This window comes from Streptosporangium sp. CA-135522 (genome assembly GCF_050949235.1).
GTDB lineage: Bacteria > Actinomycetota > Actinomycetes > Streptosporangiales > Streptosporangiaceae > Streptosporangium.
This window is the reverse complement of the sequence record NZ_CP192026.1, coordinates 4,554,699-4,612,369: the sequence shown is the minus strand read 5'-3', so window position 1 is coordinate 4,612,369 and position 57,671 is coordinate 4,554,699. Positions and strand designations below refer to the sequence as shown.

Genomic DNA, 57,671 nt, shown 5'->3' with positions numbered 1-57,671 from the left:
GTCTCAGGAAGAGGAGGATTGAAGGCATACCAGACCCTCCAGAGCTGATGAGAGTTGAAACCCAGATCACCTATGCAGGGCTGTAGCTCTATGCCGAGAGATTCGGTGCCGAAAGCCTCGGTGAGGCACCTCCCCGTCACCCAGTCGCTGAACTCGAAGCAGCAGGCGGTCCCATCGTGAAGCGCGAGGAACTCCTCGTTCCACGCCTGGATGCCCAGCCCGTTGCACGACGAGAGATAGACGCGGATGTCTGAGGCGGAAGTCTCTATGCATTTCCCGTTCGCCCAGTTTTTGATCGGGGTCGGCTGCAGGGCGGAGGCGCGGGCGGGGCCGGCCAGCATGGTGGTTACCAGCAAGGTCAGCAACGCCGTGACAGCCACCGCGACAAGGCGGCGTTTGTCTGACATGACATGGCTCCTTTCAATGGCGGGGCCTCTACACGAAGGCGTTCTGTCCGGTGCCACGAAGGGACCACCTGGATCCGGAGAATTCGCATAGCGTCCCCTGGGGAACATCGCTCTGCCCAGTACGGCGTTCCGTCCAGTTCCAGCCCGTTCCAGCCCGTTCCATCCGGTTCCAGCCGGGACCGGTCGTCACACGTGATCAGGTGGCCGCATTTACGGCGAAGCCGCGAATCCGGAGATCGAAATCAAGGATCCGGAGTCGTTTCCGGTGGAGGCGAGGGCCGTCCCCCGCATCGCACGCCTTCCCGAAACAGGTAATACGGCGTGGTGTGACGAGACCTGAACGCCGCCTCACGGGTATGGCCGCCAGGGTCCGCTCACATTACGATAAAAGAGATTGTGAAAAGAAGAGCAAGTCGATGCGGTGATTGACATCCCGACTATTGCGTGGAGCGAGATCTGGACTTTTGGTGGAGGCACGGTTCGGAATCGACGATCGGCGGCTCGCCGGCGCCCGGGGCCGAGCGCATCCCCGCACGGCTGGTCGCGCTTGGGGGAAGCGCGAGGACGGCTGCCAGGAAAGGACGTCGGTTATGGGACGGGGGCCGGAGACCGGTGGGGAAGCGAGTGAAGACGACATCCGATCGTCGCTTCTGGCCGGGGAACACGCATTGTTCGAGCAGGGGAACCTGGGGGCCGGCCGCACGTGGTTCGAAGCGGCGTACCGCGAGGCCGAGCGCCGCAACGACGGTGCGGCGATGGCGTCTGCCGCGCTGGGCCTCAGCGGGCTGTGGGTGCACGAGCATCGGACGGCCGCGGAGGCGGCCATGGTCCGAGCCCGGCAGCGCCACGCGTTGTCGCTGATCGACCCGCGATCCTCGCTGGCGTTGCGACTGCGGGCCAGGCTCGCGGCCGAGGAGGACTACCGCACGGGCGAACACGAAGAGATCCTGGCCATGGTGTCCGAGGCGAGGCATGCCGGTGACACGGTGGCGCTGGTCGAGACCCTGAGGATGGCCCATCACTGCGTGCTGGGGCCTGAACACGGGATACTACGGTTGAAACTGGCCGAAGAACTGATCGGCGAGGCGTCCCGGACGGGCCGACGCGGTGACCTGCTGATGGGGTTGCTGTGGCGGACCGTCGACCTGTTCATGGCTGCCGACCCGCATTCCGAACGCGCTCTGGAGGAACTGCGCGCCTTGCTGGCTTGCGACGACCATCTGGCGGTCGGGTTCGTCGCCAGCGGGATCGAGGTGATGCTCAGCATCAGGAACGGCCGGTTGACGCAGGCCGAGGCCCTGGCGTCCGCCTGCGCCGAGCGTGGGACGGCAGCCGACGATCCCACCACCAGGGCACGGTACGTCGGCCACATCGTCACCATCCGCTGGTACCAAGGCCGGCTCGGCGAACTCGTCGCGACACTGTCGGAGCTGGTGAACTCACCGATGCTCAGCGTAACGGACAACTCCTATTTCGCGATCCTGGCCGGAGCGGCGGCGGCTGCGGGGAATCGGCGCCTGGCGGTGGGCATGCTGGCCCGGGTGTGTGGCCGCGATCTGGCCGAGGTTCCGAGATCGAGCAGCTGGCTGGTGACGATGTACAGCGTCGTGGAGGCGGCGCACCTCCTCGAAGACGCCGAGGCCTCAGCCCAGGCGTACGCCCTTCTGGCCCCGTTCGCGCATCTCCCGGTGATCGCCAGCCTGGGAGTCTCCTGCCTGGGTTCGGTACACCATCCCCTCGGAGTGGCTTCCCTGACCAGCGGCCATGTGGACAAGGCGGTGGAGCATCTGCGAGCGGCCGTTCACGACAACCTGGCTCTGGGGCATTGGCCGGCCGTGGTTCTTTCCCGGGCGCGCCTCGGGCAGGCGTTGGCGCTTCGCGACGGCATGCACGACGAGGCGGCACGACGGGAGCTCGCGCTCGCGGCCCAGGAGGCTGCGGCACTGCAGATGGCCCTGCAGATGACCCGGCAAATGACTCTGCCGCCGTCCGGCGGGCCGCGAGATCCGGCGCCCGAGGTGGACAGGGGCGGTGACGTCGGCAAGCGGGCGTCCGCGATGGTGTGCCGACGCCGTGGACGGCAATGGCAGATCGAGATGGACGGCCGGACCGCGCTTGTGGGCCACAGCGTGGGCATGGGTCATCTGGCTGTGTTGCTGGCCAATCCAGGGCGCGAGATTCTCGCCACCGACCTGGCCGCGGGCCCCGCGCTCGCCGGGGAGGGAGTGCCCGGCGACGGCGCGCCGGCTCAACCGTTACTGGACGACCGGGCCATGAACAGCTACAGGCAGCGGCTTTCGCAACTACAGGCCGACATCGACGAGTGTGAGTCGATGAATGAAATCGAGCGCGTGGCCACCTTACGCGCCGAGCATGATTGGTTGATCGACGAGTTGGCCGGCGCCACCGGGCTGGCCGGACGACTGCGCACCTTCACCGGCAGCCAGGAACGGGCTCGGATCGCCGTGGGAAAAGCCATTCGGCGTGCGCTGGACCGCATCACCGAGGCTGACCCGATCATCGGTGACGAACTGCGTGCCACGGTGGAGACCGGCGTGCGCTGCTGCTACCGGGCCAGATAGGGGCAATCCCGGCAGGACTCGGCGACTCACCGTCCGTGACGCCGAACGGCACCCTTGACTGCTCCCGTCAGATCGACTAGACCACAGAGAGCTCGTTGATCACCCTGAGGGAGGACAACATGTCCGACAGAGCGTTGTTACGACTCGCGGCACGCGCCGCGGTGGCCGCAGTGACGACGGGCTCACTGGTCGCGTTCGGAATCATGCCCTCTTCGGCGTCGGCGGACACGGCCATGGACAAGCCGCCGAGGACGACGAAGGGCCCGTGCCACTACACCGAGACTCCGGACGAGCCGGCCGCGCGCAAGGTGCCGCTGCCGCCGGACCCGCGCCGTACTCCCACCCGGCGGATCTCCGCGGTCCTCAAGACCAACCACGGTGACATCGGGCTCACCCTCGACCCGGCCAAGGCGCCATGCACGGTGCAGAGCTTCGCGCACCTGATCCGGCACAAGTTCTACGATGTCACCTCGTGCCACCGGATGACCGCCTACGACCGGCTGAAGGTGCTGCAATGCGGCGACCCCAGCTTCACCGGCGAGGGCGGACCGGGCTACCGGTACAAGGACGAGCTGCCCACCGACCTGCCGCCGTGGCCGGGCGACTCCACCGGAGGGCGCAGGACGTACGCGCGCGGGGTGCTGGCCATGGCCAACGCCGGACCGGACACCAACGGCAGCCAGTTCTTCCTGGTCTACGCCGACTCCGGGCTGTCACCCAATTACACGATCTTCGGGACGATCGACGCCGCCGGGCTCGCCGCCTTGGACCGCATCGCCGCCGGCGGCATCAAGCCCGCTCCGGGAGACCCGACACCACCGGTGGACGGCAAGCCCGCACTGCCGGTCGACATCGACGACGCCCGGGTCGGCGGTCACTAGCCGCACACCAGTCGGCCCGCGCTCATCGCGTGTTCGGCGCGGACGGACCGCGCCACGTAGTGTTCGTTGCTCGGCGGCGCCTACGTCACACCCCGCACGCCGAGGAGTCTGGCCCCGCGTCATCTGACGCGAGGCCAGAACGCGAGATCTTCAGTGGACTTCTAACCGCTGAATTCCTTACCGAAGTCGTAGGTCCGCCAGCGCTCGGGCCGCACGCGGACGGTGACCATCGTCCGCACGAAGTCCTTGATGCCGTCGAAGAACCGTCCGCCCGCCTCGGGGCCGAGGTAGCGAATCGCCCACTCGCGGTACTCATCCGCATCGGTCGGCTCGTAACCCACGACAGGGCCTTCAACAGAGACGTACTTGTACGGCATCGCCTCCTGCTGCGCCGCGAATCCGACCTGGCCCGCCGCGCGGATCAAGGCCATCTTGACGCTGTCGGGGCTCGTGGCGAACGTGATCTCACCGCCGGGCTCGTAGCCGTACCAGATGGGCACCGTCATGGGCGGCCGCCCGTCGGAACCGGCCACGCTCAGCACCCCGATGTGCGTCTCGGCCAGGAAGCTTTCCCGCTCAGCCGTGGTCATCCGTGTCGACATGATCTGCTCCTTCGATCCGTTCGTTCGCCTTCACTCTGCCGAGCATCGCTGGGGGTTCGCTGGGGGTAGGGGTCCGACAGGCGGCCAGCTCGAAGCCGGCCAGGCGGATCTCACGGGTGATGGTCATGGTGGTGCTCCTTGAGGGCGTCGAGCAGGCGCTCGGCGTCCAGATCCGTGGGGGTTCGGTGGTGGTGGAAGGCGACGGTCTCTTCGACGTCCACCGCTTCGAGAGCGGCGAAGACCGGGCGTAGCTGGGCGACGGCCCGCAGGCCGCCTGACGCTTCGCCGTAGGAGACGAAGGCGACGGGCTTGGCCCGCCATTCGTCGCGGTACCAGTCGATGGCGTTCTTCAGCGAGGCGGGGAAGCTGTGGTTGTACTCCGGCGTCACGATCACGAACGCGTCGGCCGCGGCCAGCCAGGGCGCCAGATTCTGTACGGCAGGCGGCACGGGACCACCCGCCTCGGGCAGTACCATCGGCAGCCACGCCTCGGCCAGGTCGATGACATCCACCTCGATGTCGGGGTGGCGGCACGCCCGGGCGGCGAACCAGCCGGCCGCGGTGGGGCCGAACCGGCCTTGCCTGACGCTCCCGATAATGATCGCCAGTCGCATCCCTGCCCCCTTTCGTGACGGGCTCCACTCTGGCCTGGGGCGCGCACGATCGGCTGGGGGTCGGCTGCGAGTGCCGTGACCTGGGGCGATTTGGTGTGCTCGCTCGCTGATGCCGAGCCGTCCGCCGGGCTTGAGCACCCGGTAAGTCTCGGCGAGCACGGGGGTTCGTCGGTGGACAGGTTGATGACGCGGCTGGGCGGCTTCCTGATCGGCATGAGCCTAGGCCTGCTGGGCGGCGCGCTGGCCATCGCCTGGACACCCGCCAGCCGACCGGCCGGCCGGCTCGACTCCCTCAGCGTTCGTGGCGCACTCGGTACCGTGCGGGCGGGCGTGGCGCGGGTGCGCGGGTGCCTGTGTCCACCTGGAACCGCCTCCGCGTCCAGGATCACGCATCGCGGACATGGCTCGGCGGGTCGCCGGTGACGGCGCCACCGAGCCACCTCACGTACTGCCCAAGGAAGGCATCCTGGCGGAGCCTTGGCCACGATCACCTGGAGTCTTGACAACACGATGACGCGGACGTGCCAGGGTGCGGGCGATGCTGGTCAGATCGGGTCCGTGTCCGGCGCAGCCCGGCAGCCGAGGACCTTTGGGAGGGGTGCATGTCGGAGCGACCGAACATCCTGGTCATCTGGGGAGATGACATCGGGATCACGAACCTCAGCTGCTACAGCGACGGGCTGATGGGCTACCGCACTCCCAACATCGACCGGATCGCCGAAGAGGGCGCGCGGTTCACCGACTACTACGGCGAGCAGAGCTGTACGGCGGGCAGGGCCGCGTTCATCACCGGCCAGAACCCCTATCGCACCGGCCTGACCAAGGTGGGCATGCCGGGCGCCGACATCGGCCTGCAAGGCGAGGACCCGACGATCGCCACCGCGCTCAAGACCCAGGGGTACGCCACCGGCCAGTTCGGCAAGAACCACCTCGGTGACCGTGACGAGTTCCTGCCGACGGCGCACGGGTTCGACGAGTTCTTCGGCAATCTCTACCACCTCAACGCCGAGGAGGAGCCGGAGCAGGACGACTACCCGACCGCGGAGGAGTTCCCCGGCTTCAGGAAGCGGTTCGGGCCGCGCGGGGTGATCCGCTCCTGGGCCGGCAAGGACGGCACGCAGCGCATCGAGGACACCGGACCGCTCACCAGGAAGCGGATGGAGACCTGCGACGAGGAGTTCCGCGACGCGGCGATCGACTTCATCCGCCGCCAGACCGAGGCCGACACGCCCTTCTTCGTCTGGTTCAACACCACCCACATGCACTTCCGCACGCACGTCAAACCGGAGAGCAGAGGACGCGCCGGGCGATGGCAGTCGGAGTACCACGACACGATGCTCGACCACGACGACATCGTCGGGGAGTTGCTCGCCGTACTCGACGAGCTCGGCATCGCCGAGAACACGATCGTCATGTACTCCACCGACAACGGCCCGCACATGAACACCTGGCCCGATGGCGGCATGACGCCGTTCCGCAACGAGAAGAACTCCAACTGGGAGGGCGCCTACCGCGTCCCCGCCATGGTGCGATGGCCGGGCAGGATCCCCGCGGGGACCGTGCTCAACGGCATCGTCAGCCACAACGACTGGTTCGTCACCCTGCTGGCCGCAGCCGGAGCCCCGGCCATCGCCGACCGGCTCAAGGCGGGGACGGAGCTCGGCGGCGCCTCCTTCCGGGTGCATCTGGACGGCCGCAACCAGCTGCCCTACCTCACCGGCGAGGTTGACGAGAGCCCGCGCGAGCACTTCTTCTACGTCTCCGACGACGGCGACCTCACCGCGCTGCGCTTCCACAACTGGAAGCTGGTGTTCCTGGAGCAGCGCGCCGCCGGAACGCTGCGGGTGTGGGCCGAGCCGTACACCCAGTTGCGGGTCCCGAAGATATTCAACCTGCGCACCGACCCTTACGAGCGCGCCGACATCACCTCCAACACCTACTACGACTGGCTGCTCGATCGGGCCTGGCTGCTGGTCCCCGCGCAGACGTACGTCGCCGAACTGCTCTCGACGTTCACCGACTTCCCGCCTCGGCAGGCACCGGCGAGCTTCGGCATCGACCAGGTGATGGACAAGCTGCGCGCCGGGATGACAAGCGCGTGAACGTCACCGGGCGCATCGGCGATCGCGAGGCGCGGACGGCTCGCGGCCCGCGGACCGCGAGGTCACTCCACGGAGCCGACGGCTCGATCGGCCTGGCCGGCGGGGTCTTCACCATGGGCTCCGACGACCACTACCCAGAGGAGGCGCCAGCGCGCAGGGTGCGCGTCGACGGGTTCGCCATCGACCCGATCTGCGTCACCAACCGTCGTTTCGCCATGTTCGTGGCGGCGACCGGCTACATCACCGTGGCCGAGCGTCCGCTGGACCCTGCCGAGTTCCCCGGCGCGCCCCCGGAGAACCTGGTGCCCGGGTCGATGGTGTTCGTGCCGACGCCCGGCCCTGTCGATCTCCGGCATCTCAGCCTGTGGTGGAGGTGGACGCCGGGGGCGTGCTGGCGCTTCCCCTACGGGAGAGGCTCGAGCGTCGACGACCGTCTCGACCATCCGGTGGTCCACGTCGCCTACGAGGACGCCACCGCCTACGCGACCTGGGCCGGCGCCATGCTGCCGACCGAGGCGCAGTGGGAGTACGCCGCACGCGGCGGCCTCGAAGGTGCCGCGTTCACCTGGGGCGACGAGGCCCGTCCCGGGGGCCGCATCATGGCCAACACCTGGGACGGGGACGACTTCCCCTGGCGTTCGACGGGCGAGTCCGGCTGGTCGAGGACCTCGCCGGTCGGCTCCTTCCCACCGAACGGTCACGGGTTGTTCGACATGGCGGGCAACGTCTGGGAATGGACCTGCGACTGGTGGGCCGAACGGAACTCCGGCCAGGCCGCGTCACCGTGCTGCGTGCCGCGCAACCCCCGCGGCGGCGACGCCGACTCCAGCCACGATCCGGCACAGCCCCAGTTCCGCATCCCCCGCAAGGTGATCAAGGGTGGGTCGCACCTGTGCGCCGACACCTACTGCCTGCGATACCGGCCTGCGGCCCGGCGGCCGCAGATGATCGACACCGGCATGAGCCACATCGGCTTCCGGTGCGTCTGGGACGTCCCGGCTTCCGGGCACGTGACGGGTGCCACGTCGTGACCTCGACGACCCCGCTGCCGTCGTGGCGGCCAGGCGTCACCCGGGACAGGCTCCTCGCGTTCCTCGATGCCGCCCGCTCCGTGCCGACGTCCGACAGGGTGGCCTACTTCGACAACGACGGCACGCTGTGGTGCGAGCGGCCGACGTACGTCCAGTTCGAGTTCTTCCTTGACGCTCTGCGCCGGCGGGTCGCGGACGACCCGTCGGCCGGCGAGCGGCCCGAGTTCGCCGCGGTCCTCAGCGGCGACCCGGCCCAGGTCGGCGAGCTCGGCCTGGCGCGCGTCGCCCTCGCCCTCGCCGGGCTGTTCGTGGGCCGCGCTCCTGAGGAGTTCGCGGCCGAGGTCCGCGCTTTCATGGCGACGGCGACCCACGCCGCTCTGGGCTGGCCGATGAGCGCGACCGTGTACCAGCCTATGCTCGAGCTGATCGCCGAACTCCGCCGGCTGGACTTCACCGTGGGGGTCGTGACAGGAGGCGGCACCGAGTTCGTGCGCGCTGTCAGCGAGGACCTGTACGGCGTGCCGGCCGAGCTCGTGGTCGGCACGCTCATCGCCTATGACTTCGAGCGCGATCCGTCCGGGCGTCCGGTGCTCCGCCGCGCGGGGAGGATGCTCGGCACCGCCAACGAGGGGCCGGCCAAGGTCGCCAACATCCAGACCCAGCTGGGGCGGCGCCCGATCCTGGCCGCCGGCAACTCCGGCGGCGACCGCGAGATGCTCGAATGGGCCACCGCGGCCGACCGGCCGAGTCTGGCGCTGCTGGTCGACCATGACGACGCCGAACGCGAGTACGCGTACACCGGCAGGGCCGAGACCTTGACCGAGACGGAGCCCATCACCGAGACCGCCTCCCGTCTCAGCTGGAGCGTCGTCAGCATCGCCAACGACTGGGAGACCGTCTTCCCCCGCTGATCCGCAATGTTCTCGACGGCCGGCGGCGTACTGGAGTGGGAGTTTCACCTGCGGGATCGCGTCCCGGGAAATCGATAAAGAGCTTGACGTACGTTTTCGGAAGCACAGGGCCGCTACGGCGAGGTCACGCCATGGGCGTCGGCGGACGGTTTCAGGGCGAGGCCGCCGGAGAGCGTCCGGCGCCCTAGAGCAGATGCGGCAGAGCAACGGTGATCGTGATGATCACCATCGCCACGAGAATCAGATCGATGGCCCGTCGCAGGTACCGATGCTTGGTGAGTGCCATCCGGGAGAACACGAACGCATCCCGCGCCAGGGACAGCTCGGGGTCGGCCAGCTGGGCACGTATCTGGTCGAGCAGGGCCTGCTCGGTGGCCGCTCTGGCGTAGGCGAGGAACTGCGGCCCGCCGTGTTTGGGCAGCACGGGGCGGATGGTGAGCAGGGTCAAAACGACCGCTATGGCGAGCAGCAGGATCGCCGAGATCACGCCGAATCGTTCGATCCCGGGGAAGCGGGCAGAGCCGGTGACCAAGAGGGTGCTCATCACACCGAATGCGGCACCGGCCCAGGACAACAGCACCCCAGACTTGCCCTCGCCGGCACGGGCCAGTTCAGCGTGAGCTACCGCGGCGGCGACGTCCAATGCGTGCTGCAGAGCGAGATCCGCGTCCGCCGACGCGGAGGGAGCGGCGGCGTCGCCCGGCGTGGAGCTCGGCCTCGTTCGCTTGTGATCCATGGCGGACCATCCCTTCCTGTGGGAATAGAGCAGCTGCGGGGGTACGGCGCGGCTTGATGTTGAAGTCGTACTGTGACGATTCGTTCGGGCAGCCGTGAACTCGACGTCGTCCGGTGCCCGCTGACGGGTGTGCGGGAGTCGCCCTTCGGGCACACCTCACCGGGGCCGGGCCCGCTTCCTTCGACGCTACAGCCGACCGCGGAGGGAGCGCTGACTCGGGTCTGCGGCCCGCAGGCTCGTCTGGTCTCCGCCGCGTATGGGCGCCGATGGCTTTTCCGCCTCAGCCCGCGTACAAGTCGCTCCGGCGGACCTCGGCCGCGGCTACGGACATTCCTTCGCTTGTCGACACCTCCACGCTCCGGACGGGTCGCCGAGGTCGGCGACCCGTCCGGCCGAGGCGGATCCTGTTACGCGGTTGCGCAAGTCGGCACGGTGAGACCCCGCGGGCGGGTGCACGCCGTCGCAGGCGCTCTCGCGCCCGGTTCATGGTTCTCGCATGGCGATGAAGGCCTCCCTCACACTGGGAAACACCGGCAGCCGCCGGGTGGCGCCCTCGTGGTAGGGATTGGCGCGCAATACCGTTAGGGCGGGCCCGCGGACCCGGGCCAGCGCGAGCCGGCAGCCGAGAGCCTGAAGGTCGGCCGTGAGTTGGGCCAGGGTGTCGGCGGCGGTGGCGTCAACGTAGAACACCGCCGCCGCATCAAAGATCACGCATCGGGGATACGGCTTCCGGGCGGTCACCAGGGTTAGGACCCGTTGCCGGATCCGCCGCGCATTGGCGAAGAACAGCGGCGCGTCGACGCGGTAGATGAGGATGTCCGGGTGGGGCGAGGAGCCTTCGGCGATCTCCTGGGGAGGTCGGGCGTCATCGACGATGGCCAGCAGGCTGTCGTGCGGGCGGGCGGCGCGGCTGATCAGTTGGCTCGCCGAGAGGATCACCGCGATGAGCAGGCCTCGCAGCACGCCGAGGGCCACCACGCCGACGACGGTCAAGAGCGCGATCACGCTCTCCGCGCGCCAGCCACGCCACAGCCACAGTAGGCCGGTGACGTCGATGAGTCTGGGAGCGCCCGCCATCACGATGGCGGCCAGCACCGCCATCGGAAGCAGCGCGACCAGCGGCCCACCGGTGAACAGGACGAACACGACGATGCCGGCGGCGATGAGCTGGAAAAGTTGGGACTGCGCGCCGGAGCCGCGGGCTGACAGGGTGCGGCTGGTGCTGGCCATCGGCGGAAACCCGCTCAGGATGCCCGTGACCAGGCTCGCCGCGCCCAGTACGGTGGTCTCCCGGTCGAGGGAGACGCGGCCGTCGGTGTCGGTTCCCAGCTGACGGACGGCGCTGACGGTCTCGACCGAGGCGATCAACGCCATACCCGCCGCCGGCAGCAGCAGTGCCCACAGATCTTCCACGGTCACTTGAGGCCAGGCCGGCGCGGGCAGGCCGCCGGCCGCCGGGCCGACCACCGCCACGCCCCGATCTGCCAGCCCCGCCGCCGCCGTGCTCGCGATGCCCAGCACGCAGACCACCAGCCCGGCGGGCAGGCCGGGCAGGTAGCGTCTGAGCACGCCGAGGGCGGCCAGCGCGCCCAACCCCATCATCGCGGTCAGCGGTTTGGCCTGTTCCAGGTGGGTGAGCGCATACCAGAGCTTGATGAGCGGATCGGAACCGGGCGTCGCGATGCCCAGCAGCGGCCCCACCTGCCCGGCGAGGATCCCGATGCCCACGCCGGCCAGGTAGCCGAGCATGACCGGCGAGGACAGGAACTCGGCGACGCCCTGCAACGGCAGCGCGGCTACCAGCAGGCAGCAGAGGCCCATCAAGAGCGACAGGGCCGCAGCCAGCGCCACCGCCCGATCGCCGTCGCCGCCCGCCCGGTCCTGCACCGCGGTGAACGTCAGCAGCGCCAGGGTCGAGGAGGGGCCCACGGCCACGAATCGCGTGGCGGTCAGCAGGGCGAACACCGTCGCGGCGCCCAGCGCGGTGTACAGCCCGGTGACCGGCGGCAGCCCGGCCAGGGCACCGTATGCCAGCCCCTGCGGCAGCAAGGTCACTGCGGTCGCGAACGCGGTCATGACATCCGCGCGCGCCCAGCCCGCTGAATAGTGGCGCAACTGGCCGACGAGCGGCACCACGTCCACTACCCGAATCCGGCGCGCATCCATCCGATCATCATGCGCTCGGTTATGGCCACAGCTCTTCGGACACGCCTGGCCGGCGTCGTAACCCATCGTTCGCCTCAGGACACCGGCCCCGCGTCCGATCTGGCCCGGGAAGGTCCGCGCCGCTCAAGGCCGGGTACCGGGTCGAGGCCGACCCTGGCGACGATCAGTCACCGCGGGTGTCGGGACCGCGGGCGCGCCAGGCGTCGGTGATGTCGGCGACGGGCTTGCCACGGCGCACAGGGGTCTCCTGCCGTGGATCACCCTCATTTTTGACACAGTCCCCTTGTGAAGACGATCACGTCAGGTTACGTTTCATCCGATCAATCAACGTCTGGAGTCCCCCCATGAGGCGAAAACTACGCTCAGTCCCCGCTACCGGCCTCCTTATCATCGGATCTCTTTTCGTCACGCAGCCCGCCGCGACCGCCGACACGCCACCCGCGTACGAACCCACGGTGGAATCACTGAACAGCCACCCGGTGCCTCAGTGGTTCAACGACGACAAGTTCGGCATCTTCATCCACTGGGGCGCCTACTCGGTACCCGCCTGGGGACCACGCGGCAGCTACGCCGAGTGGTACGGGAACTACCTGAACTCACCCGGAAGCCCGACGAACACCCACCACAAGGCCACCTACGGCCAGGACTTCGACTACGACGCCTTCCTGCAACAGTGGAAGGCGGAGAAGTTCGACCCGGCCGACTGGATCAAGCTGTTCAAGGACGCCGGCGCCAAGTACTTCGTGCTGACCTCCAAACACCACGAGGGCCTGGCCCTGTGGGACAGCAAGAGCAGCGGGCGTGACACCGTCGACCTCGGACCCCGCCGCGACCTGGCCAAGGAACTGTTCGACGCGGCACGCCAGGACAAGGCCAAGCTGAAGGCCGGGTTCTACTACTCGCTCTATGAGTGGCACAACCCCGCCTACACCGGACGGCCGGCCACCAATCCCTACACGGGAGCGGAAATTCCGTACACCGGAGCACCGCGCGTCGGTGACTACGTCAAGGACTACATGCTCCCGCAGATGCGCGAGCTCATCGACGGCTACGACCCCGACATCATCTGGTGCGACGGCCAGTGGGAGAAGCCGGCCTCCTACTGGAACACCGCCGGAGTGCTCGCCGACTACTACAACAAGGCGCTCAAGAGCGGCAAGGAGGTCGCGGTCGCCAACCGGTGCAAGATCCAGAGCGGCAACCTCGACAGCCCCGAACTGGACTTCCAGACCCCTGAGTACGCCGTCAAGCCGGACATCGACCCGGTCAAGTGGGAGTCCAGCCGCGGCATCGCGCACTCCTACGGCTACAACCAGAACGAGCCGGAGGAGGACCATCTGACCTCCGACCAGCTCGTGGACTCGCTCGTGGACATCGTCAGCAAGAACGGCAACCTGCTGCTCGACATCGGCCCGAAGGCCGACGGCACGATCCCCGAGATCCAGCGGCAGCGGCTGCTGGACATCGGCGCCTGGCTCAAGGTCAACGGCGAGGCGATCTACGGCACCACGTACTGGAACCGGGCCCAGGAGAAGGGCGGCCCCGACGACGTCCGCTACACGGTGAAGGACGGCACCCTGTACGCCACGGCACTGAAGTGGCCGGGCGAGCGGCTCACGCTCGGCGCCGACCTGCCGGTGGACCACAGCACCCGCATCACCATGCTCGGCTCCGGCGCGCGCCTGTCATGGAGCCGTGACGAGCAGGGCCGCGTCGTGGTGAACACCCCGCAGGAGACCGGGAAGCACGCCTACGTCTTCAAGATCGAGACGCCGGGCGTGCGCAGCCTGCTGCGCACCTCCTCCAGCCTGGCGAAGGAGATCGCCCCCGGTCAGACGGTCAGCGGCGAGCTCACGGTCACCAACCCCGGCAAGCGGAACGCCCCGGCCACCGAGCTCTCCCTCACCGTGCCGCAGGGATGGACGGCCACGCTCGGGGTGCCCCGCGTGCGCCCGCTCGGTCCCGGTGAAAGCGTGAAGGTGCCGATCAGCGTGAGCGCCCCCGCGGGTGCGGTGCCGGGCCCCTACACGCTGGGCCTGTACCAGCGCACCGGGCGCATGGGGACGACCACCGCCCTGCCCCTGGCGGTCAACCGGCCCAACCTCTCGCTCGGCAAGCCGGCCACGCAGAAGAGCACCGGCTACGACGCGCCGGCCTCCCGGGCCGTCGACGGCAACACCGACGGCAATTGGGGCGCCGCGACGACGACGCACACCGCCGAGCCGGAGAAGCAGGCCTGGTGGCAGGTCGATCTCGGCGCCTCGGCCGCGCTGGACGGCGTGGACGTCTGGAACCGGCTCGACTGCTGCGCCGACCGGCTGAATGACTTCTGGGTGATGGCCTCCGACCAGCCGTTCATCACCGACGACCTGGACCAGGCCCGCACCGCGCCCGGCGTGACCGCCGTGCACGTCGGCGAGCAGGCCGGCTCGCCGAGCAAGGTCAAGCTTCCCGAGGGCACCAGGGGCAGGTACGTCAGGATCCAGCTCGCCTCGCCGTCCAACCCGCTGTCCCTGGCCGAGGTCCAGGTCAGAGGCTGAGGTCAGAGGCTGGGCGGATGGATCGGGAGTGTTGCTGACAGCGTTGCCGACACAGTAGGGATCGATCCGTGGCGAAGGCCTCCGGTGAGGCGAAGGCTCGGCACCTTCGCCTCACCGGAGGTCTTCGTGTCCCACCGTGACGCCCCATCCGCCGCCTCGGAAGGAACCCGGAAGGAACTCGGAAGAAACCGGTGCTCGACCGCCGCGGTATCAGAGGAACCCTGCGACTTCTGTTCAAATCTGCACTGTATCGGCCTAATTCGAGCATGTCTACGCTCTTGACAGGAGAAGTCCCCGCTCGATTTACTCCGATGCACGCCGGGTCGAGCACCCGGCCTCAGAGGTACGCCCAGCCGGTATACGGCCTACGCCGTGAGCCCGGACTGAGTCGCCAGGATCGCTGTCAGCGTCCGAGGCGGGGACGTACCCTCTATCGTCTGGAGTTCGACGATGATACCGAATCGTCTTCCCATCCGTGGATCCCTCGGCGCCGTCGCGGCCCTCATGACCGCCTTGACCGCACCGATCCTCACCCCGTCCACCGCTTCGGCCGCCGCGGTCGCGCTTCCTCCCGCGCACGCCGGGTTCGACTACCAGATCGGCGGCGCCTACACGCCGCCGGCAGGGGTCAGGGTGGTCAGCCGCGACCACGGCGCGAGCCCTGCCGGCGGCCTGTACAACATCTGTTACGTCAACGCCTTCCAGGTCCAGCCCGGTGCCGAGCGCGAGTGGGACTCCGACCTGCTGCTGCGCGACGCCAACGGCGACGTGGTGGTCGACGAGGACTGGGGCGAGGCGCTGCTGGACCTGCGCACCACCGCCAAGCAGCAGCGTATCGCCGCGAAGGTGAACGGCTGGATAGACGGCTGTAAGGCCAAGGGGTTCCAGGCGATCGAGCCCGACAACTACGACAGCTACGACCGTTCGCACGGCTTGGTGAGCAAGGCGAACGCCCAGGCCTACATCCGCCTGCTCTCCGCCCACGCCCACGCCCAGGGCCTGGCGATCGCCCAGAAGAACACGGTGGAGCTGGCCGGTTCACGCCAGCAGAACGGATTGGACTTCGCGATCGCGGAGGAGTGCGGCGCCTACACCGAATGCGGGGACTACACCGCGGCGTTCGGCAACAACGTGATCGTGATCGAATACACCGCACGGGGCCTGTCGAAGGCCTGCTCGGGCTGGGGCGGCCGGCTGAGCATCGTCCGGCGCGACGTGGACGTCTCTCCCAAGGGAACCAGCGGATACGTCCGGCAGACCTGCCCGTAGCACCGGATTCCCCTGTTATCTCGGAGGTACAGATGGACGTGACCCGTCACGCCGCCCCCATGCCTTCACGTCGCGAAGTCCTGCGCGGTGCACGCGCCCTGGCCCTGTCCGCGGTCACAGGCGTGACCGCGGCGGGATGCGCGAAGGGCGCCGACGACGGCGTCGGCGCCGACGGACGGATCACGATCGAACTGTGGCACGGGCAGACCGACACGGCCAAGCACGCCCTGGAGCGGCTGGTCGCCGACTTCCAGCGCGCGCATCCCGGCATCCGGGTCGACCTGGGCGGAGGAGTGCTGGCCGACGCGATGCTGCAGAAGGTCACCGCCGCGCTCGCGTCGGGCTCCTATCCCGACATCGCATACATCTTCGGATCGGACCTGGCCAGCATCGCGCGCAGCCCGCAGGTGGTGGACCTGACCGGTACCGTCGGTTCCGGGCCCACGCCGTGGAACGACTACTGGGCGCCGGCACGGGCGGCCGTCACCCTCAACGGCCAGGTCCGGGCCACTCCCGCGGTGGTCGACTCGCTGGCCGTGGTCTGCAACAAAAAGCTGTTCCGCGAGGCCGGTCTGCCCCTGCCCGCGCCGGGCTGGAAGTGGCGGGAGTTCGTCGAGACGGCCCGGCGGCTCACCGACACGACGCGCGGCACGTTCGGCACGGGATGGCCGGGCGTGGGCGACGAGGACACGGTGTGGCGGTTATGGCCCCTCGTGTGGGACCTGGGCGGCGATGTGATCGCCGGCGACGGGCGCGGCATCGGATTCGCCGATGTGGGCGTCCAGGCGCTGCAGGTGGTGGAGGCGCTCGCGCGTGAGTCGAGCGTCTACGTCGATCCCAAGCCCGGCAGCGAACAGATGTACCAGGTGTTCATGTCCGGCCGGATGGGGATGGTGGTCACCGGCCCGTGGCAGCTGCCCGACATCGAGCAGGCCGAGATCGACTACCACGTGGTGCCGCTGCCCACCTTCAGCGGCCGGCCGGTGACGATCTCCGGACCCGACACGTGGACCATGTTCGACAACGGCGGCGCGCGGGTGCGGGCCGCCCGCACCTTCCTGAGCTGGCTGATGCAGCCGGCGCAGGACGTGCGCTGGGACGTGGAGGCCGGCAGCCTGCCGCTGAGCCGCGCCACCCAGGCTCTGCCCGCCTGGCGCGACAAGACCGCCGGAACCAAGGGCCTCAAGGTGTTCGCGCAGGCGCTGGAGTCGGCGCGGGCCCGGCCGGTGCACCCCGCCTATCCCCAGATATCCCAGGCGCTCGGGCAGGCCGTCGTCGCCGTGCTGCTCCGCAGGAGCACCCCCTCCGAAGCGCTACGCAGCTGCGCCGATGAGGCCAATGCCGCTCTGCTCATACCGCGTTGAGGAGTCCTTCCATGCCGCGTCCCCCCACACCGTTCACCATCTCCGAGCACGAACGGCGTCAGCGTGCCGTACGCCGCTCACGCCGCGGCGAGTCGACGGCCGCATGGGCGTTCATCTCCCCGTCCGTCCTTGTCATCCTCGGACTCAGCGTCGTGCCCGTGATCTGGTCGCTGCTGCTGTCCTTCCAGGCCGACGACCTGGTCACGCCGAGCCGCTGGGTCGGGCTGGACAACTATTACGCGCTGACCAAGGATCCGCACTTCGGCCAGGCCGTACGCAACACGCTGCTGTACACGGCGCTGTACGTCCCTCTCAGCATCCTCCTGGGGCTGGCGCTCGCCCTCGCCCTGAACCGGCGCATCAGGCTGGTCGGCCTGTACCGCACGCTGATCTTCGTGCCGTTCGTCGTCTCGGCCACGGCCCAGGGCACGCTGTTCTCCTTCATCCTCGACCCGCAGTTCGGCGTGGCCAACTCGGTGCTGCACGCGCTCGGCGTCTCCCCCCAGGGCTTCTTCACCGATCCCGCCCAGGCTCTGCTCGCCCTCGTGGCCGTCACGTTGTGGAGCGGGATGGGATTCTGCGTGGTGGTATACCTCGCGGCCCTCCAGGACGTGCCGCGGCCCCTGATCGAGGCGGCGCGATTGGACGGCGCCGGACGATGGCACCTGCTGCGCCACGTCACCCTGCCCACGATCGCCCCGGTCAGCGTGTTCCTGGTGCTGTGGCAGACCATCAACGCACTACAGGTCTTCGACCTGGTGTACGTGACGACCAAGGGCGGTCCGCTCGGCGCCACCACCGTGATCGTCTACTTCATCTGGGAGCAGGCGTTCAAGAACTTCACCGCCGGCTACGGCGCCGCGGCCGCGTACGTCCTCGCCGTGGCGCTGTTCGTGATCGCCGCCGGCCTTCGCGTGATCAGGGGCCGTGAAGGCCGGCGGCTCGAAGGAGCCGTCCGATGACGGCGACCGTGACCACTTCGCGTCAGGCCGCGCATGCGGCCACGCCCGGACGGGGCCGTATGCGGCTGCCGTTCAGCGCCTGGCATCTGCTGCTCGCCCCGCTCGCTCTGATCTTCGCGATCCCGCTGGTCTGGCTGGTGCTCAGCTCCGTGATGAGCAACGCGGAGATCAACCGGTTCCCTCCCCCGTTGTGGCCGTCCGGCATCGACCTCGGGGGATACCGGTACGTCCTGGGCAACGCCCTGTTCCCCAGCTGGTTCGCCAACTCGCTGATCGTCTCCGCCGTCGCGGTCGTGTCCAATCTGTTGTTCGGCGCGTTCGGCGGCTACGCCTTCGCCCGCATGCGGTTCTTCGGCTCCCGGTTCCTGCTGGTGCTGATGCTGGCCACGATGGCCATCCCCTTCCAGCTGACGATGATCCCGACGTTCCTCGTCATGAAGCGCCTGGGACTCATCGACACGCTGGGCGCGCTGATCGTGCCTTCACTGGTCACGCCGTTCGCCGTGTTCCTCCTGCGGCAGTTCTTCCTCTCTCTGCCCAGGGAGTTGGAGGAAGCCGCCTGGATCGACGGGTGTTCGCGGCTGCGGGTGCTGTTGCGCGTCGTGCTGCCGCTGTCGCGTCCCGCGCTGAGCACCGTGGCGATCCTGACGTTCCTGTCGACCTGGAACGATCTGACCTGGCCGCTGATCGCCATCAACCACGACACGCAGTACACCCTGCAGCTGGGGCTGGCGACCTTCCAAGGGCAGCACCACACCCAGTGGGCGGCGGTCATGGCCGGCAACGTCATCACGGTCCTGCCGGTGCTGCTCGCCTTCGTCGGCGCGCAGAAGGCGTTCATCCGGTCCATCACATCCAGCGGCCTCAAGGGCTGACTCCCGCAACCGACCTACGGAAACCGATGCCGCACACTTTCGACCTGCTCGTCATCGGGGACGCCAACCCCGACGTCATCCTCGGCCCGCTGGAGGCGCCCCTCGCCTTCCGGCAACGTGAACAGCTCGTCGGCACCGGCGCGCTCACCCTCGGCGGATCCGCAGCGATCATGGCCTGCGGCGCCGCGCGCCTCGGCCTCAAGGTCGCCTTCGCCGGGCGGGTCGGCGACGACGACGCCGGCCGCTACGTTCGCGACACCCTGACCGCCCGCGGGGTCGACACCCAGGCCCTGCGCCTGGACGCTGAGCTGTCCACTCCTCTCACCGTGGTGGTGACCCGCGGGGACGACCGCGCGATCCTCACCGCCCCCGGCACTCTGGCGGCCACCACCGGTGACGACGTCCCCGAGTCGTTGCTCACCGGCAGCAGGCACGTGCACGCCGCCTCCTACTTCCTGATGCCCGAGCTCGCGCGGGCGCTGCCCGTCCTGCTGCGCACCGCGCGCACCCACGGCGCCACGACCTCGCTCGACACCAACGACGACCCGTCCGGCCGGTGGGACCCCCTCGGCCTGCCGGCCGTACTCGCCGAAACCGACATCCTGCTCCCCAACGCCCGCGAGGCACGCCACCTCGCAGGGCCCGCCGCGGACTCGCTGGAGGCGGCGGCCGCCCTTCTCGCCGCGCGCGGACCCCTGGTGGCCGTCAAGAACGGCGCGGACGGCGCCCTCTGCCACGACGGCCGCGCCCTGACCACCACCGGCGGCATCACCGTGACGCCCCTCGACACCGTCGGCGCCGGCGACAGCTTCGACGCCGGCTTCGTCGCCGCGGTCCTGGCCGGCCTGTCCCCCGCCGACGCCCTGGACGTCGCCGCCGCCTGCGGAGCCCTGTCCACCCGTGCCCACGGCGGCACCACCGCCCAGGCCACCTGGGACGAGGCCGCCGCGCACGTCACCCGTATCGGAAAGAACCTGGCATGAGCACTCCCAAGATCGCATTCATCGGCGCCGGAAGCGTCGTCTTCACCCAGGGTCTGCTCGCGGATCTCTTCGCCTTCCCCGAACTGAAGAACATTCACATCGCCCTGCACGACATCGACGCCGAACGCCTGGCCACCGCCGAACTGGCCGCCCGGGACATCGCCGTCCAGCGCGAGGCCCACCCCCGCATCACCGCCCACGCCGACAGGCGGGCGGCGCTGGACGGCGCCGACTTCGTCATCAACATCGTCCAGGTCGGCATGGGCGAGGCCACCCGCACCGACTTCGACATCCCCGCCCGGTACGGCCTGCGCCAGACCATCGGCGACACCCTCGGCGTCGGCGGCATCTTCCGCGCACTGCGCACCTTTCCCCTGCTGAGGTCCCTGGGCGAGGACATCGCCGCGCTCTGCCCCCAGGCGTGGCTGCTCAACTACACCAACCCGATGGCGATGAACGTCCAGTACCTCGCCCAGGCCACCGGCCTGACGCGTGTGGTCGGCCTGTGCCATTCGGTGTACTGGACGATGCGCGACCTGTCCGACCTCCTCGGCGTCCCCTACGAGGAGGTCACCTACCGTGCCGCGGGCGTCAACCACCAGGCGTGGGTGTTGCGGTTCGAACACGACGGCACCGACCTCTACCCGCGTCTGGACGCCATGGTCGAAGCCGACGAGCAGCTGCGACGCAGGGTCCGCGTCGACATGTACCGGCGCCTCGGCTACTACCCGACCGAGACCAGCGAGCACTCCTCCGAGTACGTGCCCTGGTACCTGCGCCACGACAGCGAGATCGAGCGGCTGCGGCTGCCCGTCGGCGCCTATCTGCGCATCGTCGAGCAGAACGTGGCCGCCTACGAGAAGACGCGCGACGCCCTGGCCGCCGGAGCCCCGCTGCCGGTCGAGGGGACCATGGAGTACGCCCCCCAGATCATTCACAGCATCACCACGGGCACGCCCCGCACCGTCTACGGCAACGTCCCCAACCACGGCCTGATCGACAATCTTCCCGCCCACGGCGTGGTCGAGGTGCCCTGCCTGGTCGACGCGCTGGGTGTGCAGCCCACCCGCGTCGGCGCGCTGCCCGCCCAGCTGGCCGCGCTCAACCGGACCTATCTGAGCGTGAACGACCTCGTCGTACGAGCCGCGGTGGAAGACGAACCGCGCCACATCCGCCATGCCGCCATGACAGACCCGGCGACCGCCGCGACAGTGACGGTCGAGCGCATCTGGGAGCTGTGCGACGACATGGTGCGCGCCCACGCCGATCGTCTGCAACCCTCGCTGCGCGCCATCCTCGGCACCTGAACGATCGACACCTGAACGACTCCGGCCGGCAGGCGCGCGGCCGGATTCGGGGCGGCCTGCGCTCCCGGGGCACGCGTGGACAAGCCGGTCAGATGCCGCGCCGGTCGTTCAGCTCCACGGCCACCTCACGGGCGAGCTGCCCAAGCCGTTCCTTGGGGTAGACACCGCACAACTCGTCCAGCAGCGCGGCCACGACGAACATCTCCGCGCTGTCCATCAGCGCGAGCCGGTCCCCGGTTCCGTTCTTCTCGATCCAGGTGCGCAGGAAAGCCTCGTAGTCATCGCGGGAGATCGGCTGCCCGTTGATGTCACGCACCATGGCGGTGACCGGTCGGGCCGTGTTGAAGCCGTACAGCCCGGCCCGGCGCCCGGCTCGCAGATACCAGGCCGCCTCCACCGTGGCCTCCTTACGCTCCTCCTCGGTCAACTCCTCCCACGTCGGATGAGGCTCACCCTCGTGGGCGAGCTGCTGGCGCGCCACGGCGAGCCGCTCGGCATGCTCCCGCTCGGCATCGTCGGCGTACTGGAAGGCGATGGGCACGGGGGTTGTCCTCTCCGCCGGGCATATTCGAACACCTGTCCCAGCGTCTATATAAGGGCACGTTTTTCCGCCCTCAGCATCGCAGACTCTGCGGCCCTCGAAGAGGATCTTGTCCTATCTTCGGGGCGTTTGTCGGATCGCTTGCGACACCGTGATCTGCCATGTGGTTTCCCATCATTGTACGCTTTTGGATCATCCTCTGCCGTACGCGGGTGGTACGACGTCTTCGGGCACCGACTCGTCGATCGCACGGCCTCACCCACACCGTCCGACGAGACGGCTCCCACGTGGAACGGCGACATCGAGCCGACGCCGAGGCCGCCCTCCACCATCCACGACGCCCACGACCTGTTCCACGGAGTGGCGCGGTACGCCCTTCGCGCCGATGGAGCCGGCGCGAAGGATCCGACGGAGTCGTTCCCGGCCGACGGCCACTTCGGCGATCCGGTCACCGGCACGGCCGGTACCGCCTCCATTGTTGCGGCCTGGCCGCGGACGACAGGGATTTGCCCGCGCCGCGAAAGGGCACTAGGGTCGGCGCGGAAAGATCCGTGATCACTCGTGATGAGGGGGTTGATGAATATGGCTGCCAGCAGCTCTGTTCGCCATCCCCTTAGCCGGCCCGCGTGAGCTTGGAGCGCGGTCCGGTTGTTCGAACAATCAGGAGTGTTACGTGCGTTCTTTCTTCTCACCCGTCGGTACCGATCTGACCACCGACCGCCTCATCCTGCGAACCTGGACCCTCGATGAGGTCGACGCCGTCCTGAAGGGCGCCCGGTCCGCGCGCTGGGCCGAGGACTTCCCCGCCGAAGGTGACCACGTCATCGTCGGCCTGTTCAGTCAGTATCCCGCATGGCTGGGCGAGTACGGCCACCGTCAGATCATCGAGCGCGACAGCGGTCTGGTGGTCGGCTCGATCGGCCTGTTCTGGCCGCCCGGCGACGGCACCCTCGAAATCGGATATGGCGTCGTGGCCTCCCGGCGGAGCCGCGGCTACGCTTCCGAGGCCACCCGGGCCCTGACGGAGTTCGCCTTCACCGCTCCCGGCGTCCACACGGTGTACGCCAACGTGGAGCTGTCGAATCCGCCTTCGATCCGCGTGCTCGAAAAGGCCGGTTTCCAGCGGCTGAGCGCCGAGGAGGACACGGCCCGGTTCTGCGCTACGGCGCCGTATCCGACCCTGCCGTAATCCCGGGGTCGGCAGCGGTACGCCGCTGCCGACCTCACCTCCAGCCGGTCATGACCCGGTGAACGCACAGGTGCCGGAGGCCTGCGGCCTGATCAGATCGGAGAAGATCGGCGGGGTCCGCACCTACCGGGCGGCGCCCTCCGGGGTGTTCGCCGCATGAGTCGACCCGGCGCCCCCGAGCAGGGCGCGTTCCTGAACGGCCGGGAGGATCCCGGCCGGCGGCGACGGAGCACCAGCGACCGGCTCGACGTGCTCGGCGCCGACCCGCGGCACCGACAGGGAAAAACGATACGGCGGGGCGGTCCGGTTCGTCCCGGGCCCGAAAGTGGTCGCGTTAGCGGTGCCTCTCATTGCAGAAGATCGAGGCTCGTCATTGCAGAAGATCGATACTCGTGTGATTCTGGGGCAAATTCACCGCTTTCTTGGCTCGAGGTATGCCGTGAAACGATTGGTCGCGTTCTTGTGCGGTTTTCTGCTCGCCGGCTCGCTCGTCGCACCCGCGGCCGCCGCCACCGCCACCGCGGGCGGCGTACGGCTCAAGCTCAGCTTCGAGTGGTGTGAATCGGCCTGCGGGATCCGCGTCAAAGTGACGAACAACGGCCGGTACAACATCGATTGGGTGGGCGGCACCTGCCGCCTCGAGGTCAATGGACGCTACGTGGGAAAGGGAACAATCTATATCGGCTCCATCAAGCGCGGCCATTCCCGCAGCAGCACGTGCAATGTCGTCGATTCGAGACTTGAAGCCGCGTGGTGGGATTATCAGGACGGCGAAGCCGACTTCAGGACGTACGCCACTGCCAGAGCGGTCTACCACTACCGTTACCGCCGCTGAGCCCACCGCGAGGTATGGCTCCGCACGTCGGCATCGATCACCGCGAGATCGTCACATCTGGGTGTTCTGGCATGCATGGATCGTGTGACCTCGAGCCCCCGGTCAGCGGTTGAACCCGCGCAGCGACGCGAGCCGCCCGGCCATTTGGTCGATCCGGTAGTACAGCCGCGGCGGGATGTGCGGGAGCAACGGGGAGTGCCGCTGGCCGAGCAGCGCGAACATCTGTGCCGGCGGAAGGTCGATGTAGCGCGGGACGTTCTCATACCACTGGGCGCTGTAGCGGGCCGATCTCTGGGCGGACCGGATCACGGCCTTGCGCCCCCGCTCGTAACGGGCGAGGGCGGGCTGGAGTCGCGTGTCTCCGTGCAGCGCGGTGACCAGGAAGGCCGCGTCCCCCAGCGCGAGGGAGGTGCCCGCACCGATGGAGTAGTGCGTGGTGTGCGCGGCGTCCCCGACCAGGACGAGGTTGTCGCGGTACCACGTCCGGTTGGTCAGGGTGCGGAAGTTCAGCCAGTGCGCGCTGCCGTCAGCCTGTGCCCGGCCGATCAGCGGGTGCCCGTCCAGTATGTCGGCGAAGATCTTCTCCAGGAGGGCCAGGCCATCGGCCTCGTTCGCCTCGTGGAGTCCGAGTCCCCTCCAGGTCGCGGGGGAACACTCGATGACGCAGGTGCTGTGCTCCTTGCTGAATCCGTAGCCGTAACACCAGATCCAGCCGTGCGCGGTCTCCACGAAGGCGAAGGTGAAGGCGTTGAAGATCTTGGTGGTGCCGACCCAGATATAGGTGTTCTTCCCGACCGCGACCTCGGTACCGAAGTGGTCGGCGTGACGCTCGCGCAGCACGCTGTTGACACCGTCTCCGGCGACGACGAGGTCGACGTCGGCCAGTTCGTCCTCGTCGGCGATCTCGCGCTCGAACTCGATGCGCACGCCGAGGGAGTCGGCCCGCTCGGCGAGGATGCCGAGCAGTTGGCGCCGGCCGATGCCGAAGCCCTCGTCCCCGTGCTCCACCGTCACCGTCGTGCGGTCGCGGATGTGCACGACCCAGTCGTCCCAGCAGACCGAGCCGTCAGCGATGGCGCGTGCGGACTCGGGGTCGGCACCATGCAGATCGTTGAGCAGTTCCTCCCAGTAGGTCACACCCCAGCCATACGTCGACCCTGCCGGGTTCCGCTCGTAGACGGTGATGTCATGGGACGGGTCCACCCGCTTCATCAGGATCGAGAAGTACAGGCTGGCGGGTCCACCGCCGACACAGGCGACCTTCACACGAGCTCCTACCATGACGCAAGGTGATCAATTCATAGCATAGAGTAGCGGAAGTGGTGTGCGGCGGACGATCTCATCCTGCTGAGCCACTGGTCATGAGATGGCCAATTATCGAAATATGTCCGACCTCGATGGGCGTCGAACCGGGGAGCCTGCCCAGTCGAGGGCGAAGGGCTCCCCGCCGATCTGGCGCATCACGACCTCAGCTTTGCTCCCGCCCAGTCGGCGTGGTCGCTGTTGATCCCGTCTCCCGCATCCGTCACCTTCAGCACCAGCGAGGTCACCCCGGCCACGCTGACATCGATGGAGGCTGCCGCGCTGGACGGAGTCATCGCCGACGGACTCTCGTACAGCTTGGCGCCGTCGCCCCAGACCTGGAACCTGACCGTCGCGTTCGCGGAGATCTCGTCGTCCACGCCGACCTCCGCCTGGAACTTCGCGTACCCGCCGTTCAAGGTGTAGGTGATGGCGCTGTTGGCGTGCGTGCCGATGCCCTTGGTGTAGGTGGTCCCGGCCAGCTTGATGGGGTTCGAGTCGACGCTTCTGTTCTTCTGAACGGTGCCGAAGTCGCTCACGGCATTGACCCAGGTGAGATCGCTCAGATCGACTGTCTGCCCGTTTCCGCTGATGGTGGTGGTGACGTTGACCGCGTCGCTGGCCGCCGAGTTGTTGTCGGCCGCGTCCTTCGCCTTCACCGTGAACGTGTACGGCGTCGAGGCGGAAAGACCGGTCGCCGTGAAGCTCGTGCCCGTCGACGAACCGATCAGCGTGGTGCCGCGGTAGATGCTGTAGCCGGTCACGCCGACGTTGTCGGTCGACGCCGCCCAGCTCAGATCCACGCTGTTCGAGGTCACCTTGCTCGCCGCGAGGTGGGTCGGCGCGGTGGGGGCCGTGGTGTCCCCTCCTGCGCTTCCGGCGGTCGCGGTCACCGACGCGCCGGCGGCCACCGGCACCGTCACGTACGAAACCGTCCGGCCGTACAGCGACTTGGTCTGCGGCGTCTGCGGGGTGCCGTTCACGCTGATCGTGGAGAGGGTCCCGTAGAACTGAGCTTCCCAGGTGATGGTGGAGCCGGAGTTGTTGGTCAGCGTGGAGGCCGTCGTGCCGGTGTGCTTGAGCTTGAGGTCGTTGCCGCCGACCTTGAGGTGGTTGATCTCCACCCACGGCACCTCAGAGGTCAACCGCGGGACGGTGGCCACCTTGTGGTGCGGGGCGTCCGGTTGCACCCCCATCATGCCGTCGATGGTGTTGCTGACCACCGTGAACGAAATTTCCGGATATCCGTTCTTGTCGGCCATGAGCTTCTTGAGCCAGGCCCAGCCCTGTGAAGGCCGGTTGTACTGGTAGTACATCTCCGGCAGATAGGAGGTCGCCTCGACATTCAGGTCATCGTCGTTGGCGGCGATGAAGTCCAGGTAGTCGCCGGTCCTGGCGCCGTGGTCGCCCAGCCCCGCCAACATCATCAGGAAGCTGGCCTCATGCCCCCAACTGCTGTAACCCTTGCCGTCGGCGTCCTTGCCGCGGATGTAGCGGTTGGTCGCCGAATCCCACCAGTTCTTCTCGAAGTGGTCGCGTACTCGCTGGGCGCGGTCGGCCCACTTCGTGCTGTTGGCGTTGTCGCCCTTTTCCTTCAGGATCGCCGAATACGCGACCATCGACTGGTACTGGTAGCCCAGCGCGTCGGCGGCGGAGACGAGATGCTCGTTCGGGAACTCGAAGAATGTCGCCGTGTATTCGCCGGGCTGCATCTTCGCGACCGGCTGCTCGCCGGAGGGATTCGCGTCGTTCCACGTCACTTCGTGGTTGGTCAGAAACGAACCCATGGTCGAGTCGTAGTACGCCGAGAGGGTCGGATCGTTGATCCAGTTCTGGTTTCCCGTCCACTGGTACTGCTTGTAGGCCTTGGCCATCACGTTGAACGGCGACGGCAGTTCCCGAAATCCCGTGCCGTCGATGTAGTACATCCTCCCGTAGGAGCTGTGCGCCCAAAGCGGCCAGCCGTTCTGGCCCGGATCGTCGGCATCGCCGGCGAACGTCTTCAGCATGGCGAAGGTCTCATTGTCCAGGCCAAGCGCGTGCGCGCCATCCGACTGATGGGAGATGTCCCTGTTGTAGAAGGACTCCCGGTTCAGATAGGCGCCCCAGTAACCGGGCATCACCGTGGTGTGCGTGGAATCCTTCAGCCGCCACCACTCCGGCTCGTGCCCCATCATCGGGTTCCCGGGATAGAACGTCATACCCAGAGCCCGGCTCTTGCCCCAGTTGAAGCCCTCGTTCAGTGCCGCGTTCGGTGAATCGATGCTCAGCGTGCTGGCCGGCGGACCAACGTACTCCTGGATCGTGATCTTGTCGACGCGCGGTGTCTCGTTGGCGGACGCGGCCGTCAGCTTGACGGTGTCACCGTTATTGAGCGTTACTTTGCTCGACGTATGGGTGTCGATGTTCGCGGGATCGGTGTAGTCGCGACCATTTCGCTGCGACGTGGCCCACGAATCCACGGTGGTGGAATTCACCGCGAGCGTGTAGGTGACTCCACCCGCGATTTTGCCGTTGTAGCGCGTGATGAGGTCGTAAGTGCCGGTGGCGCCGCTGAATGCCTTGGTGGCGGTGCTCGACTGGCCGGAAACGCCCTGGATGTAGTTCACGGTCTCGACCGGCGCGCCGTTGAAGGTGTGCTCCACGCTGGCTGTCGTGAAGTTGGACAGCGTCATGCTCTCGGCCTCGACGACGTACGGCCCCGCCGCTTCGGCGGGCAGTCCGGGGAGGGCGGACACGGCAAGGGCCGAAGCCAGTAAGGCCAGGAGCGCATGGACGAGACGGCGCATCTGAAATCGATTCCTTTCGACGAGGAAGTCGGAGCGCTGCGTTGAAAGATGTTGAACTGTGGGGCCTATTGAGTGCTTCACGAAGATCAATGTCAATAGTTGTTTAGTTGGGCGAGGGCGGCTATCCTCCGCGCGCCCATGCGCGCAGCGGGCGAGGCGGCCTGCCCCTCAGCACGGATTAGCTCGATCGAGCGAAAACTTTCATTGAACTCTTGCAAGAGTGGGTGTAGCGTCCTGGCCAACACCACACCCCCGCAGGAGTCACTCCATGGATCGGCAGAGGAAGAGATAGATGGGGTCCGGCCCGCGTGGGTCCGAACCCCACATTCACCAGGTGTCGCCGCCGATCGGGAGTCTGGTGGGCGGCACAGTGAGCTCTCGTCGACGAACCCGCGATCAGGCGCGCGGTCCGAGGAACAGTCCACCACTTGCGTCGATGACCTGACCGGTGATCCAGCGCGCGGCGTCGGAGGCGAGGAACGCGACTACGTCGGCGACGTCGTCGGCCCCGCCCAGGCGATCGAGCGCCGTCGATCCAGCGATGAGCTCGGCCAGGCCCGGTGCTTCGAAGACCGATCCGTTGGTCGCCGTCCGGGTGGCGCCGGGAGCGACCGCGTTCACCGTGATTCCTCGGACTCCAAGCTCGTTGGCCAAGGTCATGCTCATCGTCTCGACCGCGCCCTTCGTCATGGCGAAGGACGTCTGGGTGGGGTTGGCCATCCGGGTCGCCACGGACGAGATCGTGACGATACGGCCACCGTCGCGGAGCAGTGGCAATGCTCGCTGGATGATGAAGTACGGCGCTCGCACGTTCACCGCGAAGAGGTGGTCGAACTCCGTCCGCGTCGTGGCTCCGAGCGGGCCGGCGGGCGCAGCCGCCGCGTTGTTGACGAGGATGTCGAGCGGCCGCCCGGCCAGGCCGGCCTCGACTCCCGCGAAGAGCGTCTCGACGTCGTCATCCACGCCCAGCTCCGCCCCGACGGCGAGCGCGGTTCCACCGGCACGTTCGATCTCGTCGACCGTCGCCGTCGCACCGTCCTTGTCCGTGCCGAAGTGCACGATGACCACCGCCCCCTTCGCCGCCAGCCGGGCCGCGATCGCCCGCCCGATGCCGCGCGATGCTCCGGTCACGAGAGCCGTCCTGCCGGTCAGATCACTCATGCCAACCACTCCAATCTGTTAGTTACTACCAATCTGGTAGCTACTACCAGTGCGGTAGTGTCTATCACATGCCCGACCAGCACTCAACGTTGCGAGCACAACGGCGAGCCGAGACGCAGCGCATGATTCAGGCGCACGCGGTACGGCTGTTCACCGAGCGCGGATACGACGCCACGACCGTGACCGACGTCGCCGAAGCCGCAGGCGTGTCGCCCATGACCGTGTACCGGCACTTCCCCACGAAGGAGGACCTCGTGCTCGTCGACCAGCACGGTCGGCTCGTCGCCGAGCGGATCGTCGCGTCGCCCGCCGCGCAGCCCCTGGTCCGCCGCATCGGCGGCGCGCTCATCGACTCGGCCGCGGCGTTGACCGGTGGCGGCCACGGAGACGACCTGACGGCGGGTGAGCAGTTCCTGCTTGCCCGCCTCCGGCTCATGATCTCGACGCCGGCCTTGCGGGCCAAGCACCTGGACAACCACTACGCCCTTCAGCAGGCGATCGTCGAGGCCCTCGGGGACGATGCCACCGATCCCGACGCGGCCTTCCACGCCCAAGTGGCGGCCAGTGCCTGCCTGGCCGCCCTGCACACGGCATTGGTGCGCTGGGCCGAGGACGACGGACGGACCGAGCTGCCCGACGTGATCGCGAAGGCGCTCGCTGCCGCCTTCGGCGATGACATCGTCGAACCCGCCGGCGGCATCGACACCTCGGAGCCCATCGGGCGCGCAGGGCGCCGATGACGATTCCCGTCTCGTAGGTGCGAGCCGGGGCAGCCGACGAACAGCCGTCGACGTACGCCACCGGGGCGGCGCCGGAGGAGCTCGGGGCCTACCCGGCGAGACGATGGCCTCCGGCGCCCGGTCCCCTCACGCGTCGGGCTCGTCTTCCAGGCGGGCCAGCGCGGCCAGGTGCCTGTTCGCCACGGCCCGGTCACCCAGAGTGGAGGCGAGCAGGGCCAGATACCGGTCCACCGGGCCGGCCAGGGCGATCGCGGATCCCACCGAGATCCGCCCCGCGTACGGAAGCAGCGTCGCGTAGGTCACCCGGCAGGCCGGAAAGTCTCGGAGAGCCGCCTGCGCCGCCCCCTGAAGGCAGATCATGGTCAGCCACGACCAGTCCAGCGGCGGCACCGGCCAGCCGTCGCGGACCATCATCGCCGCCTCGCCGCTGCGGCCCTGCGCACACAACTGCAGGATGCGGGCGTCATGGTCCATGGTGGCGTGGATGCCGGCGATCGAGTCGATCAGCGGCCCGGCCTCGGCGATGGTACCCCGCTGGTAGTGCAGAAGGATGCGACCGGTGGCCACCACGGCACCCGCGTACCACATGCCGAGCCGTTCGGCCTGCTCCTCCGCCTCGCCGTACATGGCCGTGGCAGCGTCGAAGCGGCGGGCAAGGGTGAGCCGGTTGGCCCGCCACATGGTGTGCTGGAAGCGCGGCCACGGGAGAGGCAGCCGCCTCAGCATGGCGTCGCAGCGGGCCGCTGCCATGTCCGCGCCCGCGATGTCGGCCATCTCCAATCGGTCGTGGGTGAGCAGCATCTGCGCCAGCAGCTCGAACTCCGGCGTCCGCGCGCGCACCGCAAGGTCGAGCAGCTCGGTGGCGATCTCCAGCAGTTCCTCGGCGTGGATCGACTGGGTCAGCGCCAGATGCCGTGCGTTGAGCATGCGCATCAGCAGGTGCGGGTCGCCCAGCCGGCGAGCGATCTCGACGGCCTCGGAGGAGAGGCGATCCCGGCGCTGGTCGTCGGTCCCGTCGTACAGCTCCTGCGCGAGCCCGCCGAGAAGCCCTGCCCGCTCAGGACCGTCTCCGTCGGGCAGCTCCCGAAGCGCCATCTCGAACCGGTGCACGAGCCGCAGTTCGACCTCCTCGTACGGGTTGCGCAGCGTCCAGACGGCGGGAGCCTCCAGCGCGGTCAACGCGCGGGCGATGAGCGTGGGATCGCCGCGGTCGGCGGCGCGGTCCGCCGCGGGGATGGCCTGCGCGCGGGCCGCCCTCGCCCCGAGCGGATCGCCCGCGTCCAGCAGGGCGCGCACCTGCCGCAGCAGCAGCTCCACATGGTCGAGCGGATCGCCCGCCGAGGCACCGTGTGCCCGTACCGCCTGCCCCCACCAGGAAGCGGCCTCGTGGTAGGCCAGGCGTAGCGAGGCCTGCTCGGCCGCCGCCCGCGCCCACCGGGCCGCCTCACCGTACGCGGCCGGGCCCGCCTCCAACGCGTGGTGGGCGATGACGGCCACGTCGGCGCCCGGGCGCTCGGCGTAGGCGGCCATCACCTCCCGGTGGATCACCGCCCGGCGCAGCGGAGGGATGTCGTGCAGCAGTGTCTCCCTGACCAGATCGTGGGCGAAGGCCATGCGTCCGGCCCGGAACGCCACCAGACCGGCCTGCGCGGCGCGGTCCAGCGGGTCGTACACCTCCTGCCGGCACACCCGGGTGAGGAGGTCCGGGTCGAAGTCCCTGCCGATCACCGCGGCGGCGCCGAGCACCTCCCCGGTCCGCCGGCCCAGCGTGGCCAGCCGCCTGCGGATCAGGTCGGTCACCGCGTCGGGTACGGCCTCCAGCGTGCCGCCCTGGGCGAGGGCACGCGCCGTCTCACGAACGAAGAACGGGTTGCCGCCGGTGCGCTCGGCCAGCAGGAGGGCTGTCGGTTCGTCGATCTCGACGCCCATGTCCCCGGCGACGGCGCGCACCTGCTCGGCTCCGAGACCGGCCAGGCGCAGGTGGGACAGGTCGTGGCGGGTGAGGCGGCCGAGCACGTCGCCCAGGGGAAGGCGCTCGGGCCCGTCGCGGAACGCGATGACCAGTGTGATCGAAGCACCCTCTCCCGGTGCCTCCTCGCCCCTGAGGAGCGCGGCGACATCGCCGAGCAGGCTCAGGGACGCGGTGTCGGCCCAGTGCAGGTCGTCCAGCACGATGACGAGGGGCCGGGCGCGCGTTGCGGTCCCGAGCCAGCCGGCGAGGGCCTGGTGGCGGCGCAGCCGCGCGGCCGCGGTCGAGCCCATGGGCGCCTCGTCGTCCATGAGCCCGTTGAGCTCCCCCGGGTCGGGAGCGGGGCAGATCCGGTTCAGCGCCTGCAACACCTGAATCCACGGCCGCAGCGGGGGCGCGCCCTCCGTCTCGGGGCAGCGGCCCCACAGCACCGTGCGGCCGAGGTCGGCGCACCGCTCGGCGAACGCCTCGAGCAGATGGGTCTTGCCTATACCGGGCTCACCGCTCACGGCAGCGACGTTCAGCCCGTCCCGCTCCAGCAGAGCCTCCAGCTCGGCGAGCTGCCGGTCACGGCCGTGCGGAGCCGAAGGGCGTGGCGGGGCCAGGGCGAGGACGGCCGCCTCGGCCGGGAGCGGCATGAGCGAGCCGGCCTGCCGGAGGATGTCCTCCTCCAACGTGCGCAGCGCCGGGCCGGGGTCCAGGCCGAGCTGGTCGGCGAGCAGGTCCCTGGCACGGCTCAGCGCCGACAACGCGTCGCCCTGCCGTCCGGTGCGGTACAGGGCCAGCGCGAGCTGGCACCACAGCCGCTCGCGCAGCGGATGCGCGGCCGCCTCGGCCTCCAGCTCGCTGATCGCCGCCTGCGGGCGGCCGAGATCCAGCCGCGCCTGGGCGCGCCGCTCGATCGCGACCAGGCGCAGCTCGCACAGGCGGTTGACCTCGGCCACCGCCCACAGTTCGGAGGCGAACTCGCCGTAGGGCGGCCCGCCCCACAGCCTCAGTGCCTGATCGAGCCCGTCCAGGGCCTCGGCGGGCGGCTGTGACTCCGACCGCTCGACCAGCTCGGTGAACGACACGGCATCGACGTCGACGGCGGCGAGCAGGTAGCCGGGCGGCCGGCCGATGAGAAGCCGGGCGGGGGTGCGGGGGGCGCGTCGCGGCTCCAGCGCCCGGCGCAGGTTGGAGGCGTACGCCTGGATCGTGGCCACCGCGCTCGGAGGCGGAGCGTCGCCGTACAGGTCGTCTATCAGTGCGTCGGTGGAGACCACCGTGCCGAGGGAGACCAGCAGCCGGGCCAGCACCGCGCGCTGCCGGGGGCCGCCGAGAGCGACGGCGACCCCGTCATCGTATGCCCCTACCTGGCCGAAGACCTGTAATCGCACTCCCTCACCTGTCTTCGGCATGTGAGCGCGCCTACCGTTCCTGGTACGAAATCGGTGCATCGAACGATGATGGCGTTCCGCGCGCAAGCAATGCCGGGAAGCTGCGGCGAAAGCCGGAAATATCCGCCTGGTGGGGGACCGCGGTCCACCCCGTGTCCTCCTCCCGATCCCACCGGTGTCCTCCCCCGGATCTACCCATGTCCTTCCATGCCCTCTCCTGCTCCGGGAGCCGGGGCGCCCTGAGCGGACTCGCCAGGAGACGGCTTGGAGGCGAGAGACGCCGCGTGACCGGCCCCCTGCGAGCAGGGCGGCGGTCCGCGGCCGGCGGCTTGGAGTTCGCCAGTGACGTCTCCCCGCCGGGAGGCGTCGCGATCAGCCGTACGGCGTTCCAAGTCCTTCACTGGCGGAGCTTGTGAGACTGCGACCGCGATGGACGCCGTCTTCCGGAGAAGACCCACCGACGAACGGTCATGGGAGGCGGCGGTCGCGCACCGCGTGCACGTGGAGGTTCTTCGGCGATGCGCCACCGGCCTCTCAGACCGGCCCTCCTCCAGGTGCCCGCGCTTGGACGAGTCAACCGAGAGTTGGGAAAACGAGTGAAGAAGCTAGCGGGGCTGGCGGCGTTCGCCCTGGCCACCACCCTGGTCGGCGGCCTGGCGCCGATGACGGCCTCGGCCGACGTGCCGACGCCGACGCCGAGCAATCCGGCTCCTTCCGCGGCCGCCGAGCGCGCCGCCACGATGGACCGCTACAAGCAGGCGCTGGCCGAGCAGGTCGCCCGGAGGCTCGGCGACCGCGACTTCCGGACGGCGCTGGAAGGCGAGCTGGCCGGTGACGGGCAGGCCGGCCTGGCCGACCTGTTCACCTCGATCACCGGCGCCGGGGACGTGGCCGAATACGCCCGCCGGGCCGACGGTGACGTCCTGCGGCTCAAGGGCTTCGCGACCGCGCACGAGTCGCTGCTGGAGGTCCGGACCGGACCGGGCATGACCAAGCGGATCCCGGCCGGTCAGACCCTGGTCGTGTTCACCCCGTCGGCCGACGAGAAGGCCGTCCGCACCGTCAACGCCTACGACTCCGCCGGCCGGCTCCACCGGCTCGACGCGAACAAGGCCCCCAAGCGCCCGGTGCTCATCGTGGGTCTGGACGAGCACAAGTCCGCCGACCTGAGCCGTCGGGCGCTGCGCCAGGCTCTCGACAAGGCGGGGGTCGCCGGGATCGACAAGAGCCAGGAGGAGGTCGCCCAGCAGTCGGCGGCGGCGAACACCACGAAGACCGAGAAGACCGCGGGCGCGACCTTGCAGCGGCCGGCCAGCGTCATCACCCGCATCACCAACTACAACGACCACGAGCCCTGGTACAAGGGCGGTCCGGAGATCTACGCCTGGGTGACCGGCGCCGGCACCGACGGCAAGGCGCGGGTCGACTCGCTGGAGATGCCCTACATCCAGGAGCAGGACAAGGACTACCGGCCGAACCAGGTGCTCATCGACTGGTCGAACTTCAGCTGGAGCAGCCTCGATGTCGTCTGGATGGAGCACGACGACAACACCGACCTGTCCGGCCTGGTCAAGGCGGTCGTCGACGGCGCGCTGGTAGTGAGCGGCAACGGCCAGTACGTCCAGGTCGCCGACAAGATCGTCGGAGCCCTGCCCAGCGACTGGGTCACCGACAGCGACGACTGGGTGGACTCCTGCTACGCCCAGAACGCCCAGATGACCTACGGTCACTGCGCGGCGCGCCCGAGAGGCATGTTCTGGACCCAGGACTACCGCCAGATCTGACCGTCTCCGAAACCCGTCACCCGCCCGGACCCCGGCCCACCGCCGGGGCCCGGGCGGCCGGTATGGAGACGGCTGCCGCCAACGGCTTCAACACTCTGATGCGCTCGCTGGGCACCTCCGTCGCCGCCGCGGTGGTCGGTGTGGTGCTCTCCCGGCTCACCACCGTCATGGGCGGCCACACCCTGCCCTCGCAGACCGGCTTCCGCGCCGGCTTGCTGATCGGCTGCGACGTCGCGCTCGTCGCGGCCGTGGTCGCCGTCGCGATTCCCGCCGCGCATCCCGCTGCCGCGACCGAGGAACCGGTCGAGGAACCGGTCGAGGAACCGGTCGAGGAACCGGTCGAGGAACCGGTCGAGGAAACACAGAACCCCAGGTCCGAAACGCCCGCCCGGCCATGAGGCGCAAGAGCCGTCGTCCGCTCGGGCAGCCGCAAGCCGGCTTCCCTGGAAGTATCGAGCAACTGCTCAAACCCTCCAGGTAAGCGGCGCTTGGCCGACAGACCAAGCCGCGCCGGGAGGCGGAGCACGTAGGCGTCCGGGACACAGCGTGCGGATCGGCGGCCACGCCGGCATCCGCCCTGCGCCGTGCTCCTGCGACGCTTATCGTGACCGCACCCCGGCAGGCGGTTCGCGGACGGTCACGGCCAGGGGTTCGTGGTGACGCTGTAGGTGAAGCGATACTCGAAGTCACCGGACTTGGCCCAGGTCACCGCCCAGCTCCTGCCCGCGACGGCGGTGATGCGGACCGAACCCAGTTTGTCGTCGCCGACCAGGTCCTCCTCCTGCAGTTCGAGGGTGAGTTGCTCGTTCGGGGAGGCCGTGAGATTGGCCCAGTTGATGTTCTGGTCCCCCGCCTGCCGGATGTTGCTGCCGGGCGGGCAGGCGGCCCTGGTGGAGTCGAAGACGATGCAGTCGTTCTGCGCGGTGCTGATACCCGGATACTGGCTGGGCCAGACCAGGCCATTGCCGCTGCGGAGCATGTAGAGCTCGTCGTGGCCGGACTCGGAGATGTCGGCGGCGTACAGGCTTGCGAGGCGGATGAGCAGTTCACCGGAGCCGCGATGGGCGCTGGCGGGGGCCGCGTGCATCAGCGACGGCACCAGCAGGAGTCCTGTAACGGCGGCGGCTCGGCGCCATAGGTTCGTCATGCCCCCAGCTTGATCCGTTTTACTTGGAAATCGTTTGGATCGCAGTTGTAGCGCCTTCGCCGCCGTACGGGCGCCGATCGAGAACGAAGTCGATCCTCCGCGGACAACGCCCCTATGACCACTTCCGGTTACGGCGGCCGCCCTGCTGGTGACCCCGGGCATCGCGTACGCCTCCTCGGCCGCGTTGCCGGACGAGCACCGGTGAAGACAGCGCCCAGCAGGGCCCGGTGTCCTGGTCCGGCCCCGGCTGCGCGTCCGGAAGCCACTTCAGGCTGCACGACCCGTCGGTCCCGAGTCGGGGACCTCACGAGGCGGCCTCGTAGGCTACGCCCCTACAGCCCACGAACGGCCCGGATTCGAGGAGAGCCACATGAGAGCCCGCGACCTGCCGATCACCCTGGACGGTCGCCCCGGCCGCTGGAACACGATCACCGACGTGCCCGGCGTCGAGGTCGGCTACCTCACCCTGACCGAGGACGGCGCCCGCACAGGTGTCACCGCGATCCTGCCGAGAGGCCGCGACGAGGTCGGCACGCCGTGCGCGGCGGGCACCTATTCCCTCAACGGCAACGGCGAGATGACCGGCACCACGTGGATCGAGGAGACCGGCGCGCTGACCCTGCCCGTAATGATCACCAACACGCACGCGGTGGGCACCGTCCACCGCGGGGTGATCGACTGGGTGGCCGCCGCGCATCCGCGCCTTGCCGCCCAGTGGCTGCTACCCGTGGTGGCCGAGACGTGGGACGGCTACCTCAACGACATCAACGCCCCTCACATCCGGCCCGAGCACGCCGCCCACGCCATCGAGGCCGCCGCCTCAGGCCCCGTCGCGGAGGGCAACGCCGGCGGCGGCACCGGAATGAACTGCTACTCCTTCAAGGGCGGTTCCGGTACGGCCTCGCGCCTGATCGAGCACGGCTCCGACACGTTCACGGTGGGGGCGTTCGTCCAGGCGAACTTCGGCAGTCGCGACGAGTTGACCATCGCCGGTCATAAGATCGGCCCCCGGCTGCTGGACGACGACCCGATGGGCACGACCGACTGGTTCATGCCGCCGGGCGCCGGGTCGGTGATCGTGGTCGTCGCGACGGACGCGCCGCTGTTGCCGGGACAGTGCAAGGCGCTGGCCCGCCGGGTGCCGATGGGCCTGGCCAGGACGGGCACGACGGGCAGCCACTTCTCCGGAGACATCTTCCTGGCCTTCTCCACGGCCAACGCGGGCGCGCTGACGAGCGGCTTCGTCACCGAGGAGGACTACCAGAACCTGCGGTTCGTGCCCTGGGGGCGGATGGACCCCTTCTACACCGCGGTGGTGCAGGCGGTGGAGGAGGCCGTGCTCAACGCCCTCACCGGGGCGCAGGAGACGATCGGCAGGAACGGGCACCGCTCCCCCGCGCTCCCGGTCGCCCGCGTCATCGACCTGCTCAAGCCCTGACGCCCTCGGGCAGGGAGGCCGCTGGAAACCTTGCCGGTGAAGACCGGCGAAAGAGTGAACGCGGCAGATCTCGCAGCGGTGGTCTTTGCCGCTGCGGCCTCCGTCACAGGAATGACCGCCTGGGTTCGCCAGGCACGCACCGAGCATCGCCGTACGGAACAGGCCCGGCAGGAACTCAAGAGCGCCGAGAGTGAACTCGCCCTCCGCTGTAGGCGCGCATCGAGCCGAGCCTGTCGGACAACGACTTCTTCGCGCGCAAGGCGACCGAGTGGGCGTTACGAGAACACGCCGAGATCAATCCCGGCGAGGTCATCCGGCATGTGAAGGCGAAGGGGATTTCGGGCCTGAGCCGCCGCGAGACACTCAGGAACCTGTCCGGCGCATGGGAAATTCCTCGATAGCTCAACACCGCGGCCGTCCGGCCAATGTATAGCTATGTAGCGAGGGAAGAGTCAGCTGCCGTTCGCCGTTCATAGGGGGCGTCTCATGACCAAAGCGCGCCAGAACAGGCGTGCCACATCCGCTCGAACCAATGCGGCTCCCACCCCTCGGGCCGAGGAGGCCGGTCCGGCCGGGTCCGGGCGATGGAAGGTCATGCGGACGTGGCTGGCGGGAATCCTCAGCGCTGTGATCATTGCAGCGGTCGGTGTCGTGTTCACCGCCTGGTTCAACGCACGCGGACCCGACACGGTCGACCGGATCAGCGGGGAGCCTCCGATCAAGGTCGGCCACGTGGCCGTCGACTACTCCGCGCAGGACACCGCCCTGAGGAAGCCGGTGACCGACCCCGGAGAACGAGCGCTCCTGCTGGGCCACGCGTCCGGCTCGCGACGTGACGCGGTCATGGCGCGTCATCACTGGGCCCCGCTCGAAAAGGCGGACATCACCGTCGTCCTCATCGGGAACCGCAGCAGCCTGCGCATCGTCGACATCAAGCCGCGCGTCCTCGACCGCAAGCCGGTCTCGGACGGCGCGCTGCTGGTCTACACCCCCGCCGGAGAGGTCGACACCATCGCACTCTCCGCCGATCTCGATGAGCCGGCTCCCCGCTTTGCCGCCGCCGAGGACCTGGACACCTCGTACTTCAGGAAAAAGCAGATAGACCTGAAACGGGACGAGCGGGTCACCCTCTCCATGTCGATCAAGGGCAAGGCGGCGTACTACGAGTTCGATCTCCTGGTCACCGTGCTTGCGGAGGACCGAACCGAGCAAATTACGATCGAGGGGCCGGACAAGAACCCGTTCCAGGTGACCGGCACTGCCGACGCCTACCGCGCCTACTACGCCCTCTCCCCGCTCGGTGGCTGGCAGCCGATCTCTCGCGGCCAGGCATGCGCGATCGAGCGGAAGATCCAAAAGATCAAGGGGTGCTGACCGTGCACGGGCGCCGCTCGGTCGCGGTCCTGCTCGCGGTGGTCCTGGTGGCCTGCTCAGCCGCGGCCGCGGACGCTCCGCAGCTCCCGCTCGTGCCCGTCGAGTGGCGTGCGGCGTGGTCGGTGCCTGCGGACGCCGACACCGGCGAGCCGCCCTTCGAGACTCCGCGCTACGCCGTGTCCAACCACGCGGTCGCCGTGGCGACGCGCCAGGGCACCGTGCGGATCCACGATCCGCGTACAGGTGAGCTCCGGCGCACCATCCCCGCCGACCCGGCTCTCACCGCGCCCATCACCGGCGTGTGGATCGCGGCGGACACGCTGGTCGTGTCCAGAGGAACGCCGGACATCGTCGACCACGCCCTGGACGGCCATGACCTGACCACGGGCGCCACGCTGTGGCGACGCACGACCGCCGTCTCCAGTCATCAGCCCCGGACGGAAGGCATCGGCGCGTACCGGGGCCCGCGGATCATGGTGACCGAGCGCGGCATCGTGGTGTTCGAGCGCTCGGCCGAACCCCTCGACATCCATGCCCTTGATCTCCGGACCGGGGCGACCACGGCACGGGGGACGTATCCGCGAGGCTGCCACCTGCGAGGTGCCGCAACCGCCCGATCGGTGACGCTCCTCAGCTATTGCGCGGGAAGTAAGCTGCGGCTCGCCTCGATGGATCCGCGCACGCTGCGGCACGGTTGGACGCGCCTGCTGTCATCGTTCTCCTCGCCGCCGGGCGGAAGCCCTCCGATACACCTCACGGCCAATGCGGAGGGATATGTTCACGCCTCGGCGGGCAACAGTGATTTCTTCTACGGGGCGGACGGCCGCCTGCTGTCCACCGCCCCGGAAGCTGTGAGGGTCATGAACCCGAGCCGCTGGAGCCCGCCATTGTTCGCCGGCTCGTACCCTGCGGCAGCCGACCATGGCGGGGTCCTCCTGCACAACGGATGGCCGTTGCCCGCCTACCTGATCTCCTTGGACTCCGGCACCGGACGGCTCAGCGGATTGCCGCTCGACATGCCCTCCCATCTTGTGTCCCTTGTCGGGGCGATCCGGGACATGGCCTTCGTGCACAGCGATGTCCCCGGTGACGGCCGGATCACTGCGTACAAGCTGATCTACGGACTTTCCGGCGGCCCCGCCCGGTTCGGCGATGTCCCGGCGAGCGCCTGGCCGGATGCCTGCGCCCTGCTGACCGGCCGTGACCTGTCCGTCCTCGCGGACGGCTACCGTGCGGTTCCCGGAGCGGACGATCCGGCGGGAACGGCGCCGCCGAAGCCGGCGAAATGCGACTGGATACCGCCCACAGACGACGGCGCCGTCGTCTCGCTCTCCGTGGAATGGGTGTCCTCGTCGAGCGCGGGCGCGCGAAAGCTGTTCACCGCCGAGGTCGGAGCCATCAAAGAAGCCGATGCCTTTGATCCCACCACTGAGAGCCCAGGCTTCCTCTCCTACACCGTGGCCAGGACGAACGGGTTCTACGGCGCGACGATCATCAACGTGGGTCCCGTCATCGTCCGGCTGAGCTCTCCCTCACGACAGGCGGTGCGGCTCATCTCCCCGTTGCTGCGGGACAATCTGCTCGCACGTTATAAGCCTGGAGTCCGCGCTCCCGGTCCCGCGCGCGAGGGCGGCTGGAGCCATCCGACCGACGCGGTCGTCCGAACCGAGCCGGTGGTGGTCGACGATGTCGTCTACGCCACAAGTGGCGATGGCACGGTGTCCGCGCTGGACGCCGCCACCGGCGCGATGCGGTGGCGCTTCCAGACGGGCGGTTCCCTTCTGTTCGATCACGTGGTGATGGACGGCACCGTGTTCGCGGCGAACGCTTCCGGCAGGCTGGTGGCGTTGGACGCCGCCACCGGTCGCATGAGGTGGAGCCGCAGGATCAATGTGGTCAGCGACCTCGTGGTCGCGGCGGGCCGCCTCTACGTCTGGACCAGGAACCCCGCCTGGGCCGTGAACGCCGAGGTCGTCGCGCTGAACGGGGCCTCCGGCAAGAGGCTGTGGACCTTCCGGCCGGAGGGCGACATCCTCAACCCCGATCCCGTGCTGGCCGGCGAAGTCGTCCATGTCGGCAGCGACCACGGCATGGTGTATGCGCTGGACGCCGCCTCGGGAGCCCGGAAGTGGCGCTTGCGGGTCGGCGGAGGACAGGACCACACCCATCTGGTGCGGGCCGGCGGGGTCGTCTATGCCGCGAGCACCGATGGCAAGGTGCACGCGCTGGAAGCCTCCTCCGGGAAAGTCCGATGGAGCTCAGGGATCGATGGTTTTGTCGACTTCCGTCCGGTGGTGGCCGGCGGGGCCGTGTACCTCGGCGACAAGGACGGCACGACGTACGCGCTGGACGCCGGCTCCGGCACGCGGCTGTGGAGCTTCCAGACCGAGGGCGAGAGGCCCGGCTTCAAGTGGGACGTCGCGGTGGCTCAGGGACTCGTGTACGCCGGCGGCGCCGACGGCAGGCTGTACGCGCTCGACGCCGCCACCGGCGCGGCGCGATGGAGCTTCCCGTTGCGCAAGGGTCGTACCTCCGGCCCCGTGGCGAAAGGCGGGACCGTTCACGTCGGAGACAACGAGGGAACGCTTCACGCGCTCGACGCCGCCACCGGCACGGTGCGATGGAGCTTCCAAACCGGCGGCACCGTCGAAACCAGGCCTGTCGTGGCAGGTGGCTTTGTGTACGTCGGCAGTTCGAACGGCAACGTGTACGCATTGCCCGCGGCAGGCGGCCAGGTCACCTCGTCCACAGCGCATCCTGCACCGCTTGGACCGGCGCCATCGAGCTGGCGCACCGAGCCGAAGTGACCGGAGGCGGGGCATCGGGTCACTGGTTTCGGGTCTGGTCGGCGCCAAGTAATGATCATGTCTCTGGCCTGCCGGGGCGCGGCCGGAACAGGCTTTGGAGGAGGATCGGAACGGTTTTCGGCGGTAACGCCGGCCCATGTCGGTGGAGGGCTCGGCTACCGCGACGATTCTCACCCCTGTCCTTGACGGTGTCGTAGGCTCGCGCCATGCGATCCCGCCTTCACAGACGTCTGCTCCTCCTGGCGGTGCTGCTCGCCACCTCCGCGCTTCTCGTGGCCAGGCGGCTGCTGGTCGTCGTGCGGGTGCGGGGGACCAGCATGGTGCCCACTCTCCAGCCGGGTGACCGGGTGCTGTTGCGGCGGACTCCCGCCGAACGGCTGCGCCGGGGCCAGATCGTCGTCCTCGAGCCGATCGGCCCGGGGCGGCAGTGGGGCACAGGGCCATTGCCCGACCCGGCGGCGGCCGACTGGCTGGTCAAGCGGATCGCCGCGATGCCGGGTGACCCGGTGCCCGAGGAGGTCGTGGACCAGCAGGGGCTGCCCGCCGGAACCGTGGTTCCGCCGGGGCAACTTGTGGTCCTTGGCGACGGCGTCCACAGTTCCGATTCGAGGGCATGGGGCTATGTCCCTTTCGACAGGGTCTTGGGTGTGATGTTGCGAGCCCTTGTCGGCATGTCCTGACATCATCATAATTCGATATGTCGGACATGCCTGACAACGGGGTAGGGCAGCTGGGGGTGCGGCGTGCGCCTGGTCTTCACGGCAGCGGGGCTGGCCAGGACCACGTTCACGATCTCTCCGTTGCATCACACGCTGTTCGCCGCGCTTTGTCTGCGTAAACCCGGCTACGCGGCCACCGGGTCGTTCTGGCGGGACCTGGCCCAGCGCGTGCCTCCACGCGCGGCAGCCTTCCTGGAGCGGGTCGACGCCGGGGCCATGACCGACACCGGGTTCGTGTGGATGAGCGTGCCCCTGATGGAGAGCACCCGGCCCACTATCGGCGACGAGCTGGAAGCCCTGGCGAATCTGGGCGGTGCGGAGCAGCCCGTGGAGCCGTACGGCTTCGCGTATCCGGGGCAACTCGGCGACGCGGGGCTGAGCGAGTCGGCGAGGCCCGGTAGGTGCGAGGAGGCCTATCTGCGCGGGAGCGCGTCCGGGCTGCGGGAGGTCGCCGACGCGGTGCGGGCGTTCTACACCAGCTGCATCGCGCCCGAGTGGGCCGGGATCCGGCGGCAGCTCGAGACGCACCTGGCAAGCAGGGCCGAGGCGATCTGCCTTCACGGGCTCGGGCATGCGCTGTCGACGCTGAGCCCGCGGTTGCGGTGGGAGGACTCGGCCCTGCACATCGACACCTCGGGCGTACACGCTCCCGAGGTCGTGCCGGGTGCCAGGGGGCTGGCGTTGTCGCCGCTGTTGTCGGCGAGCCAGCGGTTCGTGGCGGTCGCCTTCAGTCCTGACGCGCGGCGGCCGGTGCTGGCCTACCCTGTGACCGACGAGCGGTCGGAGCCCACGGCTCAGGGGACGGCCTCGGTGGACGCGCTGGCCAGGGTGGTGGGCCATGCGCGGGCGCGGGTGCTGCGGTCCATCGGCGCGGGGCGGGCGACGGGAGAGCTTGCCCAGTCGCTGGCGGTCAGCGCGTCCACGGTGTCCGAGCACATGACGGCGCTGCGGCTGGCCGGGCTGGTGGTCACCTACCGGGAGGGACGCGCGGTGCGGCACGTGCTCACCGCGCTGGGACACGGGCTACTCGAATCCGCTGTCTGATTTGTCGCATTTCGGTGAGTAGCCGAATAGATTGCGGCCCCCTTTGAAGATCGTGATCCTGATCGTGGTACTGCCCACATCTGGGAGGTCGCATGACCCGCTCACTGAAGGCACTCGGGGACAGGATGCTCAACAGCCTGCTTCCCTCCACCACCGCGGACGCCATCGGGTGCGTCCCTTGGTGCTGGTGCTACCACTGGCTCGACCACACGGCGTACACCTGCCAGCGGTCCGACTGCTCGACGTACGTCGGCTGCTACGAGTGCTGCTGACGCACTCGTCCGGTAACCCGCCCATGGCCGGATGACACCGCCGGCCATGGGCGGCCATCGGTGAGGAGAAGGGGTGCGCCATGGAGTACGTGGATCTGATCTGCCGGTTCACGACCGGGCTGGTGTTCCTGGCCGCGTTCGTCGGCAAGCTCGCCGGATGGGACGGCTTCCGTGCCTCGGTGCCCGATCTGGCGCCAGGTCTTCCCCCCGTCCCGGTCGCGGCGGCCGTCGTGACCGCGGAGGCGGGCGTCGTCGTGCTGCTGGCCGTACCGATGAGCGTGTCAGCCGGGTACGCGCTCGGAGCCGGGCTGCTCACCGCCTTCGCCGCGGCCATCTGGCTGGCGCTTCGCCGTGGCACGTCGGGGACGTGCCGGTGTTTCGGGGTCACCGCCACGCCGCTCGGATTCGCGCAGGTCGTGCGCAACACGCTCGCGGCCGCCGTCGCGGTGCTCGGCTGGGCCGTGCACGCCGGTGGCGCCGCCCCCGAGCTCGCGGGTGTGGTGCTCAGCCTCGCCGCCGCCGCGGCCCTGGCGTCCGTGCTGGTGTTCTTCGACGATCTGGCCGACGTCCTGAAGCCGATGTCATGACCGCCCAACCAGAAAGGCAGGAAGCCTGATGCCGTTCCTCATCGCCGCCGTGGTCCTCGTCGGCGTCGTGAGCGCCCTCAACCTGGTGCTCACCTTCGCGGTGATCCGTCGCCTGCGTGAGCACTCCGCGAAGCTGGCCGACCAGCGGACCGGCGGCCCCGAACTGCTCGCCAAGGGGTCGAGGATCCCCGAGATCGTGGCGACCGGCCTTAACGGCGAAGGCGCCCCCCGGCGTCCGGCGCTGATCGGATTCTTCGACACCGAGTGCAAGGCCTGCCCCGCGCAGGTGCCGCACTTCCTCAGGCTGGTCGAGGACGCCGGCTACGACAGGTCGCAGGTCCTGGCCGTGGTGTCGGGTCCCGGCGGCGACTCCTACATCCAGGCCATGCGATCCGCCGCGACCGTGGTGGCCGAGCCGCCCAACGGTCCTGTGGTCACGGAGTTCTCCGTCAGCGCCTTCCCCTCCTTCTACCTGGTGGGCGAGGACGGCCGGGTCAGGTCGGGCGCGGTGAGCGTGCTCGGACTCGGCGCCCCGGTCACCGCGTGAGTTCCGGCCCAGTGGAGCGTGCGGGGGGCAGGGAGCTGGTACGGCGAGCTGGTACGGCGTGGCGGCTCGCGTGGGAGACGGGACCGGTCGCGGCGCTCACCTCGGTGGCGGTGGTCATCGGCGTTGGAGTGCTGCCGGTGGCCGGCGCCTGGCTGACCAAACTGATCCTCGACGCGCTCGCGACAGGCCGCTCAGGGATCGCCGACGTGCTCGCGCCCGCCGTGGCGCTGGGCGCGGTGGGACTGGCCGGCGCGCTGCTGCCGCACCTGTCGCAGTACGTGGAGGGCCAGCTCAGGCGCGGAATCGACCTGGCGACAAGGGACCGGCTACTCGAGGCGGTCAACAGGTTCGTGGGGCTGGCGCCTTTCGAGGATCCGCGCTTCAGGGACCGCCTCAGGCTCGCCGAGCAGGCGGGCGGCAGCGCGTCGAGCCAGATCATCTCGCCGTCGCTGGGCCTGGCGCAGGGCCTCGTCACCGTCTGCGGCTTCGTCGGCACGCTGATCGTGCTGAGTCCGGTGATGACCGGCCTGGTGCTGCTCTCCGTCCTGCCTTCGCTGGCCGTACAGCTGTCACTCAGCCGCCGCCGCGTGCGGTTCGACTGGAGGGTCAGCCCCGCGATGCGCAGGCAGATCTTCTACGCCGAGCTCCTCACCGAGGTGGAGTCGGCCAAGGAGGTGCGGCTGTTCGGGCTCGGGTCGTTCCTGCGGGGACGGTTGCTGACCGAGGTCCGCGCGGTGCACGAGTCGGAGCGGGCCCTTGACCGCAGGGCGCTGACAGGGCACGGCCTGCTCGCCCTTCTCGGCGCGGTGATCGGCGGCGCCGGGCTGGTGTGGGCGGTGGTCGCCGCGGCAGGGGGCCGGCTGACCGCCGGCGACGTGGCGGTGTTCGTCGCCGCCGTGGCCGGGGTGCAGGCCTCGCTGTCCAGCGGGGTGGCCCAGCTCTCGCGACTGCACCAGGCCCTGCTCATCTTCGGCCACTACCTGGACCTGTTGCGGGCGGAGCCCGACCTGCCCGTACGACCGGCGCCCCTGCCCTTGCCCCCGCTCCGCGTGGGCGTGGAACTGCGCGACGTCTGGTTCCGCTACAGCGACGAGCACCCCTGGGTGTTGCGGGGCGTCGACCTCTTCATTCCGTACGGCACGTCCGTGGCGCTGGTCGGCCTGAACGGCGCGGGCAAGTCCACCCTGGTCAAGCTCCTGTGCCGGTTCTACGACCCGCAGCGCGGCGCGGTGCTCTGGGACGGCGTGGACCTGCGTGACGCCGACCCCGCCGAATTGCGGGACCGGCTGGCCGCGGTGTTCCAGGACTACGTCGCCTACGACTTCACCGCCGCCGAGAACATCGCGGTGGGCGACCTCGACGCGCTCGGCCAGGACGCCCGCATCAAGGCCGCCGCCGCCCGCGCCGGGATCCACGAGCGGCTCTCGGCGCTGCCGCGAGGCTACGACACCCTGCTCAGCAGGCGTTTCTTCGACAACCTCGACGGCGCGGACAAGGACGCCCAGGGAGTGGTGCTGTCGGGCGGCCAGTGGCAGCGCCTCGCGCTGGCCCGCGCCTTCGTCAGGAACGACCGCGACCTGCTCATCCTCGACGAACCGAGCTCGGGCCTCGACGCCGAGGCCGAACACGCCGTCCACCACGACCTCCGTGGGCACAGAGAGGGCAGGACGAGCCTGCTCATCTCCCACCGCCTGAGCGCGGTCAGGGACGCCGACCTCGTCGTGGTCCTGTCCGAAGGGAAGATCATCGAGAGCGGGCCGCACGAAGCGCTCATGGCGGCGGCGGGAGAGTACGCGAGACTGTTCACCCTGCAGGCCAGTGGCTACCAGGAGGTGTCCTAGTAGTACTTCGTTAGGTTGATTTGATCTTCGGTGGTGGGTTCGGCATGCTGCCCGCGTGAACGTGGAAGAGATCGAGCGACTCCGGGGTGAACTGGCCGCGTTCGTGGCCGAGGTGTTCGCGTCGGTGCCGCGCAGGGATCAGCGAGCCAAGGGCGACCGGACCGGCTGCCGGCCACCTACCGGCGCACTCATGGAGTCACCTATTTCCACGGCTGCTACTCCATCGGTGACGACACCTTGTGGGGGATCAACCGGCGCCGTAAAGGCATCGCTCACACCTGGGCCGCGCTGAAGTCGATCCGCGCCGCCCGCCCGGACGGCGCCCCGATCTACGTCATCCTGGACAACCTCTCGGCGCACAAGAACTGGCGCATCCGCACCTGGGCCAGGCGGCACAAGGTCGAGTTGTGCTTCACCCCGACCTACGCCTCCTGGGCCAACCCGATCGAGGCACATTTCGGGCCGCTGCGGCAGTTCACCATCGCCAATTCCGATCATCCCAACCACACGGTGCAGACCCGGGTCCTGCACGCCTACCTGCGCTGGCGCAACGCCAACGCCCGCCACCCCGACGTCCTGGCCGCCCAGCGCCGAGAACGCGCCCGGATCCGCAGCGAAAAGGGCATCCGCTTCGGCGGACGCCCTCTCCCACTCGCTGCGTGATCACCCAACCCGGTGAACGTATGTGGTCACAGCACTAGGCGTGTCGGTCGCCGATTCGGCCGACCCCGCCAACCTCGGCGCGACCTTCACCGTCACCAACAACGGCCCCGACCCGGCCACCGGTACCACCAGCTCGATCACCCTGTCGGGAACGTCCGCCGGGATCGTATCGGCGACGTCGTCTCAGGGATCGTGCGGCATCACCGCGCCGACCGTCTCGTGCACCCTCGGCAACCTCGCCTCCTCGGCGTCCGCGACGATCACACTGACCCTGTCCCCGACCGCGACCGGTACGGTCACCGCGACCGCCGCCGTGGACGCCACCGAGACCGACCCGGTCTCCGGCAACGACAGCGACGCCGAGAACACCACCGTCAACAACGGCCTGGGCTGCACGATCATCGGCACCAACGGCAACGACGACCTCAACGGCCAGAACGGCAACGACGTCCTGTCCGACACCAGCGGCACCGACACCATGAGCGGCAACCTCGGAAACGACAACATCAACGTCCAAGACGGCGCCGGCGGCGACACCGCCAACGGCGGCCTCGGCAGCGACACCTGCACCAGCGACGCAGGCAACACCACCAGCAGCTGCTGACCCCAACCCCGGCACGATGGCCCGGACTTCCCCTATGAGGTCCGGGCCACCCACCAGATCACGCGAACAACGGGCCCGTGGCAAGATCGCTCCTCATACGAGCACCGGAAGTCGAGCGCGGCTTCAAAACTCCTGCACGTGGTCTGAGCTGGCGTACTCGTCAATCGCTCCGCTGAGTACCCTCCGGCGCTGGATCCGGCCTTCCATCGGCACCACAGCGGGCGATGGCTGTTGTAGTGCCCGGCGTACTCGTCCACGGTGGCGTCGCAAGCCAGCGGTCCGCCAGGAGGTGTCGACGCTTCAGGGCGCAGGGGCGACGGATGCTGCCGGCCTCTGCCTGACCTGCGTGAGCGGGGGCTCGCCGTCCACGACGCAGGGTGTGCCGCCCGATGCGACGGCCTGGCCGAGCAGGCCTTCCCCTGCTCGGCCAGGTGAGAAGGAAGGGGCGAGTGCCCGTTGCCTACGCTGGCTTGCGTGCCGAGCAGGCCCACGACATCGGGAGTGGGTCTCCAGGCAGACGCCAGAGTCCCTTGCCCTCGTCGTCACGGACCATCGAACTGAAGCGCTGCCGGCAGTCGACCGGCTCCTCGGTGAATGACTCGATCTGCAGCCCAGCCTGGATAAGCGCCATCATGACGTCAGGAATGGTCCACCGCCAGGTGTAACTCGTGTAGGGCTCGATCTCTTGAACGTCCCCGTACTCGTCCCCGTAGGTATCGCTGATGACGTATTCGTGAGGACCGTTGGTGATCGGGTACGTGCGGAGCCGCATTTCACCGTCGACCTCGTCGAAAGCGCCGAGGATCGGGTGGATCTCCACGATGTGGAAGATCCCTCCAGGCTTGAGGAAGTGGGCTATGACCTTGGCCCAAGCGGACAGGTCCGGCAGGTAGTAGAGCGTCCCCTGGTCGGCGTAGACGACGTCGAAGGAACCCTCGAGCACGCCAGGCAGATCGTAGACGTTGGCCTGCACGAAATTGACGTTTACGTCGAGGTCCTTGGCCAGTCCACGGCCGATCTCCAGAGCGGACTCGGCGAAGTCCACGGCCGTTACATTGGCGCCCTGCCGGGCCCAGGATATGGCGTTCACCCCGATGTGGCATTGCAGGTTCAGGACGTCCTTTCCAGATACGTCCCCGATCGTTGCCACCTCCAGCGGGCGCAGGCTGCTCTCGCCGGCCCGGAACGAATCGAGATCGTAATAGCTCGAGCCGAGGTGGGCTTGGGCTCGCTGGTTCCAGCCCGCCTGATTAATTTGCATGCGGCTGCGGTCATCCATGGTAAATGGAACCTCTCTACGACTTGACGGTCGGCGCCGGACGGCTGTCCTATCGAGCGCGATCACAGAACAACGACCTGTCGCATTGCCTCGCGGGGACCGGCAATATGTCCAAGACCGTTCACAACGTGCGGTCCGCCGAATTCCAGACAAAGCCCCAAATGCGACTATGCGGGCGACGTTATCAGACCACTCGTTTCTTCTCAAAGCATTCTTTGTGTGGCGTTGAAGAGCTCTTATATTCCGCCATTTTCTTTTACGCGGAGGCGTCCATGTGGCGGCGCAGGCTCAGGGGGCGCATGTCGGTCCAGACCTCGTCGATATAGGCGAGGCATTCCTGTTTGACGCCCTGTTTGCCGGCCTCTCGCCAGCCCGGGGGGATCGGCTGGTGGGTGAGCCAGATCGAGTACTGCTCCTCGTCGTTGAGGACCACCGTGTACGTGCGGTCGTCGTCATCGGCAGGCATGTCCTGTCTCCTTCGGGTGATGTCGGCATCAGCCTTCTTTGGGCCACGCCGCGTACTGCCGCAGCCCGTATATGAGCGGCCTAGCCGGAGCGAGGTGATCGACCGAGAAGACCTCGCCCACGATGATGGTGTGGTCGCCCGCCACCGTCACGCTGTGCAGGCGGCACTCGGCCACCGAATGTGCGTCGTCGGGCAGGTACGGCAGGTCGGCCTCCTTCGTGCCGGCCCAGGTCACCGCGCGGAAGCGGTCACCCAGGTTGGAGGAGAAGTGCCTGGCCACGTCCCTGCCGTGGTCGTGAAGCAGGTTCACCGCGAACAGGCCCAGCGAGTCCAGCGCGGCCAGCGTCCTGCTGTGGTTGGCGATGCACACCAGCAGGAGCGGCGGCTCGACCGACACGCTGCACAGCGACGAGCAGGTCAGGCCCTGCGGCTCGCCGGCGGCGTCCAGCGTGGTCACCACCGCGACCCCACTGGGATGGCCCGCCATCAGCGACCTGAATGCGGGGGCGCCCAGGGCCTCTCGGTTGATCTTCATATGTGTCGCATGTGGGCGAAGTACTCGTACTGGCTGGGTAGCCCGGCCACGGCCTGGTCCGAGCGGCGCCTGATGCTCTCGAACTCGGCCTCGGCCTGCTTGGAGTCCAAGAGGTCCAGCACCGGCCGCTGCCTGACCGGCACCCCGCCCATGCCCATGATCAGGGAGATGTAGGAGTACGGCTCGAAGCCGTGGTAGTAGGGGTAGATGCTGCCGGCGTCGGGCAGCTTGGACTGCCACAGCTTGACCCGTTCAGCCAGGTCACCGGGCAGTGCCCGCTCCTTGGTCGCCTTCCAGTAGTCGTTGTCGCGTCGGGCGGCGGTGTAGTAGTGGAAGGCGAGGAACTCGCAGATGCCGTCGATGCACCTGGCCACGAGCTGGTTGTAGTGCTCGACCAGCACCGGGTCAGGGGTGCCCCCAGGCAGGTGTTTGACCAGCTGCTCGATGCCGTGCTGGATGAAGAAGATGCCGGTCGACTCCAGCGGTTCGACGAACCCGCTGGACAGGCCGATCGCCACGCAGTTCTTGACCCAGGAGTTGCGGCTCCTGCCGATGCGCATCCGGATGTGGTTGGCCTCCAGGTCCTGGGCAGCGGGACCGGCCATCTCGCGCAGCTTGCGCTCGGCCTCCTCCGGCGTGGAGAACTGCTCGGAGTAGACGTAGCCCATGCCGTTGCGGCCGAACAGCGGGATGGTCCACATCCAGCCGGCGTCCATGGCGGTGGCGGTGGTGTAAGGCTGGATGCCGTCGCGCTCGATGTCAGTCGGCACGCGCAGCGCCACCGCGCGGTCGTTGGGCAGGTACTCCTGGAAGGAGACGAACGGCTCCTCCAGCGCCTGGTTGATGAGAAGGCCACGGAAACCCGTGCAGTCGATGTAGAGGTCGCCCTCGATGGTGCCGTGCTCCTTGGTGACCAGCCCGGCGATGCCGTTCTCGTCACGCAGGCATTCGGTGATGGAGTCGACCACGCGGTGTACACCCTGGCCGGTTGATCGGCGCATGAGGAAGTCGGCCAGCAGGGCGGCGTCGAAGTGGTAGGCGTAGGGGTACTGCCTGTCCTCCTCGGCCATGGTGGTGCGGCCGCCGGAGGCCGGTTCGTCCGCCTGCGCCTCGAAGAGCTCGCCGTTCAGCGCGTGCGGGGAGCGCATGGCGTCGCACAGGTTGGCGATGATGAAGCAGTCGCGGTCGAACCTGTCGGTGGGGCCGCACCGCAGCCACCACTCGGCCATCGAGTAGCCGTCCAGCACCCCCAGCCGCTCGAAGGGGTGGTAGAAGTCGTGTCCGGGGTGGCGCCAGTTCCTGAAGCGGATGCCCAGCTTGTACGTGGCGTTGCAGGCCGGCATCCACTCGTGCTCCTCCAGCCCGATGTAGCTGAAGAAGTGCCTGATCGTGCTGAAGGTGGCCTCGCCCACGCCGATCGTGGAGATGGCCGGCGACTCCACAAGCGTGATGGAGACCTGCTCCCCGAGGCTGGCCTGCAGGTAGGAGGCCGTCATCCAGCCGGCCGTACCACCTCCGGCGATCACGATCCGCTTACTCATCGCTCAGTCCCTCCAGAATCTCGAACTTCAGGTTGACGCGGCAGAAGCGCGCCCAGTCGTCGGTGACGCTCTCCCACAGCACGCCCTGCTCGGGCACCACGGGGTTGGTGACGACCGTCAGGTCGTTCCACAGGTAGACGACGGTGTCACCGGGCAGGGCGTCCTCCTGGCTCCAGGCCGGGAATCGGCGCAGCTCTGCAAGGGGATAGGCTCTGCAGTAGTGCTTCATGATCGTTCACTCACCTTCAGGTCTCCGGTTTCCGGGTCGGCGCTCTCCAACTCGGCCTCGACGTGGCGCAGGCGGGGGTTGGCGAAGCTGACGAGGACGACCAGCAGGAACAGCGCGCCCATGATCATGATCATGAGGCCGATGCCGCGGCCCGGCCCTGTGCCCAGCAACGGGCCGAAGCTGCCGGCCAGCGAGCCCGAAGGCGCCAGCAGCGGGTCGAACAGGCCGGCCAGCGGCCCGGCCAGGACGTAGGCCAGCGGCAGCGTCGACCAGGCCACGAACCTGCGCAACGAGAACACTCGGGCCTGAATGGCGTCCGGCACGTACGCCCGCACGATCGTGGCCTCGCAGCCGGAGGCCATCTGGATGCTGAACAGATAGCAGAACACGCCGGCCCCGATGGTCACCACGTCCGCGTGCAGCCCGATGAGCAGTAGCGCCAGCGACTGCGTCAGTCCGAACAGCAGCACTCCGGTGACCCGCTTCTTGGGCCCGCCCCAGGCGGCCATCAGCACGCCGCCCAGGAAGATGCCGAGTCCGGCGAAGGAGTTGACCCCGCCCAGGAAGGCGGGCGTGGTGAAGCTGAGCACCATGGGAGTCACCACGACCTGCGTCAGCCCCACGGTGAGGCTGGTGCACGCGCCGAACAGGAAGAGGTAGAGAAGGCCGCGGAAGCGCATGATGTAGCGCCAGCCGTCGGCAGTGTCCCTGAGCAGCGACGGCCTGTCGTGCGCGTCCGAACGGTCCAGTGGCGGGAAGACGACCAGCAGCAGCGCACCGAAGCCGATGACGTAGCTGATCGCGTCGATGATCAGCACACCGGGCAGACCCAGCGCCACGATCAGGATGCCGGCCAGCACGGGCGCGCCGAGCTGGCCCAGGTTGTCGCCGCTCTGCACCATGCCGCTGGCCCGTCCGGCCTGCTCCTTGGTCACCAGCTGGCTGACCGAGGCGTGATAGGCGGGGTCGCGGAAGGCGTTGCACAGCGCGAGCACTCCGACGGCCACGTAGATGTGCCATAACCCCAGCCAGCTCTGATGCAGCAGCAGCATCAGAACGAACACCACGAGGCCGGAGCCGCCGTTGCTGAGCAGCATCAACCGCCGCCTGTCCCAACGGTCGGCCAGCGCCCCGGCCAGCGGCGAGAGCAGCATGCCTGGCACCATCGTGAACAGCAGCACCAGGGCGAACTGCGTAGCCGAGCCCGTGCGCTGGTAGACGAACACCCCCAGCGAGAACTCGGTCAGCCCGGTACCGAGCGCCGAGATCACCTGGCTTGCCCAGACGATCAGGAAGACCTTCCTCAGGTCCTTAATCATGTCGTTCAGCTCCTCCCGGCCAGCTCGCGGAGGCCGTCGGCCCAGTCCCGCAGCAGGGTTCGCATGGTCGCCGCGCGATAGCGGGTAGCGCGGTAGCGGACTTCCAGCTGGAGCTGGTCGCCGAAGATCATCGTGTCGAACTGCAGGGCGTGCGGGATTGCTGCGCGCGGGTCCATGTCGTGCGACTCCACCTCCAGGTACCTGCCGAGCACCGGGTTGTCCTCGTAGCCGGGGTGGCTGCCGCCGTAGGAGAACTCCACCTCGGAGCTGGGCAACTCGGCGAGGCGTCGCCTGACCGACTCGTCCTGGCTAAGGAACCGCAGGAGCTGGTCGCCACCGCCGTCGGCGGAGGACCAGTCACGCAGTTGCCGGTCCACCTCGGGAACCAGATCGCGCACGGCTCTGGCGCCGTCCACCTCCAACAACACCGGCACGTTCATGACCAGCCAGGCCACCGTCCTGGAGACGTCCACGCCTTCCAGGAACGGCTCCCTGCCGTGGTTGACCACGTCGACCATGAACAGGTCGCGGCCGGTCCAGCGGGCCAGCGCCCTGGTCGCCCCGGCCAGCAGTAACCGGTCGACCGGCACGTGGTCGAGGTTTACCGCGCGATCACGCAACACTCGCGTCTGCTCGGGGGTGAACACCGTCGTCTCGCCATGGGTGAACGGCCCCCTGGCGTCGCCGTCCGGCAGGTCCACCGGGATCGGCTCGACCTTCCTCCGCCTCTCGTCCAGCCAGCGGGGCAGCTCCGCCAGCGCCTTCGGCGACTGGGCGTAGGCGTTCAGCCTCCTGGCATAGGCGGGCGGGCTCATCCCGGCCGGGCGCAGCCGTACGGCACCGCCCTTCACGGCCTGCAGGTAGGCCTCCTGCAGGTCCTCGAACACGAGGCGCCAGGAGATGCCGTCCACGGCCAGGTGATGGAAGATCACCAGCAGCCTGGGCGGTCTGGACGGGCCGAAGGTGTAGAGCGCGAAGGCCACCAGGCGTCCCCGCGAAGGGTCCATACCGAGCTGGAGGCCGTTCTCGTGTTCAGTGACCGACGCATCCCAGGTCGCGGGGTCGGTGTCGCTCAGGTCGAGGTGGATGAAGGGCGGCTGGGCGGGAGGGCCATCGTCGATCTGGCGGTGCCCGGCCGGGGTGGCGGTGAAGCGCATCCGAGTGGCCGGGTGGTGCCCGACCAGCGCGGCCACCGCGCGCCGCAGCGCGATCGGGTCCACGTCGTACGGCATCTCGAAGCGGAGGGACTGGTTGAAGTGGTTGGGGTTGGCCAGGTCGAGCCCGAAGAACCAAGCTTGCAGCGGCAGCAGCGGCGCGGGCCCTCCGATGTCCTGGGCGTCCGCCGGAGCGGCCATCGGGACGGCCGCCGTGGCCAGCGCGGCGGCGGTCTGGTGCTTGAACACCTGCTGGAGGGTGATGCGCAGCCCCGCCTTGTTGGCCTTGGCGATCAGCTGCAGGGCCAGCATCGAGTTGCCGCCTGCGTCAAAAAACCCCTGGTCAGGCGGTATCGAGTCCACCCGCAAGACCTCAGCGAACAGCTCGGCCAGCACTTCCCAGGCCGTATCGCCCTTCGGCTCCGCCGGTCCGCCGTGGGAGTCCGTAGCGGGCGCGGGAGTCCCTTCGCGGGATTCGATGGCACGCACGATGTCGGCGGCGCTGGCGAAGTGCCCTAGTGCCGCGTCGGCGGTGCTCCTCTTCGGCCGCCTGCGCCCCAGCCCGGCCATCGGCGCCTGCCGCCGGGCGGTGTCCTTCCGGCTCGCCGTACTCGTCATGGGGTCGGTCGCGGGGATCCTGAGCGTGGTGTCGGCCTCCCTGTCGACCGAGACGAGACCCGAAAGGAAGCGGTGGGCGGCGTCATTGCGCTTTCCACCGCGATAGGCGAAGGCGAGCGTTTCGCGTCCGCGCTCGCCCGCCAGCTCCCTGAGCCTCTCCAGCACCCGATCCTCCACGCCCTTGCCGAGCACGGGACAGGTCAGCACCCATGCCTCCACCAGCAACGACTCCCCTTCCGGGCGGGCCAGCACGACCCCGCTGACCCCGTGGTCGCCGAACCGGTCGCGGACAATCACCTCCCAGCAGGTGTGCGTACCGCTCTCCACCAGCTCGGTGATCCGCTCGGCGCTCCACGTTCGCCCGTTCAGGTGGAACTCGCTCACCCTCCTGGTCAGATCCGCGGCCTCCTCCGCCGCCTCGGGCTTCAGCGGCCGGCAGTCCACCTCCAGGCGCAAGCTGTCGAGGAAGCCGCGCAGCGTCGGCGTGTCGCCTTCCTCCGCCCGTACCTCATCGGCGGTGCCGACCAGCTGGGCGAGCCGCCGCCCCAACAGGTCGAAGTACTCCTCGCTGAACGGAACCCGCGCGCCCGCCAGCAGCTCGGGCCGGTAGACGTGTGCGCTGCCGAGGTTGCGCACCAGACCCTCGGCATCCAGCACCAACACGCCTTGGTGCGCCGCCAGCCGATCGCGCAGCGCCTGCCTGACGCGCGCGGCCGTCGCGGCCACCCCGCGCGGGTTCCCGTCGTCTCCCGCGGGCCTTTCCTCGGGTACGGCGGGCAGTACGAAAATCAGCTCCGCCCGCCACCGCCGGGCCGCCCGTAAGCAGGCTCCGGCCAGGTAGAGAACGTCGGTCTCGTACGCCTCAGGGGGGTGCGCTCCCGGCTCGGGCAGGCCGCTCCACAGTTCCTCCAGGCGAGGCGCGACCACGAGCGTCCGGGGCCGGAAGTGGGCGGTGGGCGAGTCGTCCTCCAGGCACTGGCGCTCGATCTGGTTGAAGGGGCCGGCCCACACCTGCGCGGGAGTCCCAGCCTCGGCCAGCGCGGTCCCCAAGTACGGCGTCAGCGGGTCGACGGTGAACGTCGCCAGCAACGCGACCCGGCGCCCGCCCTCCTCCGCCCGCTCCTTCCCTGACCGTTCCTTCCAACGGCGCCGCACCTCGGCCAACCGGGCGCCGGGGTCCGCGCCTCCGTCATCCACGCGCCGCCCCGAGACGCGAGCGGCGAGGGTGACGGCGTTCACCAGGTCGGCGACCGTACGGGCCTGCTGGCAGGCGAGGAAGTCCAGCGTCCCGCCGAACCGGCTCTCCAGCTGAACGAACGCCTCCAGCAACGCCATGCTGTCCCAGCCGTGCTCGACCAGCTCCGGCCGCTCGGCCAGCTCTCGAGGGGTGGTCTCCAGCACGTCGCTGAGGATTCGCAGCACCGCCGCCTCGACCTGATCACGCATGGGGGGTCCTCTCTTCGACGGCGACCCACTCCGGTGTCGGGTCGCTGTAGCCGGTCAGGTCGAGCTCGAACAGCTCCGCGTCCCGGGTGGGGGCGAAGCCCGCCGACGTCCAGAACCCGGCGGCCACCCCGTTGCGTTCGGATGGCGCGTACCTGCCGATCAGGCGGGTCGCGCCCGCCTGCCGCGCGGTGGCGGCCAGCCACCCGGCGATGGCTCGCTCGACGCCGCGGCCGAGGACCCGGCAGCTCAGCACCAGGTCGAGCACGCACCACCGGGATGCCGAGCCGCCATCCCGGCCGGAGCGGTCGAGCCACGCAGCGCCGACGACGCCCTCGTCACCGAACCGGTCCGACACGGAGAACGCCACGACCAGGTGGCCGGGGTCCTCGATCATGGCGGTCGTGCGCGCCTCGTCGAAGCGCTGCCCGGCCAGGTTGAACTGGTTGGTACGCGCGGCGAGCTGGGCCACCCGGGCCACGGTGTAGGGCGTGACGGTCTGCGGGCTGAGCCTGATGGACAACGCCCGCAGATAGTCCGCGGCGGATCCGAAGGTCCCGGCGAAGTCCTGGCGCAGCGCCCGCGACCGGTACATCTCCGGCCGCCGCAGGTCGGACTCGGTGACCTCCACCACGTCGAACCAGCCGGGCTCGACCAGGCGGCGGGCGAGGTGGGCCGGGTCGCCGTCGGCCGCGACGATCGCCACGCCTGGCAGTTCCACACGTACGGCCGCCCGCTCGGCGGGCGAGTCGTCCATGAAGACGAACGAGTCGGGCGAGAGGTCGAGCGTGCTCGCCGTCTCCCGTAAGTTGTCCGGCTTGCCGGCCCAGTTGACGGCCAGGACGGAGAACTCCTCGCCGCGCAGCACCATCTCCGGGTGCGTGGCGATGACCTCCTCGACCAGGTCGGCATCGTTCTTGCTGGCGAGTACCAGCAGCACGCCCTGCTCGCGCAGCCGCCGCGCGGTGTGCTGCAGCGCCGTGTAGCTCTTGCCGGGGTAGAGCCCGCCCAGCTCCAGGCCGG

At 68.9% G+C, this 57,671-nt stretch carries 48 protein-coding genes and 1 pseudogene (2 of these 49 cut by a window edge); 29 read left to right on the top strand and 20 right to left on the bottom strand.

The features are described 5' to 3' along the window. On the bottom strand, positions 1 to 407 hold the 5' portion of the coding sequence (locus ACQPYK_RS21375) for an RICIN domain-containing protein (RefSeq protein WP_433257739.1). The gene continues 145 nt to the left of window position 1, outside the view; the window shows 407 of its 552 coding nt (coding positions 1–407); its start codon is at positions 405 to 407; its stop codon lies beyond the left edge, outside the window. An 851-nt stretch (positions 408 to 1,258) separates the two neighbouring features. Here ACQPYK_RS21375 and ACQPYK_RS21370 point away from each other — a divergent pair. Both ACQPYK_RS21370 and ACQPYK_RS21365 read left to right on the top strand, forming a co-directional pair. After that, a complete protein-coding gene (locus tag ACQPYK_RS21370) occupies positions 1,259 to 2,989 on the top strand; it encodes a hypothetical protein (protein WP_433257738.1) in 1,731 nt (576 codons plus the stop codon). Positions 2,990 to 3,108: 119 nt separating this feature from the next. Further along, the gene (locus ACQPYK_RS21365) at positions 3,109 to 3,870 is read left to right on the top strand and encodes a peptidylprolyl isomerase (protein ID WP_433257736.1); all 762 of its coding nucleotides are present in this window, start codon (positions 3,109 to 3,111) and stop codon (positions 3,868 to 3,870) included. 161 nt (positions 3,871 to 4,031) lie between these two features. Here the strand turns inward: ACQPYK_RS21365 and ACQPYK_RS21360 are convergent, their stop codons facing one another. The 3 genes from ACQPYK_RS21360 to ACQPYK_RS21350 are packed head-to-tail and all read right to left on the bottom strand — an operon-like array spanning position 4,032 to position 5,086. Further along, positions 4,032 to 4,472, bottom strand: coding sequence for a pyridoxamine 5'-phosphate oxidase family protein (locus ACQPYK_RS21360; RefSeq protein ID WP_433257734.1), 441 nt, complete (start codon positions 4,470 to 4,472; stop codon positions 4,032 to 4,034). After that, positions 4,447 to 4,599, bottom strand: coding sequence for a hypothetical protein (locus ACQPYK_RS21355; protein ID WP_433257732.1), 153 nt, complete (start codon positions 4,597 to 4,599; stop codon positions 4,447 to 4,449). The genes ACQPYK_RS21360 and ACQPYK_RS21355 overlap by 26 nt, the downstream gene beginning before the upstream one ends. Next, the gene (locus ACQPYK_RS21350; protein ID WP_433257729.1) at positions 4,583 to 5,086 is read right to left on the bottom strand and encodes an NADPH-dependent FMN reductase; all 504 of its coding nucleotides are present in this window, start codon (positions 5,084 to 5,086) and stop codon (positions 4,583 to 4,585) included. The genes ACQPYK_RS21355 and ACQPYK_RS21350 overlap by 17 nt, the downstream gene beginning before the upstream one ends. 602 nt (positions 5,087 to 5,688) lie before the next feature. On the opposite strand from ACQPYK_RS21350, the gene ACQPYK_RS21345 reads away from it, so the two are divergent. Genes ACQPYK_RS21345 through ACQPYK_RS21335 form a run of 3 tightly spaced genes read left to right on the top strand, consistent with a single transcriptional unit; the run spans position 5,689 to position 9,130 of the window. Further along, positions 5,689 to 7,188 (top strand): arylsulfatase, encoded by a 1,500-nt coding sequence (locus tag ACQPYK_RS21345; RefSeq protein ID WP_433257727.1) that lies wholly within the window; start codon positions 5,689 to 5,691, stop codon positions 7,186 to 7,188. Continuing rightward, a complete protein-coding gene (locus tag ACQPYK_RS21340; protein WP_433257726.1) occupies positions 7,185 to 8,219 on the top strand; it encodes a formylglycine-generating enzyme family protein in 1,035 nt (344 codons plus the stop codon). Before ACQPYK_RS21345 ends, ACQPYK_RS21340 begins: the two co-directional genes overlap by 4 nt. After that, complete coding sequence (locus ACQPYK_RS21335) at positions 8,216 to 9,130, top strand: HAD family hydrolase (protein WP_433257724.1); 915 nt, start codon at positions 8,216 to 8,218, stop codon at positions 9,128 to 9,130. The genes ACQPYK_RS21340 and ACQPYK_RS21335 overlap by 4 nt, the downstream gene beginning before the upstream one ends. Before the next feature lie 184 nt (positions 9,131 to 9,314). Here the strand turns inward: ACQPYK_RS21335 and ACQPYK_RS21330 are convergent, their stop codons facing one another. Next, positions 9,315 to 9,866: a Pycsar system effector family protein gene (locus tag ACQPYK_RS21330; protein ID WP_433257722.1), complete on the bottom strand. Its 552-nt coding sequence runs from the start codon at positions 9,864 to 9,866 to the stop codon at positions 9,315 to 9,317. 483 nt (positions 9,867 to 10,349) lie between these two features. Then, the gene (locus ACQPYK_RS21325; protein ID WP_433257720.1) at positions 10,350 to 12,032 is read right to left on the bottom strand and encodes a SulP family inorganic anion transporter; all 1,683 of its coding nucleotides are present in this window, start codon (positions 12,030 to 12,032) and stop codon (positions 10,350 to 10,352) included. Positions 12,033 to 12,241: 209 nt separating this feature from the next. On the opposite strand from ACQPYK_RS21325, the gene ACQPYK_RS21320 reads away from it, so the two are divergent. The 7 genes from ACQPYK_RS21320 (at position 12,242) to ACQPYK_RS21290 (ending at position 21,332) form a co-directional block, all read left to right on the top strand. Beyond that, on the top strand, positions 12,242 to 14,572 hold the full coding sequence (locus tag ACQPYK_RS21320; protein WP_433257719.1) for an alpha-L-fucosidase: 2,331 nt from the start codon (positions 12,242 to 12,244) through the stop codon (positions 14,570 to 14,572). A 513-nt stretch (positions 14,573 to 15,085) separates the two neighbouring features. After that, positions 15,086 to 15,841: an endo alpha-1,4 polygalactosaminidase gene (locus tag ACQPYK_RS21315; protein ID WP_433257717.1), complete on the top strand. Its 756-nt coding sequence runs from the start codon at positions 15,086 to 15,088 to the stop codon at positions 15,839 to 15,841. A 32-nt stretch (positions 15,842 to 15,873) separates the two neighbouring features. After that, entirely contained in the window at positions 15,874 to 17,205 is a 1,332-nt protein-coding gene (locus ACQPYK_RS21310; RefSeq protein WP_433257715.1) for an ABC transporter substrate-binding protein, read from the top strand. A gap of 11 nt (positions 17,206 to 17,216) precedes the next feature. Next, the gene (locus ACQPYK_RS21305; RefSeq protein WP_433257713.1) at positions 17,217 to 18,167 is read left to right on the top strand and encodes a carbohydrate ABC transporter permease; all 951 of its coding nucleotides are present in this window, start codon (positions 17,217 to 17,219) and stop codon (positions 18,165 to 18,167) included. Further along, the gene (locus ACQPYK_RS21300; RefSeq protein WP_433257711.1) at positions 18,164 to 19,042 is read left to right on the top strand and encodes a carbohydrate ABC transporter permease; all 879 of its coding nucleotides are present in this window, start codon (positions 18,164 to 18,166) and stop codon (positions 19,040 to 19,042) included. The genes ACQPYK_RS21305 and ACQPYK_RS21300 overlap by 4 nt, the downstream gene beginning before the upstream one ends. Before the next feature lie 26 nt (positions 19,043 to 19,068). After that, entirely contained in the window at positions 19,069 to 20,025 is a 957-nt protein-coding gene (locus tag ACQPYK_RS21295; RefSeq protein ID WP_433257709.1) for a carbohydrate kinase family protein, read from the top strand. Next, positions 20,022 to 21,332: an alpha-glucosidase/alpha-galactosidase gene (locus tag ACQPYK_RS21290; protein ID WP_433257707.1), complete on the top strand. Its 1,311-nt coding sequence runs from the start codon at positions 20,022 to 20,024 to the stop codon at positions 21,330 to 21,332. Before ACQPYK_RS21295 ends, ACQPYK_RS21290 begins: the two co-directional genes overlap by 4 nt. 88 nt (positions 21,333 to 21,420) lie before the next feature. Here ACQPYK_RS21290 and ACQPYK_RS21285 read toward each other — a convergent pair whose 3' ends face one another. Next, complete coding sequence (locus ACQPYK_RS21285; protein WP_433257706.1) at positions 21,421 to 21,873, bottom strand: hypothetical protein; 453 nt, start codon at positions 21,871 to 21,873, stop codon at positions 21,421 to 21,423. A 673-nt stretch (positions 21,874 to 22,546) separates the two neighbouring features. Here ACQPYK_RS21285 and ACQPYK_RS21280 point away from each other — a divergent pair. Together ACQPYK_RS21280 and ACQPYK_RS21275 are read left to right on the top strand one after the other, a co-directional pair. After that, positions 22,547 to 23,062, top strand: a complete 516-nt coding sequence (locus ACQPYK_RS21280) for a GNAT family N-acetyltransferase (RefSeq protein WP_433257704.1) — start codon at positions 22,547 to 22,549, stop codon at positions 23,060 to 23,062. A 373-nt stretch (positions 23,063 to 23,435) separates the two neighbouring features. After that, positions 23,436 to 23,897: a hypothetical protein gene (locus tag ACQPYK_RS21275; protein ID WP_433257703.1), complete on the top strand. Its 462-nt coding sequence runs from the start codon at positions 23,436 to 23,438 to the stop codon at positions 23,895 to 23,897. Between the two features lie 102 nt (positions 23,898 to 23,999). Here ACQPYK_RS21275 and ACQPYK_RS21270 read toward each other — a convergent pair whose 3' ends face one another. From ACQPYK_RS21270 to ACQPYK_RS21260, 3 genes are all read right to left on the bottom strand, one after another. Next, positions 24,000 to 25,163: an FAD-dependent monooxygenase gene (locus ACQPYK_RS21270; RefSeq protein WP_433257702.1), complete on the bottom strand. Its 1,164-nt coding sequence runs from the start codon at positions 25,161 to 25,163 to the stop codon at positions 24,000 to 24,002. Between the two features lie 194 nt (positions 25,164 to 25,357). Next, positions 25,358 to 27,988: an NPCBM/NEW2 domain-containing protein gene (locus ACQPYK_RS21265; protein WP_433257700.1), complete on the bottom strand. Its 2,631-nt coding sequence runs from the start codon at positions 27,986 to 27,988 to the stop codon at positions 25,358 to 25,360. Positions 27,989 to 28,384: 396 nt separating this feature from the next. Then, on the bottom strand, positions 28,385 to 29,149 hold the full coding sequence (locus ACQPYK_RS21260; protein WP_433257697.1) for an SDR family oxidoreductase: 765 nt from the start codon (positions 29,147 to 29,149) through the stop codon (positions 28,385 to 28,387). Between the two features lie 68 nt (positions 29,150 to 29,217). On the opposite strand from ACQPYK_RS21260, the gene ACQPYK_RS21255 reads away from it, so the two are divergent. Next, positions 29,218 to 29,889 (top strand): TetR/AcrR family transcriptional regulator, encoded by a 672-nt coding sequence (locus ACQPYK_RS21255; protein ID WP_433257696.1) that lies wholly within the window; start codon positions 29,218 to 29,220, stop codon positions 29,887 to 29,889. A 126-nt stretch (positions 29,890 to 30,015) separates the two neighbouring features. Here the strand turns inward: ACQPYK_RS21255 and ACQPYK_RS21250 are convergent, their stop codons facing one another. Further along, entirely contained in the window at positions 30,016 to 33,237 is a 3,222-nt protein-coding gene (locus ACQPYK_RS21250) for a BTAD domain-containing putative transcriptional regulator (protein WP_433257694.1), read from the bottom strand. 596 nt (positions 33,238 to 33,833) lie between these two features. Here ACQPYK_RS21250 and ACQPYK_RS21245 point away from each other — a divergent pair. Next, positions 33,834 to 35,021 (top strand): DUF3103 family protein, encoded by a 1,188-nt coding sequence (locus ACQPYK_RS21245; protein ID WP_433257692.1) that lies wholly within the window; start codon positions 33,834 to 33,836, stop codon positions 35,019 to 35,021. Between the two features lie 62 nt (positions 35,022 to 35,083). Continuing rightward, positions 35,084 to 35,419, top strand: a complete 336-nt coding sequence (locus ACQPYK_RS21240) for a hypothetical protein (RefSeq protein WP_433257691.1) — start codon at positions 35,084 to 35,086, stop codon at positions 35,417 to 35,419. 239 nt (positions 35,420 to 35,658) lie between these two features. On the opposite strand, the gene ACQPYK_RS21235 is transcribed toward ACQPYK_RS21240, so the two are convergent. Further along, complete coding sequence (locus tag ACQPYK_RS21235) at positions 35,659 to 36,168, bottom strand: hypothetical protein (protein WP_433257689.1); 510 nt, start codon at positions 36,166 to 36,168, stop codon at positions 35,659 to 35,661. 370 nt (positions 36,169 to 36,538) lie between these two features. Between ACQPYK_RS21235 and ACQPYK_RS21230 the strand changes: the two genes are divergently transcribed. The 12 genes and pseudogenes from ACQPYK_RS21230 (at position 36,539) to ACQPYK_RS21175 (ending at position 48,064) form a co-directional block, all read left to right on the top strand. Next, positions 36,539 to 37,606 (top strand): P1 family peptidase, encoded by a 1,068-nt coding sequence (locus tag ACQPYK_RS21230; RefSeq protein ID WP_433257687.1) that lies wholly within the window; start codon positions 36,539 to 36,541, stop codon positions 37,604 to 37,606. Positions 37,607 to 37,824: 218 nt separating this feature from the next. Next, a complete protein-coding gene (locus ACQPYK_RS21225; RefSeq protein ID WP_433258874.1) occupies positions 37,825 to 38,007 on the top strand; it encodes a DNA alkylation repair protein in 183 nt (60 codons plus the stop codon). Positions 38,008 to 38,233: 226 nt separating this feature from the next. After that, positions 38,234 to 38,980, top strand: coding sequence for a hypothetical protein (locus ACQPYK_RS21220; RefSeq protein ID WP_433257685.1), 747 nt, complete (start codon positions 38,234 to 38,236; stop codon positions 38,978 to 38,980). Next, positions 38,974 to 41,787 carry a PQQ-binding-like beta-propeller repeat protein gene (locus ACQPYK_RS21215; protein WP_433257684.1) on the top strand — a complete coding sequence of 938 codons (2,814 nt, stop codon included), beginning with the start codon at positions 38,974 to 38,976 and terminating at the stop codon, positions 41,785 to 41,787. Before ACQPYK_RS21220 ends, ACQPYK_RS21215 begins: the two co-directional genes overlap by 7 nt. Before the next feature lie 206 nt (positions 41,788 to 41,993). Continuing rightward, entirely contained in the window at positions 41,994 to 42,467 is a 474-nt protein-coding gene (locus tag ACQPYK_RS21210) for a S26 family signal peptidase (protein WP_433257683.1), read from the top strand. Between the two features lie 63 nt (positions 42,468 to 42,530). Continuing rightward, positions 42,531 to 43,550 (top strand): ArsR/SmtB family transcription factor, encoded by a 1,020-nt coding sequence (locus ACQPYK_RS21205; RefSeq protein ID WP_433257681.1) that lies wholly within the window; start codon positions 42,531 to 42,533, stop codon positions 43,548 to 43,550. Between the two features lie 92 nt (positions 43,551 to 43,642). Further along, positions 43,643 to 43,822, top strand: a complete 180-nt coding sequence (locus ACQPYK_RS21200; RefSeq protein WP_433257679.1) for a hypothetical protein — start codon at positions 43,643 to 43,645, stop codon at positions 43,820 to 43,822. An 80-nt stretch (positions 43,823 to 43,902) separates the two neighbouring features. Continuing rightward, complete coding sequence (locus tag ACQPYK_RS21195; protein ID WP_433257676.1) at positions 43,903 to 44,409, top strand: MauE/DoxX family redox-associated membrane protein; 507 nt, start codon at positions 43,903 to 43,905, stop codon at positions 44,407 to 44,409. 28 nt (positions 44,410 to 44,437) lie between these two features. Next, the gene (locus ACQPYK_RS21190) at positions 44,438 to 44,956 is read left to right on the top strand and encodes a hypothetical protein (protein ID WP_433257675.1); all 519 of its coding nucleotides are present in this window, start codon (positions 44,438 to 44,440) and stop codon (positions 44,954 to 44,956) included. Next, positions 44,953 to 46,797, top strand: a complete 1,845-nt coding sequence (locus ACQPYK_RS21185) for an ABC transporter ATP-binding protein (RefSeq protein WP_433257674.1) — start codon at positions 44,953 to 44,955, stop codon at positions 46,795 to 46,797. The genes ACQPYK_RS21190 and ACQPYK_RS21185 overlap by 4 nt, the downstream gene beginning before the upstream one ends. Positions 46,798 to 46,938: 141 nt before the next feature. Next, positions 46,939 to 47,460: pseudogene (locus ACQPYK_RS21180) on the top strand (transposase); the annotation flags it as partial. A 40-nt stretch (positions 47,461 to 47,500) separates the two neighbouring features. Beyond that, positions 47,501 to 48,064: a CARDB domain-containing protein gene (locus tag ACQPYK_RS21175; RefSeq protein WP_433257672.1), complete on the top strand. Its 564-nt coding sequence runs from the start codon at positions 47,501 to 47,503 to the stop codon at positions 48,062 to 48,064. 460 nt (positions 48,065 to 48,524) lie between these two features. On the opposite strand, the gene ACQPYK_RS21170 is transcribed toward ACQPYK_RS21175, so the two are convergent. From ACQPYK_RS21170 to ACQPYK_RS21135, 8 genes are all read right to left on the bottom strand, one after another. After that, on the bottom strand, positions 48,525 to 49,343 hold the full coding sequence (locus ACQPYK_RS21170) for a class I SAM-dependent methyltransferase (protein WP_433257670.1): 819 nt from the start codon (positions 49,341 to 49,343) through the stop codon (positions 48,525 to 48,527). Positions 49,344 to 49,599: 256 nt separating this feature from the next. Next, positions 49,600 to 49,809: an MbtH family protein gene (locus tag ACQPYK_RS21165; RefSeq protein ID WP_433257669.1), complete on the bottom strand. Its 210-nt coding sequence runs from the start codon at positions 49,807 to 49,809 to the stop codon at positions 49,600 to 49,602. A gap of 28 nt (positions 49,810 to 49,837) precedes the next feature. Next, positions 49,838 to 50,344 carry a flavin reductase family protein gene (locus tag ACQPYK_RS21160; RefSeq protein ID WP_433257668.1) on the bottom strand — a complete coding sequence of 169 codons (507 nt, stop codon included), beginning with the start codon at positions 50,342 to 50,344 and terminating at the stop codon, positions 49,838 to 49,840. Next, a complete protein-coding gene (locus ACQPYK_RS21155; RefSeq protein ID WP_433257666.1) occupies positions 50,341 to 51,885 on the bottom strand; it encodes a tryptophan halogenase family protein in 1,545 nt (514 codons plus the stop codon). The genes ACQPYK_RS21160 and ACQPYK_RS21155 overlap by 4 nt, the downstream gene beginning before the upstream one ends. Then, positions 51,878 to 52,114 (bottom strand): hypothetical protein, encoded by a 237-nt coding sequence (locus tag ACQPYK_RS21150; RefSeq protein ID WP_433257664.1) that lies wholly within the window; start codon positions 52,112 to 52,114, stop codon positions 51,878 to 51,880. The genes ACQPYK_RS21155 and ACQPYK_RS21150 overlap by 8 nt, the downstream gene beginning before the upstream one ends. After that, positions 52,111 to 53,433, bottom strand: coding sequence for an MFS transporter (locus tag ACQPYK_RS21145; RefSeq protein ID WP_433257662.1), 1,323 nt, complete (start codon positions 53,431 to 53,433; stop codon positions 52,111 to 52,113). The genes ACQPYK_RS21150 and ACQPYK_RS21145 overlap by 4 nt, the downstream gene beginning before the upstream one ends. 5 nt (positions 53,434 to 53,438) lie before the next feature. Then, entirely contained in the window at positions 53,439 to 56,651 is a 3,213-nt protein-coding gene (locus tag ACQPYK_RS21140) for a condensation domain-containing protein (RefSeq protein WP_433257660.1), read from the bottom strand. Continuing rightward, positions 56,644 to 57,671: the 3' portion of an HAD-IIIC family phosphatase gene (locus tag ACQPYK_RS21135; RefSeq protein WP_433257658.1), read on the bottom strand. It continues 814 nt past the right edge of the window; 1,028 of the gene's 1,842 nt are visible here — the last part of the coding sequence; its start codon lies beyond the right edge, outside the window; its stop codon occupies positions 56,644 to 56,646. The genes ACQPYK_RS21140 and ACQPYK_RS21135 overlap by 8 nt, the downstream gene beginning before the upstream one ends.

What these genes read in the sequence shown, in the direction of transcription:
- ACQPYK_RS21365 (WP_433257736.1), top strand. Translation starts at nt 3,109, where the DNA reads ATGTCCGACAGAGCGTTGTTACGACTCGCGGCACGCGCCGCGGTGGCC.
- ACQPYK_RS21360 (WP_433257734.1), bottom strand. Translation starts at nt 4,472, where the DNA reads ATGTCGACACGGATGACCACGGCTGAGCGGGAAAGCTTCCTGGCCGAG.
- ACQPYK_RS21355 (WP_433257732.1), bottom strand. Translation starts at nt 4,599, where the DNA reads ATGACCATCACCCGTGAGATCCGCCTGGCCGGCTTCGAGCTGGCCGCC.
- ACQPYK_RS21350 (WP_433257729.1), bottom strand. Translation starts at nt 5,086, where the DNA reads ATGCGACTGGCGATCATTATCGGGAGCGTCAGGCAAGGCCGGTTCGGC.
- ACQPYK_RS21345 (WP_433257727.1), top strand. Translation starts at nt 5,689, where the DNA reads ATGTCGGAGCGACCGAACATCCTGGTCATCTGGGGAGATGACATCGGG.
- ACQPYK_RS21330 (WP_433257722.1), bottom strand. Translation starts at nt 9,866, where the DNA reads ATGGATCACAAGCGAACGAGGCCGAGCTCCACGCCGGGCGACGCCGCC.
- ACQPYK_RS21325 (WP_433257720.1), bottom strand. Translation starts at nt 12,032, where the DNA reads ATGGATGCGCGCCGGATTCGGGTAGTGGACGTGGTGCCGCTCGTCGGC.
- ACQPYK_RS21320 (WP_433257719.1), top strand. Translation starts at nt 12,242, where the DNA reads ATGTCGGCGACGGGCTTGCCACGGCGCACAGGGGTCTCCTGCCGTGGA.
- ACQPYK_RS21310 (WP_433257715.1), top strand. Translation starts at nt 15,874, where the DNA reads ATGGACGTGACCCGTCACGCCGCCCCCATGCCTTCACGTCGCGAAGTC.
- ACQPYK_RS21305 (WP_433257713.1), top strand. Translation starts at nt 17,217, where the DNA reads ATGCCGCGTCCCCCCACACCGTTCACCATCTCCGAGCACGAACGGCGT.
- ACQPYK_RS21300 (WP_433257711.1), top strand. Translation starts at nt 18,164, where the DNA reads ATGACGGCGACCGTGACCACTTCGCGTCAGGCCGCGCATGCGGCCACG.
- ACQPYK_RS21295 (WP_433257709.1), top strand. Translation starts at nt 19,069, where the DNA reads ATGCCGCACACTTTCGACCTGCTCGTCATCGGGGACGCCAACCCCGAC.
- ACQPYK_RS21290 (WP_433257707.1), top strand. Translation starts at nt 20,022, where the DNA reads ATGAGCACTCCCAAGATCGCATTCATCGGCGCCGGAAGCGTCGTCTTC.
- ACQPYK_RS21265 (WP_433257700.1), bottom strand. Translation starts at nt 27,988, where the DNA reads ATGCGCCGTCTCGTCCATGCGCTCCTGGCCTTACTGGCTTCGGCCCTT.
- ACQPYK_RS21260 (WP_433257697.1), bottom strand. Translation starts at nt 29,149, where the DNA reads ATGAGTGATCTGACCGGCAGGACGGCTCTCGTGACCGGAGCATCGCGC.
- ACQPYK_RS21255 (WP_433257696.1), top strand. Translation starts at nt 29,218, where the DNA reads ATGCCCGACCAGCACTCAACGTTGCGAGCACAACGGCGAGCCGAGACG.
- ACQPYK_RS21240 (WP_433257691.1), top strand. Translation starts at nt 35,084, where the DNA reads ATGGAGACGGCTGCCGCCAACGGCTTCAACACTCTGATGCGCTCGCTG.
- ACQPYK_RS21235 (WP_433257689.1), bottom strand. Translation starts at nt 36,168, where the DNA reads ATGACGAACCTATGGCGCCGAGCCGCCGCCGTTACAGGACTCCTGCTG.
- ACQPYK_RS21230 (WP_433257687.1), top strand. Translation starts at nt 36,539, where the DNA reads ATGAGAGCCCGCGACCTGCCGATCACCCTGGACGGTCGCCCCGGCCGC.
- ACQPYK_RS21210 (WP_433257683.1), top strand. Translation starts at nt 41,994, where the DNA reads ATGCGATCCCGCCTTCACAGACGTCTGCTCCTCCTGGCGGTGCTGCTC.
- ACQPYK_RS21200 (WP_433257679.1), top strand. Translation starts at nt 43,643, where the DNA reads ATGACCCGCTCACTGAAGGCACTCGGGGACAGGATGCTCAACAGCCTG.
- ACQPYK_RS21195 (WP_433257676.1), top strand. Translation starts at nt 43,903, where the DNA reads ATGGAGTACGTGGATCTGATCTGCCGGTTCACGACCGGGCTGGTGTTC.
- ACQPYK_RS21190 (WP_433257675.1), top strand. Translation starts at nt 44,438, where the DNA reads ATGCCGTTCCTCATCGCCGCCGTGGTCCTCGTCGGCGTCGTGAGCGCC.
- ACQPYK_RS21170 (WP_433257670.1), bottom strand. Translation starts at nt 49,343, where the DNA reads ATGGATGACCGCAGCCGCATGCAAATTAATCAGGCGGGCTGGAACCAG.
- ACQPYK_RS21165 (WP_433257669.1), bottom strand. Translation starts at nt 49,809, where the DNA reads ATGCCTGCCGATGACGACGACCGCACGTACACGGTGGTCCTCAACGAC.
- ACQPYK_RS21160 (WP_433257668.1), bottom strand. Translation starts at nt 50,344, where the DNA reads ATGAAGATCAACCGAGAGGCCCTGGGCGCCCCCGCATTCAGGTCGCTG.
- ACQPYK_RS21155 (WP_433257666.1), bottom strand. Translation starts at nt 51,885, where the DNA reads ATGAGTAAGCGGATCGTGATCGCCGGAGGTGGTACGGCCGGCTGGATG.
- ACQPYK_RS21150 (WP_433257664.1), bottom strand. Translation starts at nt 52,114, where the DNA reads ATGAAGCACTACTGCAGAGCCTATCCCCTTGCAGAGCTGCGCCGATTC.
- ACQPYK_RS21145 (WP_433257662.1), bottom strand. Translation starts at nt 53,433, where the DNA reads ATGATTAAGGACCTGAGGAAGGTCTTCCTGATCGTCTGGGCAAGCCAG.
- ACQPYK_RS21140 (WP_433257660.1), bottom strand. Translation starts at nt 56,651, where the DNA reads ATGCGTGATCAGGTCGAGGCGGCGGTGCTGCGAATCCTCAGCGACGTG.